Source organism: Pseudomonas sp. FSL R10-2189, assembly GCF_009600325.1.
Taxonomy (GTDB): domain Bacteria; phylum Pseudomonadota; class Gammaproteobacteria; order Pseudomonadales; family Pseudomonadaceae; genus Aquipseudomonas; species Aquipseudomonas helleri.
This window is the reverse complement of sequence record NZ_WIVZ01000015.1, coordinates 1-57671: the sequence shown is the minus strand read 5'-3', so window position 1 is coordinate 57671 and position 57671 is coordinate 1. Positions and strand designations below refer to the sequence as shown.

The 57671-nt window shown below is 56.5% G+C and carries 47 protein-coding genes and 1 pseudogene (1 of these 48 running past the window's edge); 25 read left to right on the top strand and 23 right to left on the bottom strand.

Annotated features, from left to right (window positions below; translation table 11 throughout):
- The 9 genes from nuoG to GHO32_RS12790 form a co-directional block, all read left to right on the top strand.
- Positions 1-1652 carry the 3' portion of an NADH-quinone oxidoreductase subunit NuoG gene (nuoG, locus tag GHO32_RS12830; RefSeq protein ID WP_048368553.1) on the top strand. Its footprint begins 1063 nt before the window's first position, so 1652 of the gene's 2715 nt are visible here — the last part of the coding sequence; the start codon falls outside the window, past its left edge; the stop codon is at positions 1650-1652.
- Positions 1649-2656: an NADH-quinone oxidoreductase subunit NuoH gene (gene nuoH, locus GHO32_RS12825; protein ID WP_048368554.1), complete on the top strand. Its 1008-nt coding sequence runs from the start codon at positions 1649-1651 to the stop codon at positions 2654-2656. The genes nuoG and nuoH overlap by 4 nt, the downstream gene beginning before the upstream one ends.
- A 12-nt stretch (positions 2657-2668) precedes the next feature.
- Positions 2669-3217: an NADH-quinone oxidoreductase subunit NuoI gene (nuoI, locus tag GHO32_RS12820; RefSeq protein WP_016780194.1), complete on the top strand. Its 549-nt coding sequence runs from the start codon at positions 2669-2671 to the stop codon at positions 3215-3217.
- Between the two features lie 9 nt (positions 3218-3226).
- Positions 3227-3730, top strand: a complete 504-nt coding sequence (gene nuoJ / locus GHO32_RS12815) for an NADH-quinone oxidoreductase subunit J (protein ID WP_048368555.1) — start codon at positions 3227-3229, stop codon at positions 3728-3730.
- A gap of 1 nt (position 3731) precedes the next feature.
- The gene (gene nuoK, locus GHO32_RS12810) at positions 3732-4040 is read left to right on the top strand and encodes an NADH-quinone oxidoreductase subunit NuoK (RefSeq protein WP_003446970.1); all 309 of its coding nucleotides are present in this window, start codon (positions 3732-3734) and stop codon (positions 4038-4040) included.
- Positions 4037-5890 carry an NADH-quinone oxidoreductase subunit L gene (gene nuoL / locus GHO32_RS12805; RefSeq protein ID WP_048368556.1) on the top strand — a complete coding sequence of 618 codons (1854 nt, stop codon included), beginning with the start codon at positions 4037-4039 and terminating at the stop codon, positions 5888-5890. Before nuoK ends, nuoL begins: the two co-directional genes overlap by 4 nt.
- 38 nt (positions 5891-5928) lie before the next feature.
- Positions 5929-7461 (top strand): NADH-quinone oxidoreductase subunit M, encoded by a 1533-nt coding sequence (nuoM, locus tag GHO32_RS12800; protein ID WP_048387732.1) that lies wholly within the window; start codon positions 5929-5931, stop codon positions 7459-7461.
- A gap of 7 nt (positions 7462-7468) precedes the next feature.
- Complete coding sequence (gene nuoN, locus GHO32_RS12795; RefSeq protein ID WP_048368558.1) at positions 7469-8938, top strand: NADH-quinone oxidoreductase subunit NuoN; 1470 nt, start codon at positions 7469-7471, stop codon at positions 8936-8938.
- A 236-nt stretch (positions 8939-9174) separates the two neighbouring features.
- A complete protein-coding gene (locus tag GHO32_RS12790; RefSeq protein WP_153334731.1) occupies positions 9175-11292 on the top strand; it encodes a TonB-dependent receptor domain-containing protein in 2118 nt (705 codons plus the stop codon).
- Between the two features lie 39 nt (positions 11293-11331).
- Here GHO32_RS12790 and GHO32_RS12785 read toward each other — a convergent pair whose 3' ends face one another.
- The 4 genes from GHO32_RS12785 to GHO32_RS12770 are packed head-to-tail and all read right to left on the bottom strand — an operon-like array spanning position 11332 to position 16629.
- Positions 11332-12129, bottom strand: coding sequence for a DsbA family protein (locus GHO32_RS12785; RefSeq protein ID WP_153442848.1), 798 nt, complete (start codon positions 12127-12129; stop codon positions 11332-11334).
- 36 nt (positions 12130-12165) lie between these two features.
- Positions 12166-13614, bottom strand: a complete 1449-nt coding sequence (locus GHO32_RS12780) for a TolC family protein (protein ID WP_178113886.1) — start codon at positions 13612-13614, stop codon at positions 12166-12168.
- Entirely contained in the window at positions 13607-15556 is a 1950-nt protein-coding gene (locus tag GHO32_RS12775) for a MacB family efflux pump subunit (protein ID WP_153334728.1), read from the bottom strand. Before GHO32_RS12775 ends, GHO32_RS12780 begins: the two co-directional genes overlap by 8 nt.
- A complete protein-coding gene (locus GHO32_RS12770; RefSeq protein ID WP_153334760.1) occupies positions 15556-16629 on the bottom strand; it encodes an efflux RND transporter periplasmic adaptor subunit in 1074 nt (357 codons plus the stop codon). The genes GHO32_RS12775 and GHO32_RS12770 overlap by 1 nt, the downstream gene beginning before the upstream one ends.
- A 384-nt stretch (positions 16630-17013) precedes the next feature.
- On the opposite strand from GHO32_RS12770, the gene GHO32_RS26650 reads away from it, so the two are divergent.
- Positions 17014-17316 carry a hypothetical protein gene (locus GHO32_RS26650; protein ID WP_218576999.1) on the top strand — a complete coding sequence of 101 codons (303 nt, stop codon included), beginning with the start codon at positions 17014-17016 and terminating at the stop codon, positions 17314-17316.
- A gap of 477 nt (positions 17317-17793) precedes the next feature.
- Here GHO32_RS26650 and GHO32_RS12760 read toward each other — a convergent pair whose 3' ends face one another.
- A complete protein-coding gene (locus tag GHO32_RS12760) occupies positions 17794-18876 on the bottom strand; it encodes an AI-2E family transporter (RefSeq protein ID WP_153335680.1) in 1083 nt (360 codons plus the stop codon).
- 137 nt (positions 18877-19013) lie between these two features.
- Positions 19014-19760 carry a FadR/GntR family transcriptional regulator gene (locus tag GHO32_RS12755; RefSeq protein ID WP_153335679.1) on the bottom strand — a complete coding sequence of 249 codons (747 nt, stop codon included), beginning with the start codon at positions 19758-19760 and terminating at the stop codon, positions 19014-19016.
- A gap of 458 nt (positions 19761-20218) precedes the next feature.
- On the opposite strand from GHO32_RS12755, the gene GHO32_RS12750 reads away from it, so the two are divergent.
- From GHO32_RS12750 to yegQ, 8 genes are all read left to right on the top strand, one after another.
- A complete protein-coding gene (locus tag GHO32_RS12750) occupies positions 20219-21487 on the top strand; it encodes an OprD family porin (RefSeq protein ID WP_153335678.1) in 1269 nt (422 codons plus the stop codon).
- A gap of 182 nt (positions 21488-21669) precedes the next feature.
- The gene (locus GHO32_RS12745) at positions 21670-22497 is read left to right on the top strand and encodes an NAD(P)-dependent oxidoreductase (protein WP_153335677.1); all 828 of its coding nucleotides are present in this window, start codon (positions 21670-21672) and stop codon (positions 22495-22497) included.
- Positions 22498-22524: 27 nt separating this feature from the next.
- A complete protein-coding gene (locus GHO32_RS12740; protein WP_153335676.1) occupies positions 22525-23412 on the top strand; it encodes an SMP-30/gluconolactonase/LRE family protein in 888 nt (295 codons plus the stop codon).
- Between the two features lie 59 nt (positions 23413-23471).
- On the top strand, positions 23472-24455 hold the full coding sequence (locus GHO32_RS12735; protein ID WP_153335675.1) for a TRAP transporter substrate-binding protein: 984 nt from the start codon (positions 23472-23474) through the stop codon (positions 24453-24455).
- Between the two features lie 63 nt (positions 24456-24518).
- Positions 24519-25046 carry a TRAP transporter small permease gene (locus tag GHO32_RS12730; RefSeq protein ID WP_048387721.1) on the top strand — a complete coding sequence of 176 codons (528 nt, stop codon included), beginning with the start codon at positions 24519-24521 and terminating at the stop codon, positions 25044-25046.
- The gene (locus GHO32_RS12725) at positions 25047-26327 is read left to right on the top strand and encodes a TRAP transporter large permease (RefSeq protein ID WP_048368566.1); all 1281 of its coding nucleotides are present in this window, start codon (positions 25047-25049) and stop codon (positions 26325-26327) included. It abuts the gene before it with no gap.
- A 117-nt stretch (positions 26328-26444) separates the two neighbouring features.
- A complete protein-coding gene (locus GHO32_RS12720) occupies positions 26445-27359 on the top strand; it encodes a DMT family transporter (protein ID WP_153335674.1) in 915 nt (304 codons plus the stop codon).
- Between the two features lie 84 nt (positions 27360-27443).
- The gene (yegQ, locus tag GHO32_RS12715; RefSeq protein WP_153335673.1) at positions 27444-28784 is read left to right on the top strand and encodes a tRNA 5-hydroxyuridine modification protein YegQ; all 1341 of its coding nucleotides are present in this window, start codon (positions 27444-27446) and stop codon (positions 28782-28784) included.
- Positions 28785-28860: 76 nt separating this feature from the next.
- Here the strand turns inward: yegQ and GHO32_RS12710 are convergent, their stop codons facing one another.
- Positions 28861-29589, bottom strand: a complete 729-nt coding sequence (locus GHO32_RS12710) for a dienelactone hydrolase family protein (protein WP_153335672.1) — start codon at positions 29587-29589, stop codon at positions 28861-28863.
- A 59-nt stretch (positions 29590-29648) separates the two neighbouring features.
- Positions 29649-31553 (bottom strand): molecular chaperone HtpG, encoded by a 1905-nt coding sequence (gene htpG / locus GHO32_RS12705; protein ID WP_153335671.1) that lies wholly within the window; start codon positions 31551-31553, stop codon positions 29649-29651.
- A 221-nt stretch (positions 31554-31774) separates the two neighbouring features.
- Here htpG and GHO32_RS12700 point away from each other — a divergent pair, with 221 nt between their 5' ends.
- Positions 31775-32029 carry a hypothetical protein gene (locus tag GHO32_RS12700; protein ID WP_153335670.1) on the top strand — a complete coding sequence of 85 codons (255 nt, stop codon included), beginning with the start codon at positions 31775-31777 and terminating at the stop codon, positions 32027-32029.
- 172 nt (positions 32030-32201) lie between these two features.
- Here GHO32_RS12700 and brnQ read toward each other — a convergent pair whose 3' ends face one another.
- From brnQ to sdhC, 10 genes are all read right to left on the bottom strand, one after another.
- Complete coding sequence (brnQ, locus tag GHO32_RS12695) at positions 32202-33515, bottom strand: branched-chain amino acid transport system II carrier protein (protein WP_153335669.1); 1314 nt, start codon at positions 33513-33515, stop codon at positions 32202-32204.
- Positions 33516-33939: 424 nt separating this feature from the next.
- Complete coding sequence (gene sucD / locus GHO32_RS12690) at positions 33940-34821, bottom strand: succinate--CoA ligase subunit alpha (RefSeq protein ID WP_003223019.1); 882 nt, start codon at positions 34819-34821, stop codon at positions 33940-33942.
- Entirely contained in the window at positions 34821-35987 is a 1167-nt protein-coding gene (gene sucC / locus GHO32_RS12685; RefSeq protein ID WP_048368573.1) for an ADP-forming succinate--CoA ligase subunit beta, read from the bottom strand. The genes sucD and sucC overlap by 1 nt, the downstream gene beginning before the upstream one ends.
- 227 nt (positions 35988-36214) lie before the next feature.
- The gene (gene lpdA / locus GHO32_RS12680) at positions 36215-37651 is read right to left on the bottom strand and encodes a dihydrolipoyl dehydrogenase (protein WP_153335668.1); all 1437 of its coding nucleotides are present in this window, start codon (positions 37649-37651) and stop codon (positions 36215-36217) included.
- 105 nt (positions 37652-37756) lie between these two features.
- Entirely contained in the window at positions 37757-38989 is a 1233-nt protein-coding gene (gene odhB, locus GHO32_RS12675) for a 2-oxoglutarate dehydrogenase complex dihydrolipoyllysine-residue succinyltransferase (protein ID WP_153335667.1), read from the bottom strand.
- 41 nt (positions 38990-39030) lie between these two features.
- A complete protein-coding gene (locus tag GHO32_RS12670; RefSeq protein ID WP_153335666.1) occupies positions 39031-41862 on the bottom strand; it encodes a 2-oxoglutarate dehydrogenase E1 component in 2832 nt (943 codons plus the stop codon).
- Positions 41863-42119: 257 nt separating this feature from the next.
- Entirely contained in the window at positions 42120-42824 is a 705-nt protein-coding gene (locus tag GHO32_RS12665; protein ID WP_153335665.1) for a succinate dehydrogenase iron-sulfur subunit, read from the bottom strand.
- Between the two features lie 11 nt (positions 42825-42835).
- Positions 42836-44611 (bottom strand): succinate dehydrogenase flavoprotein subunit, encoded by a 1776-nt coding sequence (sdhA, locus tag GHO32_RS12660; RefSeq protein WP_153335664.1) that lies wholly within the window; start codon positions 44609-44611, stop codon positions 42836-42838.
- Between the two features lie 3 nt (positions 44612-44614).
- A complete protein-coding gene (gene sdhD / locus GHO32_RS12655; RefSeq protein ID WP_003446906.1) occupies positions 44615-44983 on the bottom strand; it encodes a succinate dehydrogenase, hydrophobic membrane anchor protein in 369 nt (122 codons plus the stop codon).
- On the bottom strand, positions 44977-45363 hold the full coding sequence (gene sdhC, locus GHO32_RS12650; protein ID WP_019408939.1) for a succinate dehydrogenase, cytochrome b556 subunit: 387 nt from the start codon (positions 45361-45363) through the stop codon (positions 44977-44979). Before sdhC ends, sdhD begins: the two co-directional genes overlap by 7 nt.
- A gap of 350 nt (positions 45364-45713) precedes the next feature.
- On the opposite strand from sdhC, the gene gltA reads away from it, so the two are divergent.
- A complete protein-coding gene (gltA, locus tag GHO32_RS12645) occupies positions 45714-47003 on the top strand; it encodes a citrate synthase (RefSeq protein ID WP_153335663.1) in 1290 nt (429 codons plus the stop codon).
- Positions 47004-47257: 254 nt separating this feature from the next.
- Here gltA and GHO32_RS12640 read toward each other — a convergent pair whose 3' ends face one another.
- The 3 genes from GHO32_RS12640 to GHO32_RS12630 form a co-directional block, all read right to left on the bottom strand.
- Entirely contained in the window at positions 47258-48916 is a 1659-nt protein-coding gene (locus GHO32_RS12640) for a cation acetate symporter (protein ID WP_153335662.1), read from the bottom strand.
- Positions 48913-49224 carry a DUF485 domain-containing protein gene (locus GHO32_RS12635; protein ID WP_153335661.1) on the bottom strand — a complete coding sequence of 104 codons (312 nt, stop codon included), beginning with the start codon at positions 49222-49224 and terminating at the stop codon, positions 48913-48915. The genes GHO32_RS12640 and GHO32_RS12635 overlap by 4 nt, the downstream gene beginning before the upstream one ends.
- Positions 49225-49446: 222 nt before the next feature.
- On the bottom strand, positions 49447-50301 hold the full coding sequence (locus tag GHO32_RS12630; RefSeq protein WP_153335660.1) for a glycine betaine ABC transporter substrate-binding protein: 855 nt from the start codon (positions 50299-50301) through the stop codon (positions 49447-49449).
- A 280-nt stretch (positions 50302-50581) separates the two neighbouring features.
- Here GHO32_RS12630 and GHO32_RS12625 point away from each other — a divergent pair, with 280 nt between their 5' ends.
- Entirely contained in the window at positions 50582-52123 is a 1542-nt protein-coding gene (locus GHO32_RS12625; protein ID WP_178113885.1) for a glycosyl hydrolase family 17 protein, read from the top strand.
- Between the two features lie 77 nt (positions 52124-52200).
- Here the strand turns inward: GHO32_RS12625 and GHO32_RS12620 are convergent, their stop codons facing one another.
- Positions 52201-52569 (bottom strand): hypothetical protein, encoded by a 369-nt coding sequence (locus GHO32_RS12620; protein WP_153335659.1) that lies wholly within the window; start codon positions 52567-52569, stop codon positions 52201-52203.
- A 233-nt stretch (positions 52570-52802) separates the two neighbouring features.
- Between GHO32_RS12620 and GHO32_RS12615 the strand changes: the two genes are divergently transcribed.
- The 4 genes from GHO32_RS12615 (at position 52803) to GHO32_RS12600 (ending at position 56622) form a co-directional block, all read left to right on the top strand.
- Positions 52803-54101, top strand: a complete 1299-nt coding sequence (locus GHO32_RS12615; protein WP_048368585.1) for a serine/threonine protein kinase — start codon at positions 52803-52805, stop codon at positions 54099-54101.
- Positions 54094-54882 (top strand): VacJ family lipoprotein, encoded by a 789-nt coding sequence (locus GHO32_RS12610; RefSeq protein ID WP_278940663.1) that lies wholly within the window; start codon positions 54094-54096, stop codon positions 54880-54882. The genes GHO32_RS12615 and GHO32_RS12610 overlap by 8 nt, the downstream gene beginning before the upstream one ends.
- Before the next feature lie 197 nt (positions 54883-55079).
- Complete coding sequence (locus GHO32_RS12605) at positions 55080-55772, top strand: response regulator (RefSeq protein WP_153335657.1); 693 nt, start codon at positions 55080-55082, stop codon at positions 55770-55772.
- A gap of 199 nt (positions 55773-55971) precedes the next feature.
- Positions 55972-56622 (top strand): hypothetical protein, encoded by a 651-nt coding sequence (locus GHO32_RS12600; protein WP_153338391.1) that lies wholly within the window; start codon positions 55972-55974, stop codon positions 56620-56622.
- Positions 56623-57083: 461 nt separating this feature from the next.
- Here the strand turns inward: GHO32_RS12600 and GHO32_RS26480 are convergent.
- A pseudogene (locus GHO32_RS26480) lies at positions 57084-57671 on the bottom strand (hypothetical protein); the annotation flags it as partial.

Sequence of the window (57671 nt, the reverse complement as noted above, 5' to 3'; positions counted from 1 at the left end):
GCCCGTTGCCTGTGCCTAACCTGCGCGAGATCGAAGATCACGACGCCGTGTTCGTACTGGGTGAAGACCTGACCCAGACCGCCGCCCGTATGGCGCTGTCGCTGCGTCAATCGGTCAAGGGCAAAGCTGAAGACATGGCCGACGCCATGCGCGTTCAGCCTTGGCTCGACGCTGCGGTGAAAAACATCGGCCAGCACGCGCTGAACCCGCTGTTTATCGCCAGCCTGGCTGAAACCAAGCTCGATGACGTGGCTGAAGAGTGTGTACACGCCGCCCCGGAAGACCTGGCGCGCATCGGTTTCGCCGTGGCTCACGCCATCGACGCCAGTGCTCCGGCCGTACCGGGCCTGGACGCCGAAGCCCTTGAGCTGGCCCAGCGCATCGCTGATGCCCTGCTCGCGGCCAAACGCCCACTGATCGTAGCCGGTACTTCGCTGGGCTCCAAGGCCCTGATCGAAGCCGCAGGCAACATCGCCAAGGCCCTGCACCTGCGTGAAAAAGCCGGCTCCATCAGCCTGGTGGTGCCAGAAGCCAACAGCCTCGGCCTGGCCATGCTCGGCGGTGATTCGGTTGATGCGGCGCTGCAAGCCGTTATTGACGGCAAAGCCGATGCCATCGTGGTGCTGGAAAACGACCTGTTCACCCGTGTTGACGCGATCAAGGTCAATGCGGCACTGGACGCAGCCAAAGTCGTCATCGTTGCCGACCATCAAAAAACTGCGACCACAGACCGCGCTGACCTGGTTCTGCCAGCGGCCAGCTTCGCCGAAGGCGACGGTACTCTGGTCAGCCAGGAAGGCCGCGCCCAGCGCTTCTTCCAGGTCTACGAGCCGCGCTACCTGGATTCGAGCATTTTGATCCACGAAGGCTGGCGCTGGCTGCACGCCCTGCGCAGCACCCTGCTGAACAAGCCGGTTGACTGGACCCTGCTCGACCACGTGACTCAAGCCACTGCCGCCAGCACCCCGGAACTGGCCCAGATCGTTGATGCTGCGCCGTCCGCTGCGTTCCGTATCAAAGGTCTGAAACTGGCCCGTGAACCGCTGCGTTACAGCGGCCGCACGGCCATGCGCGCCAACATCAGCGTGCACGAGCCACGTATTCCACAAGACCCGGACACCGCGTTCGCGTTCTCGATGGAAGGTTACTCGGGCTCGGTAGAACCGCGTAAACAAGTGCCGTTCGCCTGGTCGCCGGGCTGGAACTCGCCACAAGCGTGGAACAAGTTCCAGGACGAAGTCGGTGGTCATATCCGCGCTGGCGATCCGGGCACCCGCCTGATCGAAAGCAAAGGTGATGCACTGAGCTGGTCCGCCAACATTCCGGGCGCGTTCAACCCGGCACGTGGCACCTGGCAAGTGGTGCCGTTCTATCACCTGCTGGGCAGCGAAGAGAACTCTTCGAAAGCCGCGCCGGTGCAAGAGCGTATCCCTGCCGCCTACGTGGCCCTGGCCAAGTCCGAAGCCGACCGTCTGGGTGTCAACGACGGCGCGCTGCTGAGCTTGAACGTTGCCGGCCTGACCCTGCGTCTGCCGCTGCGTATCAACGAAGAGCTGGGTGCAGGTCTGGTGGCATTGCCAGCCGGTCTGCCAGGTATTCCGCCCGCTATCTTTGGCCTTACCGTTGACGGTTTGCAGGAGGCAGCCCAATGAGCTGGTTTACGCCTGAAGTGATCGACGTGATCATCACGGTGGTGCAGGCCATCGTGATCCTGCTCGCCGTGGTGGTGTGCGGCGCACTGTTGAGCTGGGTCGAGCGTCGTTTGCTCGCCCTCTGGCAAGACCGTTACGGCCCGAACCGCGTAGGCCCGTTCGGCGCGTTTCAGATCGCCGCTGACATGATCAAGATGTTCTTCAAGGAAGACTGGACCCCTCCGTTTGCCGACAAGATGATCTTCACCCTGGCACCGGTTGTGGCCATGAGCGCCTTGCTCATCGCCTTTGCGATTATCCCGATCACCCCGACCTGGGGCGTGGCGGATCTGAACATCGGTATCCTGTTCTTCTTCGCCATGGCCGGTCTGTCGGTGTACGCGGTGTTGTTCGCTGGCTGGTCCAGCAACAACAAGTTCGCCCTGCTCGGCAGCTTGCGTGCTTCGGCGCAGACCGTGTCGTACGAAGTGTTCATGGGCCTGTCGCTGATGGGCATCGTGGTGCAGGTTGGCTCGTTCAACATGCGCGACATCGTTGAATACCAAGCGCAGAACCTGTGGTTCATCATTCCGCAGATCTTCGGTTTCCTGACCTTCTTCATCGCTGGCGTGGCCGTGACTCACCGTCACCCCTTCGACCAGCCGGAAGCAGAACAGGAACTGGCCGATGGTTACCACATTGAATACGCTGGCATGAAATGGGGCATGTTCTTCGTCGGTGAGTACATCGGGATCGTGTTGATCTCGGCGTTGCTGGTGACTTTGTTCTTCGGTGGCTGGCACGGGCCTTTCGGCATCCTGCCGCAGATCCCGTTTATCTGGTTCGCCCTGAAGACCGCGTTTTTCATCATGATCTTCATCCTGCTGCGCGCTTCTATTCCGCGTCCACGGTATGACCAAGTGATGGATTTCAGCTGGAAGTTCTGCCTGCCGCTGACCCTGATCAATTTGCTGGTAACCGCTGCAATCGTGTTGATGAACACGCCTGCAGTCGCGGTTCAGTGAGGATAGAGACCCATGTTCAAGTACCTGTTTGACATCGTGCATGGCACCTACACCCAGCTTCGCAGCTTGGTGATGGTGTTTGGCCATGCCTTCCGCAAGCGTGACACGCTGCAATACCCGGAAGAACCGGTCTATCTGCCACCGCGTTACCGTGGACGAATCGTCCTGACCCGCGACCCGGACGGCGAAGAGCGTTGTGTAGCCTGTAACCTGTGCGCCGTAGCGTGCCCGGTGGGCTGCATCTCGCTGCAAAAAGCCGAAACCGAAGATGGCCGTTGGTACCCGGAGTTCTTCCGCATCAACTTCTCACGCTGCATTTTCTGCGGTCTGTGTGAGGAAGCCTGCCCGACCACCGCGATCCAGCTCACACCGGATTTCGAAATGGCCGAGTTCAAACGTCAGGATCTGGTCTACGAGAAGGAAGATCTGCTGATCTCCGGCCCGGGCAAGAACCCTGATTACAACTTCTATCGTGTTGCGGGTATGGCCGTAGAAGGCAAGCCGAAAGGCGCTGCCCAGAACGAAGCCGAGCCGATCAACGTGAAGAGCTTGCTGCCTTAAGGAAGAACGATGGAATTCGCTTTCTATTTCGCATCGGGTGTCGCTGTCGTGTCCACGCTACGCGTGATCACCAACACCAACCCTGTGCACGCCCTGCTCTACCTGATTATTTCGCTGATTGCCGTGGCGATGACCTTTTTCAGCCTCGGCGCACCGTTTGCCGGTGTGCTCGAAGTGATCGCCTACGCCGGTGCCATCATGGTGCTGTTTGTGTTCGTGGTGATGATGCTCAACCAGGGCCCGGCCTCGGTGACGCAAGAACGCCACTGGCTCAAGCCCGGCATATGGGTTGGCCCGAGCATTCTGTCGGCCTTGCTGCTGGCTGAACTGCTGTATGTGCTGTTCGCTCACCAGAGCGGCGCAGCTATCGGTCAAACCACCATTGATGCAAAAGCCGTGGGCATCAGCCTGTTCGGCCCGTATCTGCTGGTGGTCGAACTCGCCTCGATGCTGCTGCTGGCTGCAGCGGTGACGGCGTTCCACTTGGGCCGCACTGAGGCGAAGGAGCAATAAGATGCCTGGAATACCTTTGGAACACGGGCTTGCGGTAGCAGGCGTACTGTTCTGCCTCGGTCTGGTTGGACTGATGGTTCGCCGTAACATTCTCTTCGTATTGATGAGTCTGGAAATCATGATGAACGCCGCTGCACTGGCGTTCATTGTGGCCGGTGCACGTTGGGCGCAGCCGGATGGACAAGTGATGTTCATCCTGGTGATCACCCTGGCAGCTGCCGAGGCCAGTATTGGCCTGGCGATCCTGCTGCAACTGTATCGCCGCTTCCACACGCTTGATATCGATGCTGCCAGTGAGATGCGCGGATGAACCTTCTCTTTCTGACTTTCGTATTCCCCCTGATCGGCTTTTTGCTGCTGTCGTTCTCCCGTGGACGTTTCAGCGAAAACCTCTCGGCACTGATCGGCGTCGGCTCCATTGGCCTGTCGGCCATCGTTGCCGCGTACGTGATCTGGCAATTCAACGTTGCGCCACCTGAAGGCGGCCACTACAGCCAAGTGCTGTGGCAGTGGATGTCGGTAGGCGACTTCAAGCCTAGCTTCACCCTGTACCTCGACGGCCTGGCAGTGACCATGCTCGGCGTTGTTGTCGGCGTGGGCTTCCTGATCCACGTGTTTGCCTCCTGGTACATGCGCGGTGAAGACGGCTACTCGCGCTTCTTCTCCTACACCAACCTGTTTATCGCCAGCATGCTGTTCCTGATCCTGGCCGATAACCTGCTGTTCGTGTACTTCGGTTGGGAAGGCGTGGGCCTGTGCTCTTACCTGTTGATCGGTTTCTACTACAGCAACCGCAACAACGGTAACGCCGCACTCAAAGCCTTTATCGTGACCCGTATCGGTGACGTGTTCCTGGCCATCGGCCTGTTCATCCTGTTCCAGCAACTGGGCACGCTGAACATTCAGGAACTGCTGGTGCTGGCGCCGCAGAAATTCCAGGCCGGTGACTTCTGGATCGTTCTGGCGACCCTGATGCTGCTGGGCGGTGCGGTCGGTAAGTCGGCGCAATTGCCCCTGCAAACCTGGTTGGCAGACGCGATGGCGGGCCCGACACCGGTTTCGGCACTGATCCACGCCGCAACCATGGTCACCGCCGGTGTTTACCTGATCGCGCGCACCCACGGCCTGTTCACCCTGGCCCCTGAAGTGCTGCACCTGGTCGGCATCGTCGGCGGTGTGACACTGGTGCTGGCAGGTTTCGCAGCGCTGGTTCAAACCGACATCAAACGTATCCTCGCCTACTCGACCATGAGCCAGATCGGCTACATGTTCCTGGCGCTGGGCGTTGGCGCCTGGGACGGGGCGATTTTCCACCTGATGACCCACGCCTTCTTCAAGGCCCTGCTGTTCCTTGCATCGGGTGCGGTGATTGTTGCCTGCCACCACGAGCAGAACATCTTCAAGATGGGCGGCCTGTGGAAAAAACTGCCACTGGCTTACGCCAGCTTCATCGTCGGCGGCGCGGCCTTGTCGGCCTTGCCATTGCTGACAGCAGGCTTCTACTCCAAGGACGAAATTCTTTGGGAAGCCTTCGCCAGCGGTCACAGCGGTCTGCTGTATGCCGGTCTGGCCGGTGCGTTCATGACCTCGCTGTACACCTTCCGTCTGATCTTCGTCACCTTCCACGGTGAAGCCAAGACTGAAGCCCACGCAGGCCACGGCGTTACCTACTGGCTGCCACTGAGCATCCTGATCGTGCTGTCGACCTTCATCGGCGCCCTGATCACGCCTCCGTTGGCTGGCGTACTACCACAAAGCGTTGGCCATGCAGGCGGCGAAGCCAAACACAGCCTGGAAATCGCCTCGGGCGCTATCGCCCTGGCCGGTATCCTGCTCGCGGCCCTGCTGTACCTGGGCAAACGTCGTTTCGTTACCGCTGTTGCCAATAGCGGCATCGGTCGCTTCCTCTCGGCCTGGTGGTTCGCTGCCTGGGGCTTCGACTGGCTGTACGACAAACTGTTCGTCAAACCGTACCTGTTGATCTGCCGCGTGCTGCGCAAAGATCCGCTGGACCAGACCATTGGTTTGATCCCGCAGATGGCCAAGGCCGGGCATAACGCCCTGAGCCGCAGCGAAACCGGTCAACTGCGTTGGTACGCTGCTTCCATGGCCGCCGGTGCTGTACTGGTCATGGGCGCCATCGTACTGGTAGCGGTCTGATATGAACCTTCGACATTGCGAAAGGAATTGAGCCCGTCATGATTCTGCCTTGGCTAATCCTGATCCCCTTTATCGGCGGCCTGCTGTGCTGGCTGGGTGAGCGCTTCGGCCCTACCCTGCCACGCTGGATTGCGTTGCTGACCATGTCCCTCGAACTTGCCCTCGGCCTTTGGCTGTGGGCGCACGGGGACTACCATCTGGCACCGAACCCGGGCGCTGCCCCGGCGTGGGCGCTTGAGTTCCAGCACACCTGGATCGAGCGCTTCGGCATCAGCGTGCACCTGGCGCTGGACGGCCTGTCGCTGCTGATGATCCTGCTGACCGGCCTGTTGGGCGTGTTGTCGGTACTGTGTTCCTGGAAAGAAATTCAGCGTCACGTGGGCTTCTTCCACCTGAACCTGATGTGGATCCTGGGCGGCGTGGTGGGCGTGTTCCTCGCCATCGACCTGTTCATGTTCTTCTTCTTCTGGGAAATGATGCTGGTGCCGATGTACTTCCTCATCGCGCTCTGGGGTCACAGCTCGTCCGACGGCAAGAAAACCCGTATCTACGCCGCGACCAAGTTCTTCATCTTCACTCAGGCTTCCGGCCTGATCATGCTGGTGGCGATCCTGGGCCTGGTGCTGGTCAACTACAATGAAACCGGTGTGCTGACCTTCAGCTATGCCGAGTTGCTGAAAACCAAGATGTCGCTCACCACCGAGTACATCCTGATGCTTGGCTTCTTCATTGCCTTTGCGGTGAAACTGCCGGTTGTACCGTTCCACTCCTGGTTGCCGGACGCTCACGCCCAGGCACCTACCGCAGGTTCGGTCGATCTGGCCGGTATCCTGCTCAAGACCGCTGCTTATGGTCTGCTGCGTTTCGCCTTGCCGCTGTTCCCGAATGCCTCGGCCGAGTTTGCGCCGATTGCCATGACCCTGGGTCTGATCGGGATTTTCTACGGTGCTTTCCTGGCCTTCGCACAAACCGATATCAAGCGTCTGATCGCGTTCTCCAGCGTTTCGCACATGGGCTTCGTTCTGATCGGCATCTACTCCGGCAGCCTGCTGGCGTTGCAAGGTGCAGTGATCCAGATGCTCGCGCACGGTGTTTCGGCAGCAGCGCTGTTTATCCTCAGCGGCCAACTGTACGAGCGCCTGCACACCCGTGACATGCGTGAAATGGGTGGCTTGTGGTCGAAGATCGCTTACCTGCCGGCCATCAGCCTGTTCTTCGCTGCCGCGTCGCTGGGCTTGCCAGGCACCGGTAACTTCGTGGGTGAGTTCCTGATTCTGATGGGCTCGTTCGCCAGCTTCCCTTGGGTCACGGCCATTGCAACAACCGGTCTGGTGTTTGGTTCGGTTTACTCGCTGATCATGATTCACCGCGCCTACTTCGGCCCGTCCAAGTCGGACGCGGTACTGGCCGGCATGGATGCTCGTGAACTGATCATGGTGCTCGGTCTGGCGGTACTGCTGATTTTCATCGGCGTGTACCCACAACCGTTCCTCGATACCTCTGCTGCGACCATGCATGGCGTGCAGCAATGGCTCGGCACCGCCTTCACTCAACTCGCTTCGGCCCGGTAAGAGCGCTATGGAATTCACGATCCAACACTTTATCGCGCTTGCTCCACTGCTGATTACCAGCCTCACCGTTGTGGTGGTGATGCTGGCAATCGCGTGGCGCCGCAACCACTCACAGACCTTCCTGCTTTCGGTGGCGGGTCTTAACCTGGCACTGCTGTCGATTTTCCCGGCATTAAAAGTGGCACCGCTGGCTGTCACCCCGCTGTTGATGATGGACAACTTTGCCTATCTGTACACCGGGCTGATCCTGGTCTCGACGCTGGCCTGCGTCACCCTCGCCCATGCTTACCTGGGCGAAGGTGGCACCGGCTACCCGGGCAACCGCGAAGAGCTTTACCTGCTGATCCTGCTGGCTGCGGCTGGTGGTATCGTGCTGGTGAGCGCGCAACACCTGGCGGGCTTGTTCATCGGCCTGGAGTTGCTCTCGGTTCCGGTCTACGGCCTGGTGGCTTACGCCTTCTTTAACAAGCGTTCGCTGGAAGCCGGTATCAAGTACATGGTGCTGTCGGCTGCAGGTTCTGCGTTCCTGCTGTTCGGTATGGCCCTGCTGTACGCCGAAGCCGGTAGCCTGAGCTTCAGCGGTATCGGCCACGCCCTGGCGTCGACTGGCGCGCCAAGCGCCATCGCACAGCTGGGTCTGGGCATGATGCTGGTGGGTCTGGCCTTTAAACTGTCGCTGGTACCGTTCCACCTCTGGACCCCAGACGTGTACGAAGGTGCTCCGGCGCCTGTGGCGGCTTTCTTGGCTACCGCTTCGAAAGTTGCCGTGTTTGCCGTCATCGTGCGTTTGTTCCAGATCTCCCCGGCCGCGACTACCGGTGTGATGAGCGACGTACTGACCGTGATCGCGATTGCTTCGATCCTGTTCGGTAACCTGCTGGCCCTGACCCAAAACAACCTCAAGCGTCTGCTGGGTTTCTCGTCCATCGCCCACTTTGGCTACCTGCTGATCGCCCTGATTGCGAGCAAAGGCATGGCCGTTGAAGCGATCGGCGTGTACCTGATCACCTACGTGCTCACCAGCCTCGGTGCGTTCGGCGTCATTACCATGATGTCGTCGCCGTACAAAGGCCGTGACGCAGACGCACTGTACGAGTACCGCGGCCTGTTCTGGCGCCGTCCTTACATGACCGCCGTACTGACCGTGATGATGCTGTCCTTGGCCGGTATCCCGCTGACCGCTGGCTTTATCGGCAAGTTCTACATCATTGCGACCGGCGTTGAAGCTCACCAATGGTGGCTGGTCGGTTCCCTGATCCTGGGTAGCGCCATTGGCGTGTTCTACTACCTGCGTGTGATGGTGACCCTGTACCTGGTCGAGCCGAAACTGCATCGCCACGATGCTCCGCTGAACTGGGAGCAGAAGGCAGGTGGCGTGATGCTGCTGGCGGTTTCGATTCTGGTATTCGTACTGGGCGTGTACCCACAACCGATGCTGGAACTGGTGCAACACGCAACGCTGTACCTGCACGGTTAAGCGTTAAACGGTTGTCCCGATACCCCGTGAAGGCCCGGCCTTCACGGGGTATTTTTTTTGATCCTGCCAGCCCCTGTAGGAGCGAGCTTGCCTCGCGATCTTTTAAAGATCAAAAGATCGCGAGGCAAGCTCGCTCCTACGGTTTAGGGGGGGCTGTGATTGTCTGACAGTTGCGAGTGATTACGGGCTTGTATAGGCTGGCGCGCCGCCCGCCCATCGTCCTGGAATGCCTGTTAATGCGATCTGCCTTGTCTTCGTTTCTGCCTTTGGCGCTTGTCTGCGCTGCGCCCGCTTATGCTGACCCGCTGGAGTTGGGTGAGGTTCAGGTTCGCAGTGACGAAAGCAGCGACCTGCAAGCCGCACAGGAGGCGCTCAAGCAGGTGCCCGGCGCCAGCAATGTGATCGACATTAACGCGGTCGAACAAGGCCGCGTCGCGACCAACAGTGATGTGTTGGCGTATCAACCCGGTGTGTATGCCCAATCAGGCGGCAATGAAGGCACCAAGGTCTCGGTGCGCGGTTCGGGCATCAACCGCGCGCCCGGCGCCCACGGCTCGGGCCTGTATGTGATGTTTGATGGCCTGCCGCTGACCGGCCCCGGCGGTACGCCCTATGAGCTGTTCGAGCCGTTGTGGCTGAGCCGTGCTGAGGTGTTGCGCGGAGCCAATGGTTTTGATGTCGGCGCGCTGGCCTTGGGCGGCTCGATCAATTACGTCACCCACACCGGCTATGACGCCGCGCCCCTGCAAGTGCGCTATGAAACAGGCAGTTACGGCTACCAGAAACGCCAGATCAGTTCCGGGCAAGTATTGGGCGATCTGGACTACTACGTATCGCTCAACGACGCTGAGACCAACGGCTATCAAGACCACACGTCAGGCAACAGCAAAGGCTTCGCGGCCAATATTGGCTATCGTTTCAGCCCGCAACTGGAAACGCGCTTTTATCTGCGTTATCGCGAAACCGATAACGAGCTCGCAGGCCGGGTCACCAAAGAACAAATCAAGCATCATCCACGCGCTGCCAATCCGGCGTATGTGAGCGGCGACTACACACGCCCGCAACCCGGCAGCACCTGGTTGGGTAACAAAACCACGCTGTACCTGGACGATGATTCGCAGTTGGAAGTCGGGCTGGTATACCACGACTACCCCATGGACCTGCGTGAGGGGCCCAACCGGCTGAAGGTTGCCTACACCGACGTCAGCGGCACCTTGAACTACAAGCGCCGCGACACCCTGTTTGGCCTTGAAAGCAAAACCACGGTGGGTCTGCGCAGCAGCAAGCATTTGCCTAACAGCGGCGCGTCGGAATACGTGCGCATCCCGCGCGGCAATACCGCCAGCTATGCGCCGGGCACCAAAATGCGCGACTTCAGTTATCAGGGTTCGGACAGCGTGCTGCACGCCAGCAATGATCTGGAACTGATGCCCGACCTGTGGCTGACCACGGGCATGGCGCTGATCTATACCCGCCGCGAAAGCGAGGTGAGCTACCCCGACAGCGGCGGCAAAGTCAGCCGCCATGATTGGGATTACGCGCCGCGCCTGGGCTTGCGCTATGAGTTCAACCCGCACTTGCAGGTGTACGGCAACCTTAGTCGCTCGGTCGAGCCGCCGCACCCGTGGTCGATGATCTGGAGTTCGCCGTACGTATTCCCGGTGGGCAGCGGTCCGGCCACCGGGCGCCAAAGCACCCCGATTGCCATGCAGAACCAGACCGCGACCACCCTTGAACTGGGCACACGGGGCGATTCGGGGATCGGCCAATGGGATCTGGCCTGGTACTACTCGGCCGTGCGCCATGAACTGCTGACGGTTGAGCTGCAAGCCGCCACGGCTGACCTGGCACCGATTGTCGGCGAGTCCAACGCCAGCCCGACCGTGCACCAAGGCATTGAAGCCGGGCTCAATAGCCGCTTGTGGCAGCGCGATGGCGTGGGCAGCGTGTCGTTGCGTCAAGCCTACACCTTCAGCGACTTCCATTACCGCGATGACTCGCGCTTTGGTGACAACCGCTTGCCGGGCATCCCACAGCACTACTACCAGGCCGAGGTCCGCTATGACCACCCGCAAGGCTTCTACGCGGGGGTCAACACCCAAGTGGCCTCACGCATGGCGGTGGACTATGCCAACACCTACTACGCATCGTCTTACACGCTGTGGGGCGCGACGCTGGGCTATGCCTCCCCCAAACGCGACTGGCAGACCTGGATCGACCTGCGCAACCTCACCGGCGAGCGCTACGCCGCCACGGTGACGCCGGGCTACGACGACAAAGGCCAAGACCCCGCCCGCTCCACCCCCGGCGAAGGCCGGGGCGCCTACGTCGGGGTTTCGTACAGCTTTCGTTAATCTGCGGGCCCGCCGTCCGGGCCCAATCCCTTCGTATATTTATTTAGGTGCCGAGGCTTTGACAATCGCGGCCGTGAGTACTTCCTCTGTCACCAAGCCCGGTAATACTGAGATGGTTGATTTGGATGCGCCGGTGGTCGGCATCACCATAAACATAGGTGTTCCTTGTACCCCCAACTCCTGGGCTAAATCCTGAGTACTCTTTATTGCGGCCGCCATGTCTTTAACTATCTGTGGAGCTGGAACTGCAATACCGTTTTTTTGCATCACTTGTTTAATATCGTCTTGCGTCAACTTGCCTTCATTGTGGCCGGTGGCATAAATACCATCGTGGTATTTCAGGTATGCCTCGCTTCCCTGAGTTTTCCAAATAGCCAAGCCCATTTCAGCTGCCTGAACAGACGCTGGCCAGTTGGAGCCAAAAATAGGGAACTCTTTGAAGACATAACGCACCTGCGGCTGTTTCTTCATGACAGCATCCAGCACCGGAAAAGATTTCGCACAGTAGATGCACTGATAATCAAAGAACTCGACGACTAACACGCTACCATTCGGCGCTCCCGCCACAGGGGTCGAAGGGTCGTGAAGCAAACTCGATATATTTTTCAAAATGCCTGCCGCTCTTTTTTCCTGCAAGGCGTCGTCTTGTTGTTTTTTCAAGTTCTGGGCGGCATCCATTAAAAATTCCGGATGATCCACCAAGTACTGCGCCGCCACCTTACCAATGTCTTCACGTTGTTCAGCCGTGAATGAACTCTCATCTTTGGCGATCACAGCCCCACTGCACAATAACGACCCCAGGAGTAATGCAAATGACCAAGAACTGTGCTTATTCATTGTGTTTTCCTTTTCTGGCGAGTTGAACTATCGGGATTAAGGTGTGCGGGTTATGACTTGGTAATCACCGCCCAGGGCGGCATACAGTTGTGCTGCATTTTGTTTTCTGGCCAACGTGTTCTGCAGTAATGACAGTTCGGCCTGACGCCGTGTTGCTTGCACATCCAGCCACGGTTGAATATCGGTTTCGCCCACTTGCCATCTAACCTGTGACAAACGCTCGGCTTCTCGCGAGAGCACAACGTATTGACGCAAGTACTGTTCCTGAATCATCAGTTGCTGACGTGCTGACAGTGCATCTTCAGTGTTCTTTAAGGCGGTATATAAGGTTTTCTTGAAACTGATGACCGCCGAGTCATAGGCCAGACGTGAACTTTGCACACTCAACCGGAACGTATTGAACTGGATAAAAGGCAAGGTCACAGCAGCTGACACAGCCACCACCGGATTGATCAGGTACTGGGTCAAAGTCGGACTGGAGGTGCCCAGACTGCCGGTCAAGGCCAATGTCGGGTAAAAACTGAGCTTGGTGGCCTGCGCACTGGCCAGGTAACTGCGTACCCGCAGCTCTGCGGCATGCACATCCGGGCGCCGCGCCAGCAACTCTGCGGGAATTCCCGCCTGCGGTACCGGGAGCGGCGTGTTCAACAAATCTTCGAGTTCTGGAAACGCTTGCTCGGGGGTCGCCCCCATGATCAGCGCAAAAGCGCTCCGGGCCTCAATCAAGGTCTGCCTGCTTTGGGCCACCGAGACTTGCTGTGACACAAGGGCCTGCTGCGCGAACACCATGTCGGTGCGACTTGTTGCGCCCGTCTCGTAGCGCACCGAGGCCAGTTTGAGGGTGGTACGGGCTTCATTCAGGTCGGCTAAAGCGTTGCTCATGACCCGGTTCAAAAAACCTAATTGCCACCATAGTTGTGCCACCGACACCTGCAGGGTAATGCGTGCCGCGTTCCAGTCGGCTTCGCTGGCCTGCGCATTGATATCGGCGGCCTCTTGTTGCGCTGCCTGATTACCCCATAGATCCACCTGGTAATTAACGCCAAGACCCAGCCCGGCAGAACTCGACGTGGTCGGCGGGTAAGCCCCTTGTGCCGTCAAGTTACGCGACTGTCCGGCAGTGGCCCCAAGCGACACTCCTGGCCAGGCATTGGTGGCAACCAGTGCGGCCTGCACCCTGGCCAGTTTGACTTGCAGGCTGGCCAGCTTGATATCGTCGTTGTCGCGCATGGCTTGCAGCAAAATGCCAGGCAATTGCGGATCGCCCAAAGACTCCCAGAAGAGAATACGACTTTGGCTAGCCAACGCCTGCGCTTCAGCAAATTGCCAACGTACCGGGACAACAGGCGGCTCGGCTTCAGGAATGTGTAACCAAGAGCACCCTGTCAGCAGCAGTGCCACCAACCCACCCAAAACCGTCAGCGAATGGGCCGTTGCCCCGCGTATCAGGGCACAAGCACGAGGCACTACTGGTCGGCTACTCACGGGTGAGTGCCTGCGCCGGATCAAGCCGGGCCGCATTGCGAGCCGGGAGCCAGCCTGACAGCAACCCCACAATCACGGCGCAACTGACGGCGATGAGTAACGTCTGCATCGAAAAAATCATGCGCCATTGCTGGGTAAACAAAGACAGCCCCCAACCCAGCGCGAACGACAACACGATCCCGACCAGCGATCCCACGAGGCAGACAATAATTGCCTCCGTCAGAAACTGCCGCCGAATATCCCGCTGCCGGGCCCCTACCGCCATGCGGATGCCTGTTTCTTTGGTGCGCTCCACCACACACACCAGCATGATGTTCATCACCCCGATGCCGCCCACCACCAACGAGACCAAGGCAATCAGCGACAAAAAGAGGGTCAGGGCAAAACTGGTTTTACTCAGCGACTGCGCGAAGGCTTCCGAGTTACGGACATAGAAGTCCTGCCGCCCGTGCAAACGCATGAGTACGTGCTGGATCGCCTGTTCGACGTTCGCGGTCGATGCCTCGTCATCAAGATGCACCGCGATGGTGTTGAACCAGCTCTGTCCGAGCAGCCGATAACCTGCGGTAGTCCACGGCATCCACAAACTCAGCACATTGTCGGAAAACAACGCTTGGCTACGGACCACGCCCACGACCACACACGGCAACATGCCGACGATAATCACCTGCCCCACTGGCGATACGGTGGGCGGGAACAGCTTTTTACGCAGATTGTCATCAATCACCACCACTTGCGACTGGCGCTCGATGTCCTGGGGCAATAACCCGCGGCCACTGACCAGCGCCAGATTATTGAGCCTCAAGGCGCTGTCGCTGACGCCGTTAACCGCGGCATTGGTATCGACCCGCTGCCAGCGGATGCGCAACGATGTGGTGATAGCGGGCGACACCTGTTTCACCCCCGGCAGGCTGGCCAGTGCCGCAAGATCACGGCGAACCAATGAGCGGATTCCAGCGGCGCGGTCATCCCCGATCTCACGTCCCGGGTACACGGTCATGACATTGCTGCCCAGCGTATTGAGGTTGTTCAGCACGTACTGCCTGGCCCCTTCGCCCGCAGCATTGAGCGACACCACTGAAGCGATGCCAATCACAATGCCGAGCAAGGTCAGGCAGGTCCGTAACCGATGTGCGCTCAGTGAGTGCCAGGCGCTCCACACGGCATCCTGCCAGCTGGACAGCCAGGCATACTGCGCGGGCTTGAGGCTGGGCGGCATGTCGGGCACAGCGGCCGACACGGACTGCACCGCCTCATTGCGAGTGTCGGCAATGATCGCACCGTCCTCCAGCTGGATAATGCGCTCGGCATAGCTGGCAATTCGCGGGTCATGGGTAATCAGAATGACCGTATGACCCTGACGGTGTAAGGCCTGGAGTTGAAGCAGTACGTCCTGCCCATTCTGGCTATCGAGGGCGCCCGTGGGCTCGTCCGCCAAAATGATATCCCCGCCATTCATCAGCGCCCGGCCAATGCTGACCCGCTGTTGTTGCCCGCCTGACAACTGCGTGACGTTTTGCCCGGCGAAGCGGGACAACCCCAGCAACTGCAGCAAATGCCGCGCTCGTGCATGACGCTCTGCACGCCCGATGTGGGCATAAATAGCCGGCACGGCGACGTTTTCAAGAACCGTCAGTGAAGGGATGAGGTGATAGCGCTGAAAGATAAACCCCAACCGCTCCCGGCGCAGTTGAGCCCTGGCATCGCTGTTCAGTTGTTCAACATCCTGCTCGTCAATCAGGTAGTGCCCGGAACTGGGTTGGTCAAGGCAACCCAGAATGTTCATCAGGGTCGATTTACCCGACCCTGATGGCCCCATAATCGCCACCATCTCACCCGCATAAAGAGCCAGGTTGATGTCCTTCAACACCGCAACCGGCTCTGTGCCGGCCTGAAAATAGCGGCATACATTAACCAGACGGAGCAACGGATGGCGTTCCATTACGGCGTCCTGGGCCAATCATCGCCAGGCAAGACGACCTGCTCGCCCTCTGTTAACCCGTCCAGCACCTGAATGCTGAAGGCATTATCGATGCCCGTTTTCACCTCGCGCAGCTCTGTTTTTCCTTGGGGAGTGAGTACCTTGACTTGATAACGGCCATCCGGCACGGCACGGCCCAAAGCGGTCAGCGGAATCACCAAGGCATCGTCAGCCTGTGCAATCTGCACTGAAACCTGCGCGGTCATGTCGGGGTGCAACGCCGCGACAGGGTTGGCCACATCGAACAGAGCGTTGAAAAACAGCGCGTTATTGATTTTTTCCGGGGCGGGCTCGACTGTTTTCAGAACACTGCAATACCGTGTGTGCGTGCCACTTAGCGTGGTGAAACACGCCGGCAACCCCACTCGCATGCGATCAATATCGGCTTCGGGGATTTGCGCCCGAACCGTCATGATGCTCAGGTCGGCGATTTGCAAAATCACCGGCACCTCATAAGACGCCGCAACGGTTTGCCCTTCTTGAGTGGACACCGACACCACCGTACCGCTGACGGGAGCCAAAATCCGCGTATAGCCCAGATTGGCCTGGGCCGTGCTGACCTGAATATGCTGTTGATGAATTTGCGCATCGACCACCGCCAATTGCGCTTGTTGCGCTTGCAGATCCGCTTCGGCCGACTCCACAGACTGCGGCGCTACTGCGTTTTCCTGGGCCATGGCCTGATTGCGGCGCAGCGCCAGCCGCGCCCGCTTGACCTGTGCGGCGGCCGAAAGCTTTTGCGCGGCCAAGCTGCCTAACGCCACTTGTGCATCCAGCAGGGCATTTTTGGACAAGGTCGAATCGATTTCAGCGACTAACTGGCCTTGTTCCACGTGATCACCGGGATGCACCAACAGCCTTTTGAGTTGACCGGACGCTTGCGAACCGACATCCACTTTGCGGATGGGTTGAAGTACACCAATGGCCAATACCGACTCTTCGACGGTTTGCCGTATGACTGTGGCGGTTAAAAGAGGGTGGTCTGGCGTGGACGTTGCACTGCAATACCAAACAATGACGCCCGCCAGACCCATTATGACTCCCCCGGTTAGTGCTATTTTTTTTAAGCGACAGGTATTGGATAGCATCCGGGGTTATTCCTGTGCAACCATTGAGAAATACAGCTAGACAACTGTTCAGCATACTTAGCAAATTCCTGCTCACTCACCAACGAAGTGCATAACCCAAAATAAACGACATATAAAATACGCCTCCGTCATCCTCGAAGGAGGTGTATTTCTTATATTTGCCCTGGGGTACAGCCAATAGCAATCAACCCGTTTTGATACATAGCGCTGCCGCAGCACAAAGGCTCTATGCATGAAGCCGCAGTAGAACAGTTCAGTCCTACCGCAGTACCAGGGCTCAGATTAAGAGGACCTAACAAGGCCTGCAAAAACGGATCATTGAGTATTGGAGTGACTGCCGTTGCCGAACAACAATACATAGGTCCCGTCGGACATGCATTATCGACAGCAAAACCAACTGTACTCGTCAGCAACAGCACCGCACCGAGTACAGCACCACAAACCTTCGCTGTTAAATTGCGCATCACACACCTCCAGAGAAACAAAGAAAAGCGTGCTTATGACTCATTGTTCAGCGCACGCTCATTGCCATTTTTCAATCATGTTCAGTACGACTTTATGCAGAACACCCTCCTTAGGAGCCAGGACTCCTATCCAAACGAATTGAATAACTCAGAAACACCCACCTATTAACATCACTAAACACTCCAATTAATTGCCATAAAAACCCAAGCACACTTACCCACTCATCAAGAGCAAGCGCACTGGCGCCCCCCCTTTCAAGCATTAAAAAACGATAGATAAACAACAGCATTAAAACAACTATAGCCACAACCTGACATTGTCAAACTTGATCATGTATAAAATTTAATCTTTTTAAACACCACTTATCGGATACACCCCATTACACACCTATATGTAACGTCACCCTTACAACGTACTCATTCAATTAGCGATTACAAACCCTGGACTTCACACACTTTTATCTAAGACGCGCAGATCATCTGGCCACCACATAGCATCGACACCCAACAAGGGCCGGGTGTCGATACCAGTTTTTAAAAGTTCATGCAGCCTTAAGGGGTATGCGCCAGCCACCGCACGTTGCGCCGGATGCAGCGCTGGCACTGGCTACGAATAAAGCCAAGGCAGGATGGCGTACAGCTTTCGCTAGTCGAGCGTGATTTTGTCAGCGGGCAAGCGGACCTTGCGCCGGGTGCCGCTGAACAATCCCCAGCTCGACAGGAACAGGGCGGCGATCAATGGTCCGATGACAAAGCCATTGAGGCCGAAAATCGCCATGCCGCCCAAGGTCGAAATAAGGATCAGGAAGTCCGGCATTTTCGTGTCTTTGCCCACCAGGATCGGGCGCAATACGTTGTCGACCATGCCGATCACGAAGACGCCAAACAGCGCCAGCACCACGCCTTGCCAGATCATCCCGGTGGTCAGGAAGTAAATCGCCACTGGCGCCCAGACGATGCCCGCCCCGACGGCAGGCAATAAGGACAGGAACATCATCAGCACCGCCCAAAACAGCGAGCTCTGGATGCCCAGGATCCAGAAGATCACCCCGCCCAGCGCGCCCTGCACTACAGCCACCGCCAGATTGCCTTTGACCGAAGCTCTGACCACGCGACGCAATTTGATTTGCAGCAGGCGCTTGTGCTGTTCAGCCATGGGCACCGCATTGCGGATCAAACGCACCATGGCCTGGCCGTCACGAATAAAGAAATACAACAGGTAAAGCATGATGAAAAAGCTCACCACCAGCTCAAAGGTGCTCTGACCAAAGTTGAACACTTGGGTGGCAAAGAACTGGCTGCCTTCAAGCGCGCCCTTGGAGATCTTGTCGCTGACGCCTTCAATGCTTCTCAAGCCCAGCCGGTCGAGCCATTCAATGACTTGGTGGGGCAAGCTGCTTTGCAGTTGGGCGATGTAACCGGCGACGTTGATCTTGCCGCTTTGCACATCGCTGTAAAGCGTTGCCACTTCTTGCACCAGCAGGATCGTGGTGAAAATCACCGGCAGAATCGCGATCAGGGTGCAGGTTGTGAGCGTGGTAAAGGTGGCCAGGTTACGCCGACCTTTGAACTTGAGGAGCAACTTGCGCTGCAAGGGCGCAAACAAAATACCCAGCGCCACCGCCCAAAAAATCGCCCCATAGAACGGCAGCAAGATCCAGATAAAGGCAACGGTGACGAAGGCCAGAAGCAGGAGCAGGGTTTTACGTTGCAGACTTGTTTCGTTCATACGCCTTCCATGTCAATAAAACCTGTAGCCGCTGCCGAAGGCTGCGATGGGCTGCGTAGCGGCCCTGCTTCTTGAAAAAGCGAAGGTCCTGCGGCCCTTATCGCAGCCTTCGGCAGCGGCTACAGGTGGAGTCAAATTTAGCCCTGCGCCTCTGCCTCTTCATGCGCATGGCGCAGGCGTTCGCGGCTGTTGGTCAGGTGCAAACGCATGGCCGCACGGGCGGCGTCGGAGTCCTGACGGGCAATGGCGGCGTAGATTTCTTCGTGTTCACGGCCCAGGCGACTCATGTACTGGGCCTGATCATCATGGGCCAGACTCGCCGAGTTGAGGCGGGTGCGCGGGATGATGCTGGTGCCCAGGTGGTTCATGATGTCGGTGAAATAGCGGTTGCCGGTGGCCAGCGCAATCTGCAGGTGAAACTGGAAGTCCGACGCCACGGCATCACCGTTACGCGCGGTGTTTTCGTTAAGCGCATCCAGGGCGGCACGCATGGCGGCCAACTGCTCCGGGGTGCGACGCTGCGCGGCCAGGCCGGCTGACTCAACCTCCAGACTGATACGCAACTCCAGAATCGCCAGCACGTCGCGCAAGGTCACCACGGTGGCCGGGTCGATACGGAAGCCGCTCGGGCTGGGTGTGTCCAGCACGAACGTGCCGATACCATGTCGCGTCTCGACTTGCCCTGCCGCCTGCAAACGGGAAATCGCTTCACGCACCACGGTGCGGCTGACGCCATGGGCCTCCATGATCGCGGACTCGGTGGGCAGCTTGTCGCCGCGCTTGAGCAAACCGTCGCGAATTTGCTCGGACAGCACCGTCACCAATTCCTGCGCGAGGCTACGGCGTTTGCGAGGAAGGCGTGGAACGTCAGTGGGGTTTTCCATGGTCAACATTTATCTCGGGGTCTAAGTGCGAACTGCAAGTTATCGCATGATAGCTCATGGCGGTTGTACGATCACCTTTCGCCAATGAGTTCAACCACTACCTGCCCCGATGAAACCCTGATTTGTTTGCTTGACCCTGCATTGACAAAGGCCGCCGAAGGTGTAAATAATCCGACAAAGTTGTACGACAACGGATAACACAACAATAATAATCAGGGAATTCCGTATGACCGCACTCTCTCGCGTTACGCCCCTCGCACACCCCGGTCGAGCCCGATTGCACACGGGCCGATTGCCTGCCGCTTTTGCTGAACGTCTGTCTGCAGCAAAAGACTCTGCCGTCACAACGGTTTGAGTCAGCGCCCTGACACCAGGGCAACACACACCGCCTTCACATTGCAGGCCGCTTCTGTCGGTCACGTGAGGACGGCTTTGTCAAAAATGGGAGCACAACAATAATGAGATCTCACAACACCCGTTCATTGATTCTTATGGGGCTGGGCAGCATGTCGTTTACGCTGCCGCTGACAGGCATGGCAGAAGGGTTTATCGACGACACCAAAGCGACCCTTACCCTGCGTAACGCGTACATCAACCGCAACTACACCAACCCGGACTACCCCAACAGCCGCGCCCCGCAAAGCAAGGCCGAAGAATGGACGCAAAACTTCATTCTAGACGTGAAGTCCGGCTTTACCCAAGGCACCGTCGGTTTCGGGGTGGACGTGCTGGGGATGTACTCGCAGAAACTTGATGGCGGTAAAGGCACCGCAGGTACGCAGTTGCTGCCGACCGGCAGTGATGGCGAACCGGCCAAAAACTTCGGGCGCCTGGGCGTCGCCGCCAAGGCAAAGTTCTCCAACACTGAACTGAAAGTCGGCGAGTGGATGCCGGTGCTGCCGATTTTGCGATCAGATGACGGTCGCTCGCTGCCTCAGACCTTTCGCGGTGCACAGATCACTTCTAAAGAAATCACCAACCTGAACCTCTACGGCGGGCAGTTCCGCGCCAACAGCCCACGCAATGACGCGAGCATGGAAGACATGTCGCTCAACGGCAAAGGCTCCTTCACATCAGACCGCTTCAATTTTGCCGGTGGTGATTACACCTTCAACGAAAAACGCACCCAGGTCGGTGCCTGGTATGCCGAGCTGGAAAACATCTACCAGCAGCAATTTCTCAACCTGATCCACAGCCAGCCGGTGGGCGATGTCACCCTTGGCGCGAACCTCGGTTACTTCTGGGGCAAGGAAGACGGCAGCAAACGTGCCGGCGAACTGGACAACAAAACCGCATCGGCCCTGTTCTCGGCCAAATACAAAGGCAACACCCTGTATGTCGGCCTGCAAAGGGTGTACGGCGACGACGGCTGGTTCCGCGTCAACGGCACCAGCGGCGGCACCCTGGCCAACGACAGTTACAACTCCAGCTATGACCTGGCCAAGGAACGCTCCTGGCAAGTGCGCCATGACCTCGACTTCGCCGTACTTGGGGTCCCGGGTCTGACCATGATGAACCGCTATATCAGCGGCAGTAACATCCACACCGCCACCACCACTGACGGTAAAGAGTGGGGCCGTGAATCGGAACTGGCCTACACCGTGCAAAGCGGCACCCTCAAGGACCTGACAGTGCGCTGGCGTAACGCGAGCATCCGTCGCGACTACAGCGCCCATGAGTTTGACGAGAACCGCATCTTCATCAGCTACCCGCTGTCGTTGTTGTAACCGGCCCGCTTGCCTCGTGATCGGTTTAATGATCGCGAGGCAAGCTCGCGCCTGCAAAGGGTTGAGGCGCAATGGTGGCACTTGGCAAAATCGCGCATTGACAACACCGGCAAGGGCTGTGAATAATCCGAACCAAGTCATACGACAACAGATGACATTAATAAGAAATACAGGGGTCCTTGATGACTAACACTCGTACTGTCCAAACTCCCTTCAATCGCCTTCTTCTCACCGGTGCCGCGGGTGGTTTGGGGAAGGTGCTGCGCGAAACCCTCAAGCCTTATGCCAAGGTTCTGCGACTGTCTGATATTGCGCCAATGGCCTGCGCAGCCGACAGCCGTGAAGAAACCATCGTGTGTGACCTCGCCGACAAACAGGCTGTGCACCAGTTGGTCGAAGGCGTGGACGCCATCCTGCATTTTGGCGGTGTATCGGTTGAACGCCCTTTTGAAGAAATCCTCGGGCCTAACATCAGCGGCGTGTTTCATATTTACGAGGCGGCGCGTCGACACGGGGTCAAGCGTGTTGTGTTTGCCAGCTCCAACCATGTCATCGGCTTTTACCAACAAGACCAGACACTCGACGCTCGCTCCCCTCGCCGCCCCGACGGTTACTACGGGCTGTCGAAGTCGTATGGCGAAGACATGGCGACCTTTTACTTCGACCGTTATGGCATCGAAACCGTCAGCATTCGCATCGGCTCTTCCTTCCCCGAACCGCAAAACCGCCGAATGATGCACACCTGGCTCAGCTTTGCCGACCTCACGCAGTTGCTCGAACGCGCGCTCTACACACCGAATGTCGGGCATACCGTGGTCTATGGCGCCTCGAACAATTTGAACGTGTGGTGGGACAACCGCTATGCCGCGCACTTGGGTTTCGCCCCCAAGGACACCTCAGAGATTTACCGCGACAAGGTTGAAGCCCAACCCATGCCGCCCGCCGATGACCCCAGCAGAATTTATCAGGGCGGCGCCTTTGTGGCAGCCGGCCCTTTTGGCGACGAATAAGAACAATAACGACAGGGATCAAGCCGCATGACTGCCGAACTGATTCTCGACGCACGCAATGCCACGGGTGAAAGCCCGGTCTGGAGTGTTGCCGAACAAGCGCTGTACTGGGTTGATATCCCGGCCCGGCGCCTGCACCGCTGGCAGGCCGCCGATGGCTTCAGCCAAAGCTGGGAAGCCCCGCAAATGCTCGCGTGTATCGCCAGAGGCCATGATGGCCACTGGATTGGCGCAATGGAAAGCGGCGTATTCACCCTCACGCCCCAGGCCGATGGGCGCCTGAGCACACGCCTGTTAAGCAGTGTGAACCACGCCCAAGCGGGCATGCGCTTCAATGATGGCCGCTGTGATCGCCAGGGCCGCTTCTGGGCCGGCACCATGCTGCTGGACATGGCGGCTGGTGTGCCCGCCGGTGCGATGTATCGCTTTGAGGCCGGGCAACACGAGCCTCTGAAACCGCAGATGACCGGGTTTATCGTGCCTAACGGCCTGGCGTTCAGCCCGGACGGCCTGACGATGTACCTCTCGGACTCGCACCCGGACGTGCAAAAGATCTGGGCCTTCGATTACGACATCGACACGGCCACCCCACACAACCGCCGCCTGTTTGTCGACATGACACAACATCCCGGCCGCCCAGATGGCGCCGCTGTCGACGCCGACGGCTGCTACTGGATTTGCGGCAACGATGCCGGGTTGATTCACCGGTTTACCCCCGAAGGCACACTTGACCGCTCGCTGGCCGTCCCGATCAAGAAGCCGGCGATGTGCGCCTTTGGCGGCGCGAATCTGGACACCCTGTTCGTCACCTCGATTCGCCCCGCAGGCGACCTCAGTGACCAACCTTTGGCGGGCGGCGTATTTGCCCTTAACCCTGGTGTTAAAGGGCTGGCGGAGCCCGCGTACACAAGCTGACTGTTTAATCCTGCTGATCCAGAACCTTTAAATAACAAAAACAATATGTGGAGTGACCCATGGATTTCAAACGCACCATACTCATTGCTGCATTGCCGCTTGCCTTCTGCCTGTCGGGCGTAGCCCAGGCCGAAATCAAGATCAAATTCGCTGAAGTTCACCCGGTCGGCTATCCGCCGGTAGTGGCTGAACAAGAGATGGGCAAAAAGCTGGCGGCGCAAAGCAACGGCGACATTTCGTTCAAGATGTTTGCCGGTGGCGTGCTCGGTTCCGAGAAAGAAGTGGTTGAACAGTTGCAGTCTGGCGCCGTGCAAATGACCCGTGTCAGCCTCGGCATCCTGGGCCCGGTGGTGCCGGAAACCAATGCCTTCAACCTGCCTTTCGTGTTCCGCGATCAAGCGCACATGCGCAAAATCATCGACGGCGAAATCGGCCAGGAGATGCTCGACAAAATCACTAACTCCGACTTCAACATGGTCGCTCTGGCGTGGATGGACGGCGGTACCCGCAACCTCTACACCAAAAAACCCGTACGCGAGATAGCCGACCTCAAAGGCATGAAGATCCGCGTGCAAGGCAACCCGGTGTTTATCGACACCATCAATGACATGGGCGGTAACGGCATTGCCATGGCCACCGGCGAGATCTTCAGCGCCCTGCAGACGGGCGTGATTGATGGCGCCGAAAACAACCCGCCGACCTTCCTTGAACACAACCACTACCAGAACGCCAAGTACTTCACCTGGACTGACCATTTGATCCTGCCGGAACCCATCGTGATTGCCAAAACCACGTGGAACAAGCTCAACCCTGAGCAACAGGCACTGGTGCAGAAACTGGCCCGCGAAGCGCAGATGGAAGAGCGCGTGATCTGGGATAAAAAGTCGGCCGAGAGTGAAGCCAAACTCAAAACCGCCGGTGTGGAGTTCATCACTCTCACCCCGGACCAGAAAAAAGCCTTCTACGACGCCACCCAACCGGTTCGTGACAAATACGGCGCCAATTACAAAGAGCTGATCTCGCGTATCGAAGCTGTTCAGTAAGCCTGTCCGATAACGCCGCGGTGGCGGGCGCTAGCCCGTTCACCGCCACAGGGGTGAGCCTCCATGAAAAATGCCGTGCTGCGTTTTAACGACTTTCTGTACAGGGTCTGTATTGCGATCGCCGGGTTGTCGGTGTTGACCATGACCCTGATCATCCCTTGGGGCATTTTCGCCCGTTACGTGCTGGGTTCAGGGTCCAGCTGGCCAGAACCCACCGCCATTTTGTTGATGGTGGTGTTTACCTTCTTCGGTGCGGCAGCCAGCTATCGCGCAGGCGCACACATGGCCGTGGCCATGGCGGTTGAGCGCATGCCGCTGCACGTGCGCAAACCGGTGGCGGTGCTGGTGCAAATCCTGATGGTCATCGTCTGCCTGTTCATGGCGGTCAAGGGCTTCAAACTCTGCGCCACCACCTGGAACCAATTTCTCGGCGAAATGCCGTCCATGCGGGTCGGCATTTCGTACCTGCCCATCCCCATCGGCGGCTTGATCACGCTGATCTTTGTCCTGGAAAAGCTCTTCCTGGGCGACCAGAGCCACCGCCGTGTTGTGCGGTTCGACATCGTAGAAGCCAGCGAAGAGGCCGTATAAATGGACGCTTTGGTACTGTTGGGCAGCTTTGTTGCGCTGATTCTGATTGGCATGCCAGTGGCTTACGCGCTGGGCCTGTCGGCGTTGATCGGCGCCTGGTGGATTGAAATTCCGTTCGACGCGCTGATGATTCAAGTGGCCGGCGGCGTGAACAAATTCTCGCTGCTGGCGATCCCGTTCTTCGTTCTGGCGGGCGCGATCATGGCCGAAGGCGGCATGTCGCGTCGGCTGGTCGCCTTCGCCGGGGTGCTGGTGGGCTTTGTGCGCGGCGGCCTGTCGCTGGTCAACATCGTGGCCTCGACCTTCTTTGGCGCCATCTCTGGCTCGTCGGTGGCCGACACCGCCTCGGTGGGGTCAGTGTTGATCCCGGAAATGGAGCGTGCGGGCTACCCTCGCGAGTTCTCTACGGCGGTGACGGTCAGCGGCTCGGTACAGGCCCTGCTCACCCCGCCGAGCCACAACTCGGTGCTGTACTCGCTGGCGGCCGGTGGCACGGTGTCAATTGCTTCGCTGTTTATGGCCGGGATCATGCCGGGGCTGTTGCTCAGTGCGGTGATGATGGGCCTGTGCATGATCTTTGCGCGCAAGCGCAACTACCCCAAGGGCGAAGTGATCCCGCTGAAAAAGGCCCTGAAAATCGCCGGTGACGCGCTGTGGGGGCTGATGGCCATGGTCATCATCCTGGGCGGTATTTTGTCGGGGATTTTTACGGCCACCGAGTCGGCGGCCATTGCGGTGCTTTGGTCGTTCTTCGTGACCATGTTTATCTACCGCGACTACAAGTGGCGCGACCTGCCCAAGTTGATGCACCGGGCGGTACGGACGATTTCCATCGTGATGATCCTGATCGGTTTTGCCGCCAGCTTCGGCTACATCCTGACGCTGATGGAAATCCCGATGAAAATCACCACGGCGTTCCTCACGCTGTCGGATAACCGTTACGTGATCCTGATGTGCATCAACGTCATGTTGCTGCTGCTGGGCACGGTGATGGACATGGCGCCGCTGATTTTGATCCTGACGCCGATTCTGCTGCCGGTGATCATCGGTATCGGCGTTGATCCGGTGCACTTCGGCATGATCATGTTGGTGAACCTGGGCATCGGGCTGATTACCCCGCCGGTAGGTGCCGTGCTGTTTGTCGGCGCGGCGGTGGGCAAAGTCACGATTGAAAGCACCGTTAAAGCCCTGTTGCCGTTCTACCTGGCGTTGTTCGGTGTGCTGATGCTGGTGACCTACGTACCGGCCATCTCGCTGTGGCTGCCAAGCCTGGTGTTGTAACCCTCCCCTCTGTAGGAACGAGCTTGTCTCGCGATCTTCTAAAAGATCAAAAGATCGCGAGCAAGCTCGCTCCTACAGGGGGTTCGGTAACTTTCCAGCCAAGGAGGCTGGTTGCTTATGTCTGCTCCTGCTCTATTTCCCCGTCATGTTGCAGTGTTGATTCTGGTGCTGCTGGCTTGTTCCTTTGCCGGGAACCACATCGCCGCGCGTATTGCGTTCGATCACGACACCGGCCTGCTACTGGCGATTCTGTGCCGCGCCGGGGTTACCTTGTTGGTGCTGACGGCCCTGGTGGTCTGGCAACGCGAACGGCCTCGCCTGACCGCTGCCAACTGGCGCTGGCAACTGTTGCTGGGCCTGTTGATTGCGGCACAAAGCTTTTTTCTGTATTCAGCGGTGGCGCGCATTCCCGTGGCGCTGGCGCTGCTGATCGGCAATATGGCGCCGATTCTGCTGGTGTTGCTGACATGGGCGCTAGGCGGCGCTGCACCTACCCGCCGCGCAGCCCTGCTGATGGGCCTGATCATGTGCGGCCTGGTGTTTGCGCTGGACGTGCCCGAGCGTCTGGCCAATCAGGGCAGCACCGAGGCGCAATGGCTGGAGGGCATTCTGTTTGGCTTTGGTGCCGCCTCGGTGTTCGCCTGTGCGCTGTGGATCACCGATCACAAATTGTCGAGCCTGCGCGGCAGCGTACGCAGCATGCTGACCATGTTGATTGTGTTCAGCGCCGCCACACTGGCCGGGATCAGCGGCGTGCTACCCGGTGGCGTGTCGTTGCCCAGTTCGTCCACCGGCTGGACCGCCCTCGCCTGCCTGGTCACCTTGTATGGCTTCGGGTTCTGCTTGCTGTTTATCTGCATGACGCGCTTGAACATGGCGCAAAACGCCCCAGTGATGAACGTTGAACCCGTGGCGAGTTTGCTGTTTGGCTGGCTGATCCTGGACCAGGTGCTCAGTAATGGCCAGGTGATCGGCGGGCTGATTGTGGTCGCCGGGATCGTCATGCTGGCCTTGCAACGCACGGCGCGTTAAGCCAGGTACGGGTTTTTAGATCCAGATCAATAAGCGCGCCCAAAGGCTCGACTACCATCGCGCCTTTTTGCGAAAGACCCGACCATGCGCCTTGCTCCACCCGAACTCCTCGCCCCTGCGGGCACCCTGAAAAACATGCGCTACGCCTTCGCCTATGGCGCGGACGCGGTTTACGCCGGCCAGCCGCGCTACAGCTTGCGGGTGCGCAACAACGAGTTTGACCACGACAACCTGGCCATCGGCATTCGCGAGGCCCAGGCCCAAGGCAAACGCTTTTACGTGGTGGTCAACATCGCCCCGCACAACGCCAAGCTGCGCACCTTCCTCAAGGACCTGGAGCCGGTGATTGCCATGGGCCCGGATGCGCTGATCATGTCCGACCCCGGGCTGATCATGCTGGTGCGCCAGCATTTTGCGCAGATGCCGATTCATTTGTCGGTGCAGGCCAACACGGTGAACTGGGCCAGTGTCGAGTTCTGGCGCCAGCAAGGCCTGAGCCGGATCATCCTGTCCCGCGAGCTGTCGCTGGAAGAGATCGAAGAAATCCGTCAGCAGGTGCCGGACATGGAGCTTGAGATTTTCGTCCATGGTGCGTTGTGCATGGCCTATTCCGGCCGCTGCCTGCTGTCCGGCTACATGAACAAGCGAGACGCCAATCAGGGCAGTTGCACCAACGCGTGCCGCTGGAAATACGAAGCCAAGCCCGCCACAGAAAACGAACTGGGCAATGTGGTGAAAGTGGTTGAGCCGACCCTCGGCCGGGGCGCGCCGACCGACGAAGTGTTTGTGCTGCACGAAAACAACCGCCCGGACGAACCCATGTCGGCATTCGAGGACGAGCACGGCACCTACATCATGAACTCCAAAGACCTGCGCGCGGTTCAACACGTGGCTCGCTTGACAGAGATGGGCGTGCATTCGCTGAAGATTGAGGGGCGTACCAAGTCGCACTTTTACTGTGCGCGGGCGACGCAGGTCTACCGCAAGGCGATTGATGATGCGGTGGCCGGCCGTGAGTTCGACCGCAACTTGATGAATGATCTGGAGTCATTGGCGCAGCGCGGCTACACCGAAGGCTTTTTGCGTCGGCATGTGCATGACGAATACCAGAATTATCTGCACGGCAGTTCGCTGTCACACCGCCAGCAGTTTGTCGGTGAGTTGACCGGCGAGCGACGCAAAGGCCTGGCCGAGGTCAAAGTCAAAAACCGTTTTGCCGTGGGCGATCACCTGGAGTTGATGACTCCACGCGGCAATTACCACTTTGACCTGGACCAATTGCATAACACGGCAGGATTGCCGATCGAAGTCGCGCCGGGTGATGGGCACACGGTTTACTTGCCGATCCCCGAACAGGTGGACCTGAGCTATGCCCTGCTAATGCGTGATTTGACAGTGAGCGAAAGCATAGAGAGGGCGCTGTAAACCTGTAGTCGCTGCCGCAGGCTGCGATCTTTTAAAGATCAAAAGAGCGCAGCCTGCGGCAGTTCCTACAGACTATTTAGCCCTTGAACACTTCATCCAGCAGGTTGTGCATGGCGGTGAAGGCGCGATGTGCGGTCTTGGCGTCGTACATCATTTTGCCGGGTACGTTGGCGTGCGGGTCGGTGAACGAATGCACTGCGCCGCCATAGCTGGTCAACTGCCAGTCCACTGCGGCCGCATTCATCTCGGCTTCAAAAGCCGGCAATTGCTCATGGGGCACCAACGGGTCTGACGCACCGTGCAGCACCAAAACAGAGCCGGTGATGTTGTTGGCGTCTGCCGGGTTTGGCGTATCCAGCGAGCCATGGAACGACACCGCAGCCTTGAGCGCAGCGCCATCACGGGCCAGTTCCAGCGAACAACACCCACCAAAGCAGAAACCAAAGGTCGCCAATTGCTGGCTATCGACCTTGGCCTCAGTTTGCTCTTTGAGCACCGCGTAGGCCGCCTGCATGCGTTTGCGCAGCAAGGCACGGTCATTTTTCAGCGGCATCATGGCAGCGCCGGCTTCATCACCGTTGGCGGGACGAACGCCTTGGCCGTACAGGTCCGCAATCAGCACCACATAGCCTTGTTCAGCGACCTTTTTGGCGATGTCCTCGGCCCCTGCGCTGACGCCCATCCAGTTCGGTGCCATCAGCAAACCCGGCAGCGACTCTTCGCGGCTTGGGTCATACGCCAGGCGGCTTTCGTAAGCTTGGCCATCGATTTGATAGACCACAGAACTGACCGTAATTGATTTCATTAAAAACTCCCGAATTCAAAGCAAAAAAAACCCGCCGAAGCGGGTTTTTTATAGACGTGTTACACGGACAACTCAACTAACAACTTATTTAGGCGACGGACATACGCCGCCGGATCTTTGAGGCTGTCACCAGCCGCCAGGGCAGCCTGGTCGAAGAGGATGTGCGACAGGTCGTCAAAACGCTCTTCGCTCTGCTCCGCATCCAGTTTTTCGATCAGCGTATGCGACGGGTTGAATTCAAAGATCGGCTTGGAGTCCGGCACTTTCTGACCGCTGGCTTCAAGGATCTGGCGCATTTGCAGGCCCAGGTCTTGTTCACCAATTGCCAGAATGGCTGGCGAGTCGGTCAAACGGTGCGAAACACGCACTTCGCTGACGCTTTCACCCAGCGCAGTCTTGATACGCTCAACCAGACCTTCTTTGGCCTTGGCCACTTCTTCTGCGGCTTTTTTGTCCTCTTCGGAGTCCAGGTTGCCCAGATCGAGGTCACCGCGCGCCACGTCAACAAAGCTCTTGCCGTCGAACTCGGTCAGGTAGCTCATCAGCCACTCGTCGATACGGTCGGTCAGCAGCAGCACTTCGATGCCTTTCTTGCGGAAGACTTCCAGGTGCGGGCTGTTTTTGACCTGAGCGTACGTTTCGCCGGTCAGGTAGTAGATCTTGTCCTGGCCTTCTTTGGCACGTGCCAGGTACTCGGCCAGAGAAACCGTTTGCTCGCCATCATCACCATGGGTCGAAGCAAAGCGCAGCAGACCGGCGATTTTTTCTTTGTTGGCGAAATCTTCTGCCGGGCCTTCTTTGATGACCTGGCCGAAGTTTTTCCAGAAGCCCTGATATTTCTCTGGCTCGTTCTTCGCCAGTTTTTCCAGCATGTCCAGAACACGCTTGGTCAGCGCCGACTTCATGGAGTCGATTATCGGGTCTTTCTGCAGGATTTCACGCGATACGTTCAGCGACAGGTCGTTGGAGTCAACCACACCTTTGATGAAGCGCAGGTACAGCGGCAGGAACGACTCAGCCTGATCCATCACGAATACGCGCTGTACATACAGCTTCAGGCCCTTAGGCGCTTCACGCTGGTACAGGTCGAACGGTGCACGGGCCGGGACATAGAGCAGCGAGCTGTATTCAAGCTTGCCTTCAACCTTGTTGTGGCTCCAGGCCAGCGGGTTCTCGTAGTCGTGGGCAATGTGCTTGTAGAACTCCTGGTATTCCTCGTCCTTCACTTCAGTGCGAGGACGGGTCCACAGGGCGCTGGCGCGGTTAACGGTTTCCCATTCCAGTGCCGGTGCTTCTTCGCCTTCGGCTGCGGCCTGCTCTTTAGGCAGTTCGATCGGCAAGGCGATGTGGTCGGAGTATTTTTTGATGATGTTGCGCAGGCGCCAGCCATCGGCGAACTCTTCGTCGCCGGACTTGAGGTGCAGAACGATCTTGGTGCCGCGAGAGGCTTTTTCGACGTTCTCAACTTCGAACTCGCCTTCGCCTTTGGAAGACCAGTGCACGCCTTCGCTGGCAGGTGTGCCGGCGCGGCGGCTGTACACGTCGACTTTGTCAGCGACGATAAAGGCCGAGTAGAAGCCCACACCGAACTGGCCGATGAGGTTCGAGTCTTTCTTTTGATCGCCCGACAGGTTTTTCATGAAATCGGCGGTGCCGGACTTGGCAATCGTACCCAGATGGGCAATTACGTCGTCACGGTTCATGCCAATACCGTTGTCTTCGAGGGTGACGGTTTTAGCGTCCTTGTCGAAGCTCACACGGATTTTAAGTTCGTCGCCGCCTTCCAGCAGTTCTGGTTTGGACAGCGCTTCAAAACGTAATTTGTCGACAGCATCAGAGGCGTTCGAGATCAATTCGCGAAGGAAGATTTCCTTGTTGGAATACAGCGAATGGATCATGAGGTGCAACAGTTGCTTGACCTCGGTCTGGAAGCCCAGGGTTTCCTTTTGAGTTTCCACGCTCATTGTTATCAAACTCCGATTAGATGGCATGAGCCACGCCCAAGAGGGTTAGCGGCGGGATGTGATGAAAGTTGGGGCCTGAACTCTGGATTTCAAGGCCTGATACTTTTTACCAATAGATTCTGTGCAGTCGGCACTACTTATATATCTGCAGGGCGATGGAACTTAAGTACCGCGGGCTGGCTCAAACGCCCCGTAGAACTACTCACAAGGAGAAACATCCCATGCGTAATACCGTTGCTGTTGCCTTGATGCTGGCCGCTTCCCTGGGCCTTGCTGCTTGCGATAAAAAATCCGAAGACAAAGCCCAGGACGCTAATCAGCACGCAGAACAAGCTCAACAAAACATGTCTGAAGCGCAAGACAAGGTAAACGACGCTGCTAAAGAGAACGCTGAAGCAGCTAAAGCCCAAGCTGAATCCAATGAAGCAGCAGCAAAAGAAGCCGCTCAGGATGCTCCACCGGCTGAAAGCAAGTAATTCGCTGTAGCTGACCTTGTAGGAGCGAGCTTGCCTCGCGATCTTTTGATCTTTTAAAAGATCGCGAGGCAAGCTCGCTCCTACAGACAAGCGCCATAAAAAAAGCCCTGTATCTCATCGATACAGGGCTTTTTTATTGACACCGTGGGCACGCTTTTGGCGGGCAGTGTCTTCAGGCAATGGCTTCTTGCGACTTGCCCAGCAGGCGGTCGTAAATGAACGCACCTACCAGAACGATCAGCGAAGGCACCAGCCAGGCCAGGCCTTGCTCGCTGAACGGCATGTGAGTCAGCCAGTTCGGCAAGCCATCCGCCAGGCCTGCGCCTTTAAGGGCATCGACCACGCCGAAGATAAACGACACCAGCATCACCGGGCCGACGATGCGCGTCTGCTCATGCCAGAAGCCTTTGCAGAAGCTCAAGGCCACCAGCACGATACACGGCGGGTAAATGGCGGTCAGCACCGGCACGGAGAAGGCGATCAACTTGGTCAGACCCAAGTTCGACACCACCAGCGAGAAACCGGCAAGGATAATCACCAATGCCTTGTAGGACAGCGGCAAGATCTTGCTGAAGTACTCTGCGCAGGCGCAGGTCAGACCCACCGCTGTTACCAGGCACGCCAGGGCAATCAACACAGCCAGGAAACCACTGCCGAGCGAGCCGAAGGTGTGCTGAACATAGGCGTGCAATACCGCAGCCCCGTTGGTTGCGCCGATAGCCACTTCATGGCTGCCGGAACCCAGGCGGAACAGGCTGATATACACCAGTGTCAGACCAACGCCCGCCACCAGGCCGGCAATGATCGCGTAGCGGGTAATCAGTTTCGGCGACTCGACACCACGGGAACGGATCGCATTAACGATCACGATGCCGAATACCAACGCACCCAAGGTGTCCATGGTCAGGTAACCCTGGATAAACCCTTGAGAGAATGGTGCAGCCTCATAGACCGGAGTCGCGCTACCGATATCACCGGCAGGCAAGGCAAACGCGGCGATACCGAGAATGGCCAGGGCGATGATTTTGAGCGGAGCCAGGAAGCGCCCTACCGTGTCCAGCAAACGACCTGGATACAGCGAAACGAAGAACACGATCAAGAAGTACACGGAACTGTACAGGAACAGCGCCAACGGGCTTTCACCGGTCAGGGGCGCCAGACCCACTTCGAACGACACGGTTGCCGTACGCGGTGTGGCGAACAACGGACCCACAGCCAGGTAGGCAGCCGCCGCGAGCAAGCCGCCAGCGATTTTGCCAATCGGGCTGCTCAGTGCATCCATACCACCGCCGACTTTGGCCAGAGCGACAACAGTGACCACCGGCAGACCCACAGCCGTAATCAAAAAGCCCAGCGCGGCGATCCAGACATTAGGGCCCGATTGCAAACCAACGATTGGCGGGAAAATGATGTTGCCAGCCCCAACGAACAGGGCAAAGGTCATAAACCCAAGTGCCAGAATGTCCTGGCCTTTCAAAACTTTCATTACGGAAGTACCACACTAGTAAATCGGGATTTAGAGGGGAATTTCCCGTGCGGATATGGGAAATGTTGTCAGTCTGAATAAGACCGACCCGTCTAGCGCGTGGCTTCCTTGTGGGACGCACACGCAGAAAAGCAGAATGGCGGCAAGATTACCGAGTTTTTAAGATGAACGCACTGTTGCAGGGCATTCTGTCCGATGAACGAACGCAGTTGTCGCCTTGATGACATCGAAAATTAAACTGGTGTGATTTTCCTACATCGGTGTTCCCATATCGCTGTAGGAGCGAGCTTGTCTCGCGATCTTTTTTAAGGTCAAAAGATCGTGAGGCAAGCTCGCTCCTACGGGGGATTTGGTTATCCCGGAATGCACAAAGGCCACCCGAAGGTGGCCTTTGCCTGGTGTAGCAATCAGTTAAGCGCGTGGCTTACTTGACAGCCCAACCGGTCAGCTCGGCCAAGGCCTTGCCGATGTCTGCCAGCGAACGCACGGTTTTTACGCCTGCGTCTTGCAGAGCAGCAAACTTCTCGTCTGCAGTGCCCTTGCCGCCAGAGATGATTGCGCCAGCATGGCCCATGCGCTTGCCTGGAGGGGCAGTCACACCAGCGATGTAGGAAACAACTGGCTTGGTTACGTGTGCCTTGATGTAGGCAGCCGCTTCTTCTTCAGCCGAACCGCCGATCTCACCGATCATGACGATCGCTTCGGTCTTCGGGTCTTCCTGGAACAGTTTCAGGATGTCGATGAAGTTCGAGCCAGGGATCGGGTCACCACCGATACCTACACACGTCGACTGACCGAAACCGGCGTCAGTGGTTTGCTTCACAGCTTCGTAAGTCAGGGTGCCGGAACGCGACACGATGCCTACTTTGCCTGGCAAGTGAATGTGACCTGGCATGATGCCGATCTTGCACTCGCCTGGGGTGATCACGCCTGGGCAGTTAGGGCCGATCAGGGTAACACCCAGCTCGTCGCACTTAACTTTAGCGTCCAGCATGTCCAGGGTAGGAATGCCTTCGGTGATGCACACGATCAGCTTGATGCCGCCGAACGCTGCTTCAAGGATGGAGTCCTTGCAGAAAGGAGCCGGAACGTAGATCACGCTGGCGGTGGCGCCAGTGGCAGCTACAGCGTCTTTCACGGTGTTGAACACTGGCAGGCCCAGATGCTCGGTGCCGCCTTTGCCCGGAGTTACGCCGCCAACCATCTTGGTGCCGTACTCGATGGCTTGCTGGGTGTGGAAGCTACCTTGCGAACCAGTGATGCCCTGGCAGATAACTTTGGTGTCTTTATTGATCAGGACGCTCATTACTTGCCCTCCGCAGCTTTAACAACTTGTTGAGCAGCGTCGGTCAAGCTGGTAGCAGCGATGATGTTCAGGCCGCTGTCTGCCAGTACTTTAGCGCCCAGTTCAGCGTTGTTGCCTTCAAGGCGCACAACCACCGGGATTTTCACGCCGACTTCTTTCACTGCGCCGATGATGCCTTCAGCAATCATGTCGCAACGAACGATGCCGCCGAAAATGTTAACCAGTACTGCCGCGACATTGCTGTCGGACAGGATGATTTTGAACGCTTCAGTTACGCGTTCTTTGGTTGCGCCGCCACCTACGTCGAGGAAGTTGGCTGGCTTGCCACCGTGCAGGTTAACGATGTCCATGGTACCCATGGCCAGACCGGCACCGTTTACCATGCAGCCGATGTTGCCTTCCAGCGCTACGTAGTTCAGTTCGAACTGGGCAGCGTGCGCTTCGCGCGGATCGTCTTGCGACGGATCGTGGAAAGTTTTCAGCTTGGGCTGACGGTACATGGCGTTTGCGTCGATGTTGATTTTTGCATCGAGGCAGTGCAGGTCGCCGTCAGTCTTGATAACCAGCGGGTTCACTTCCAGCAGGGCCAGATCGTGATCCTTGAACAGTTTGGCCAGACCTACGAAGATCTTGGCGAACTGAGCAACTTGCTTGCCTTCCAGACCCAGCTGGAATGCCAACTCGCGACCCTGGAATGGCTGAGCGCCAACCAGTGGATCGATGGTTGCTTTGAGAATTTTTTCTGGAGTGTCGTGTGCGATCTTCTCGATGTCCACGCCACCTTCGGTGGAAGCCATGAACACGATACGACGGCTGGAACGGTCAACGACAGCGCCCAGGTACAGCTCTTTAGCGATATCAGTGCACGATTCAACCAGGATTTTGGTGACCGGCTGACCATTGGCGTCAGTTTGGTAAGTCACCAGACGCTTGCCCAGCCACTGCTGTGCAAATGCTTTAGCGTCTTCTTTGTTGCGAACCAGCTTAACGCCGCCCGCTTTGCCGCGACCGCCTGCGTGAACCTGGGCTTTTACAACCCATTCGGTCCCGCCAATTTTGTCGCAAGCTTCAGCCGCTGCTTCCGGGGTGTCTACTGCATAACCCTTGGATACTGGCAGGCCGTACTCAGCGAACAGCTGCTTACCCTGATACTCGTGAAGATTCATGCTTTTTACCGTCTTCGTTAGGTACTGCGCATTCGGCGCTGCACTTTTATTAGTGCCGCACCACCTGTGACTGCTGCTTGTGCTGCTTTAGCAAACCCGGCCATTGCGTGAGCAAAGGCCGGGCCTGGATAAAACAAGACAAGACTGCGTCCGGCGGAAGTTCCGCGGTGAGGCTTGCTAGCAAGGCTCACGACGGGCAAACCGCCGTGGTTTCTTATTGTCTGGTCTTAACGTTTCTTACGGTTGGCAATGTGGATGGCGCCGCCATTCACTGCCAGCGCTGCTTCATGCAACGCTTCGGACAGGGTTGGATGGGAGAAAACCATCATGCCCAGATCCTCGGCACTGGTGCCGAATTCCATACCGATTGCGCCCTGCTGTACCAGCTCTGCTGCGCTTGGGCCAATCACGTGGACGCCCAGTACGCGGTCAGTTTTGGCATCAGCAATGACTTTAACAAAGCCACCGGTGTCGTTTGCTGCCATGGCACGGCCACTGGCTGCGAACGGGAAGGTGCCGACGTTAACTTCAACGCCTTCAGCTTTCAAGGCCTGTTCGGTTTTACCGACCCACGCGATCTCCGGGTGAGTGTAAATAACCGATGGAATCAGGTCGTAGTTCATCTCGGTCTTGTGACCTTTGATGCGCTCAACCACCATGATGCCTTCTTCAGAAGCCTTGTGTGCCAGCATCATGCCGCGAACCACGTCACCGATGGCGTAAACGCCCGGTACGCTGGTCGCGCAATGATCGTCAACAAACACGAAACCGCGCTCGTCGATGGTCACACCGCTGTCAGCTGCCAGCAGCTCGGTGGTCACAGGGCGACGACCTACCGCTACGATCAGCTTGTCGAAGGTGATGGTCTGTTCGCCGTTGGCGTCGGTGTAGGTCACAACGACTTCGTCGCCGCTTACCTTGGAACCGGTCACGCGAGCGCCCAGCTTGATGTCCAGACCTTGTTTGGTCAGGGTTTTGTAGGCTTCTTTGGACACAGCAGCGTCAGCAGCCATCAGGAACGTGTCCAGTGCTTCCAGAACGGTTACCTGAGCGCCCAGACGGGACCATACCGAACCCAGTTCCAGACCGATAACGCCAGCGCCGATAACGCCCAGACGCTTAGGTACGGCCTGGAATTCCAGAGCGCCGGTCGAATCAACGATCACGTTGTTATCAACTGGAGCTGGCGGAATGTCGATAGGACGCGAACCGGAAGCCAGAATCACGTTCTCGGCTTCGATGATTTCAACGCTGCCGTCTGGCTTGGTCAGCTCAACGCGCTTGCCGGCCAGCAGCTTGCCGTGGCCTTGCAGGGAGGTCACACCGTTGGCTTTGAACAGGGTCGCAACGCCGGAGGTCAGGCCTTTGACGATGTTGGCTTTACGGCCAACCATCGCTGGCACGTCCATGTTCACTTCACCGGTGGTGATGCCGTGGATAGCAAATGCATCCTTGGCTTCGTGATACTTCCAGGAGCTGTCCAGCAGCGCCTTGGATGGAATGCAACCAACGTTCAGGCAAGTACCGCCCAATGCCAGTTTGCCTTCTTTGTCGGTGTATTTTTCGATGCATGCAGTCGAAAGGCCCAGTTGCGCGGCCTTGATCGCGGCAACGTAGCCGCCAGGGCCCGCACCAATCACTACAACGTCAAATTTCTGAGACATGGGAATAGATCCTCTATTAGCTACAAGCTTCAAGCTCGGAACTTCAAGCTGCAAGCCAAGCTGCGTTACAGGCAGCTTGAAGCTCGCAACTTGAAGCTGCTCCTATTAAATATCCAGCAGCAGACGAGCTGGGTCTTCCAGCAGGTTTTTGATGGCTACCAGGAAACTTACAGCTTCTTTGCCGTCGATCAAGCGGTGATCGTAAGACAGAGCCAGGTACATCATCGGACGGATTACAACCTGACCGTTGACTGCCATTGGACGCTGAAGGATGTTGTGCATGCCCAGGATCGCGGCTTGCGGCGGGTTAACGATCGGGGTCGACATCATCGAACCGAAAGTACCACCGTTGGTGATGGTGAACGTACCGCCGGTCATTTCGTCGATCGACAGTTTGCCATCACGGGCTTTTTTGCCGTAAGCAGCGATGCCGCCTTCGATTTCAGCCAGGCTCATCAGTTCAGCGTTACGCAGTACTGGAACTACCAGGCCACGGTCGCTGGACACTGCAACACCGATGTCGGCGTAGCCGTGGTAAACGATGTCCGAACCGTCGATCGACGCGTTGACAGCCGGGAAGCGCTTCAGCGCTTCGGTAGCGGCTTTAACGAAGAACGACATGAAGCCCAGGCGTACGCCGTTGTGGGACTTCTCGAACAGGTCCTTGTACTTCGAACGCAGTGCCATGATTTCGGTCATGTCAACTTCGTTGAAAGTGGTCAGCATCGCCATGTTCGACTGAGCTTCTACCAGACGCTTGGCCACGGTAGCGCGAACGCGGGTCATCGGAACGCGTTTTTCTACGCGGTCGCCAGCAGCGAATACCGGAGCAGCGGCAGCAGGCGCAGCAGCTTTGGCAGGTGCAGCGGCCGGAGCGGCTTTCTTGGCAGCAACAGCAGCAACAACGTCTTCTTTGGTCACACGACCGCCTTTGCCAGTACCGGCAACGGAAGCGATGTTGATGCCGTTTTCTTCAGCGATCTTGCGTGCAGCCGGAGCAGCCACTGGATCGTCTTCGCCGTCAGCAGCGGCTGGAGCAGCAGCTTGAGCAGCCGGTGCAGCCGGTGCAGCAGCGGCGGCTGGAGCGGCGGCAGCAGCGCCACCTTCAACGATGGAGCCCAGCACTTCGTCGGACAGAACGGTATCGCCTTCGTTTTTCACGATTGCGCCCAGAACGCCGTCAGCAGTCGCCAATACTTCCAGTACGACTTTGTCGGTTTCGATGTCAACGATCAGGTCGTCACGCTTTACAGCGTCGCCTGGTTGCTTGTGCCAGGTGGCAACGGTGCCATCGGCAACCGATTCCGGAAATGTTGGGGCTTTGATCTCGATAGCCATGTTCTTTGGTTCCTTTAATTCGGTTTCAGTGCGCGAAGGCGTTAAACAGTGAACGCGTCTTGCAACAGTTTGGCCTGTTGCTCAGCGTGCATCGATGCGTAACCACAAGCAGGTGCAGCAGAAGCGTCACGGCCCGCGTACTCAAGTACGAGAGATTTGTCGTGACCGCCAATGATGCGACGCATGTGGTGCTGGCTGCAGTACCAGGCGCCCTGGTTCATTGGCTCTTCCTGACACCAGACAATGTGCTTGGCGTTTTTGTACGGAGCCAGGACTTCAATCAAGTCGTCCTCAGGGAACGGATACAGCTGCTCAAGACGCACGATAGCGATGTCATCACGACCTTCGGCACGGCGTTTTTCCAACAGGTCGTAGTAGACCTTGCCGCTACACAGCACGATACGACCGACGTTCGCCGGATCTTGTGCATCGATTTCTGGAATAACGGTCTGGAACGAACCTTCGGCCAGATCTTCCAGTGTCGAGATTGCCAATTTGTGACGCAGCAACGACTTCGGTGTCAGTACCACCAGCGGCTTGCGCAGCGGACGGATAACCTGACGGCGCAGCAGATGGTAGATCTGCGCTGGAGTGGTTGGTACGCACACCTGAATGTTGTGCTCAGCGCACAATTGCAGGTAACGCTCAAGACGTGCCGAGGAGTGCTCAGGGCCCTGACCTTCGTAGCCGTGTGGCAACAGCATGGTCAGACCGCACAGGCGACCCCACTTGTGCTCGCCGCTGGTGATGAACTGGTCGATAACAACCTGTGCACCGTTGGCGAAGTCACCAAACTGGGCTTCCCAGATCACCAGGCCGTTTGGCGTGGTGGTCGAGTAGCCGTATTCGAACGCCAATACCGCTTCTTCCGACAGCAGCGAGTCGTACAGGTCAAAGCGAGGCTGACCTTCGTACAGGTGCTGCAGAGGAATGTAGGTGCTGGCATCTTTTTGGTTGTGCAACACAGCGTGACGGTGCGAGAACGTACCGCGGCCGATGTCCTGACCGGTCATGCGGATCGGGTGACCTTCGAACGCCAGGGTCGCGTATGCCATGGTTTCGGCATAACCCCAGTTGATCGGCAGGCCGCCGGCTTGCATTTTTTGACGGTCTTCGTAGATCTTCGACACCTGACGCTGCATGACGAAGCCTTCTGGAATTTCCAGCAGCTTGGCCGACAGTTCTTGCAGGGTTTTCAGATCAAAGCGTGTGTCGTGACGCGCAGTCCAGGCGTGGCCCAGGTACGGACGCCAGTCAACGAACAGCTCTTTGTTCGGCTCTTTGACCAGACTTTTCACAACATGCAGACCGTTGTCCAGCGCGTTGCGATATTCGTCGATCTTGGCCTGAACGCGCTCTTCGTCTACCACTTTTTCTTGAGTCAGACGTTCGGCATACAGTTCACGCGTGGTGCGCTGCTTGGCGATTTGCTGATACATCAACGGCTGAGTACCGTTTGGCTCGTCGGCCTCGTTGTGACCGCGACGGCGGTAGCAGAACAGGTCGATCACGACGTCACGCTTGAACTGCATGCGGTAGTCGATTGCCAGCTGGGTCACGAACAGAACGGCTTCCGGATCATCACCATTAACATGGAGGATCGGCGCCTGAATCATTTTCGCGACGTCGGTGCAGTACTCGGTCGAACGCGAGTCTTCAGGGTTGCTGATGGTGAAGCCAACCTGGTTGTTGATCACCAGATGAACCGTACCGCCAGTCTTGAAGCCGCGAGTCTGCGACATCTGGAAGGTTTCCATGACCACGCCCTGACCTGCGAATGCAGCGTCACCGTGGATGGAAATAGGCAGTACTTTTTCGCCCGTTGCGTCGTTACGACGGTCTTGACGTGCACGTACCGAACCTTCAACCACTGGAGAAACGATTTCCAGGTGGGAAGGGTTAAACGCCATGGCCAGGTGAACTTCGCCACCGGAGGTCATCACGTTGGAGGAGAAGCCCTGGTGGTATTTAACGTCACCGGAACCCAGCTCGATTTTCTTCTTGCCTTCGAACTCGTCGAACAGATCGCGCGGGTTTTTACCGAAGGTGTTGACCAGCACGTTCAGACGGCCACGGTGGGCCATGCCGATAACGATTTCTTTGGTGCCGTAGTTGCCCGAACGCTGAATCAGTTCGTCCAGCAAAGGAATCAAGCTCTCGCCGCCTTCCAGACCGAAACGCTTGGTGCCCGGGTACTTGGTGCCCAGGTACTTCTCCAGGCCTTCAGCAGCGGTCACGCGCTCAAGCAGGTGGCTTTTGATCTCAGCCGAATAGGTCGGACGGCCACGTACGCTTTCGAGACGCTGTTCAAACCAGTGGCGTTGCTCGGAATCGACGATGTGCGTGAACTCGGCGCCAATGGTGCGGCAATATGTCTGCTGCAACGCTTCGAGAATTTCGCGTAGGCTCGCTTCCTCTTTGCCGATATACAGGTCGCCGGCACGGAAGGTCGTATCAAGATCGGCATTGGTCAAGCCGTAATGATTGATCGACAGGTCTGCAGGTGCAGGACGCTGCCACAGCCCCAGCGGATCAAGCTGGGCTGCCTGGTGGCCGCGCATCCGATAGGCCTGGATCAATCGCAGCACTTCAACCTGCTTCTTCTCGTGTTCGCTGCTCACGCTTGCGGCAGATACCGGCTGGGCGCGGCGCTGGTTCTTCGCCAGCAACACGAAATGATCGCGGATTGTTGAGTGCGAAACATCGTTGGCAGAGTTGCCCTCTGTAGGCAACGTCTGAAATTTGGTGCGCCATTCTTCTGGCACAGCGTTAGGGTCGTGCAGGTAGAGCTCGTAGAGCTCTTCCACATAGGCAGCGTTACCACCTGAAAGATAGCCGCTGTTCCACATGCGCTGCATCACGCTTTCTTGCATGCTTGGTCACCCTCGGTTAGGGGACACCATCGGCGAAAACACCACAGCACTTGAGAAAGTCCGAATACAGCGACTAAAACAAGCCACTAGAGTCACGCTGATAGTCCGGGTACCAGCCCGGATGCCCCTGCTGGTCTCATTTCTTCAAAATAAGAGCCGCAACTTTGTGAGCTGCTGCTCAGGTTATAACTACGGCGCCGGTTGAAGCCTGCGCCGTAGCATCTACGGTTACAACGGTGTTGCAGTGCAGCTTTGAATCACACGCCGCTTTGCAGCAGCATGCTACGCACGTGACCGATGGCCTTAGTCGGGTTCAGGCCCTTCGGACACACGTTTACGCAGTTCATGATCCCGCGGCAGCGGAATACGCTGAACGGGTCATCCAGCGAAGCCAGACGCTCGTTGGTCTTGGTGTCACGGCTGTCAGCCAGGAAGCGATAGGCTTGCAGCAGTGCAGCAGGGCCCAGGAACTTGTCCGGGTTCCACCAGAAGGACGGGCACGAAGTCGAGCAGCAAGCGCACAGGATGCACTCGTACAGACCGTCGAGCTTTTCACGCTCTTCTGGCGATTGCAGACGCTCGATGGCCGGAGCCGGAGTATCGTTCTGCAGGAACGGCTTCACCTTCTCGTATTGCTTGTAGAAGATGCTCATGTCGACGACCAGGTCACGGATAACCGGCAAACCTGGCAGCGGACGAATCACCAACTTGTTACCTTTTACAACGGAGGACAGCGGCGTTACGCACGCCAGGCCGTTTTTACCGTTGATGTTCATGCCGTCGGAGCCGCAAACGCCCTCACGGCAAGAGCGACGATAGGAGAAACCTTCGTCCTGCTCTTTGATCAGGGCCAGTACGTCCAGCACCATCAGGTCTTTACCGTGAGTATTGACCTGGAATTCTTGCATGAACGGCGCAGCGTCCTGATCCGGGTTGTAGCGATAAACACTGACTTTCAACATATCGGCCACCCTTAGTAAGTACGAACCATTGGCTGGAAGGTCGGAACGGTTTTCGGCGAGAAGTTCACCGCACGCTTGGCTACACGTTTCTCACCCGGGAAGTACAGGGTGTGGCACAGCCAGTTAACGTCGTCACGATCTTCGAAGTCTTCACGGGCGTGAGCACCGCGCGATTCCTTACGGGTTTCAGCAGCGATAGCAGTGGCTTCAGCCACTTCGAGCAGGTTTTGCAGCTCAAGGGCTTCGATACGAGCAGTGTTGAACGCCTGGCTCTTATCGTTGATCTTGACGTTGGCAATGCGCTTGCGCAGGTCTTGCAACTGGGCAATACCCTTCTGCATGTATTCGCCAGTACGGAATACACCGAAGTAGTTCTGCATGCAGCTCTGCAGTTCTTTACGCAGGGTCGCAACGTCTTCGCCATCAGTGCGCGAGTTCAGACCGTCCAGACGTGCCAGGGCAGCGTCGATGTCGGACTGACGTGGACGAGCGTAATCAACGCCTTCTTTAAGCGTCTGCTCAAGGAACAGGCCGGCAGCACGACCGAATACCACCAGGTCGAGCAGCGAGTTGCCGCCCAGACGGTTGGCACCGTGAACCGATACGCACGCCACTTCACCTACAGCGAACAGGCCAGGGATGATCTGGTCGTTGCCGTCGGCGTCCTGGGTGATCGCCTGGCCATGAATGTTGGTGGCAACGCCGCCCATCATATAGTGGCAAGTTGGAACCACTGGAACTGGAGCCAGTACCGGGTCAACGTGGGCGAAAGTCTTGGACAGTTCGCAGATACCTGGCAGACGGCTGTGCAGAACTTCTTCACCAAGGTGGTCAAGTTTCAGCATTACGTGGTCGCCATCTGGACCGCAACCGTTGCCCGCGATGATTTCTTTAACCATCGAGCGTGCTACTACGTCACGACCAGCAAGGTCTTTGGCGTTCGGAGCGTAACGCTCCATGAAACGCTCGCCATGCTTGTTGATCAGGTATCCACCTTCACCACGGCAACCTTCGGTAACCAGTACACCGGCACCGGCAATACCGGTTGGGTGGAACTGCCACATTTCGATGTCCTGTACCGGTACGCCTGCACGCAGGGCCATGCCGATACCGTCGCCAGTGTTGATCAGGGCGTTGGTCGTCGAAGAGTAGATACGGCCTGCACCGCCAGTCGCCAGTACGGTGGCGTTGGCGCGAACATAGGAAGTTTCGCCAGTTTCGATGCAGATAACGATCATGCCAACGAAATCGCCGGCTTCGTTTTTAACCAGGTCGACTCCGTAGTATTCGTTCAGGAATACAGTGCCGGCTTTCAGGTTGGCCTGGTACAGGGTGTGCAGCAGCGCGTGACCGGTACGGTCAGCAGCAGCGCAGGTACGGGCAGCCTGGCCACCTTTACCAAAGTCCTTGGACTGACCGCCGAAAGGACGCTGGTAGATACGGCCTTGCTCGGTACGGGAGAACGGCAGGCCCATGTGCTCGAGTTCGAATACGGCCTCTGGGCCTACGGAACACATGTATTCGATAGCGTCCTGGTCACCGATGTAGTCGGAACCCTTGACGGTATCGTACATGTGCCAGCGCCAGTCATCGTTTGGATCCGCAGACGCGATCGCGCAGGTGATGCCACCCTGAGCCGATACGGTGTGGGAACGAGTCGGGAAAACCTTGGTGATTACAGCAGTCTTGTGACCGCCTTGAGCCAGTTGCAACGCAGCGCGCATACCGGCACCGCCGCCGCCAATAATGATGGCGTCGAAGGAAAGTGTATTAACTGTGTTAGCCATGAATCAGATACCCCAAAGAATCTGCACACCCCAGACGAAGTAAGCGAACATTGCAACGCCGCATACTGCCTGGAAGAGGAAACGTACTGCTGTCGCGGACTTGCCCAGCGCCATTGGCGTCAGGTAGTCAGTCGCGATGGTCCACATGCCGACCCAGGCGTGAGCGCCAAGGGCAACCAGGGCCAACAGGCTGAAGATACGCATCCAGTTGCTTGCGAACAGTTCGTGCCATTGGGCGTAGCCAATGCCAGGGTTCGCAACGAGGTATCCGATCAGGAAAATGAAATAAGCCGCTAGAACGACCGCAGACACACGCTGTGCCATCCAGTCATAGAGGCCCGAACGCGATAGGTTCGTAACGCTGGTTACCATATCCAAACTCCTGCCAGAACAATCATCACTACGGAAATGACGATTACGATTTTCGAGCCCAGCTTGCCGCCTTCCAGCGTCTCACCGATGCCCATATCCATGATCAAGTGGCGCACACCGGCAACCAAGTGATACAGCAAGGCAGATAGCAGGCCCCATGCAATGAATTTGGCCAGCGGGCTGGTCAAGCATGCCTTCACCTCGGCAAAACCTTCTTCGGAACCCAGGGATTTGCTCAATGCATAAAGCATGAAGCCCAGGCCGAGAAAAAGAATGATGCCCGATACGCGGTGCAGAAACGACGTAACGCCGGTGATGGGGAGTTTGATGGTCCTTAGGTCTAGGTTTACAGGTCGTTGGCTATTCACGGCTTTTTTCACACTGAAGAGCCCCTAACAATCAGGGCAAGTTTGTTGGGATGCGCACTGGTCAGGTACCCACCACCCGGGAGTGACGACCCCCATCTAAACAGGCCCAAAAGCCTCTGGCGGTCGGCTGCCGAGTATAGACAGTTAGGTTACTAATGACAACGCAATCACCTCCCTCTAATAGAGCATTGCACTCTTGGCATAAAAGGCGTAAACGGCGGGGATATTCGAGAAAAATGACTCCTGAAAGCCTTGTACAGCAAGACTTTAGGCAAATTGACATTCAAATTTATCTAACTATAGTGGTGCGGGCCCTGCGTGGGGGGTCTGTCTGATGATTTCAAGCATAAATAGGAGGCCACATGGCTGACAAAAAAGCGCAGTTGATCATCGAGGGCGCTGCCCCCGTCGAGCTGCCCATTTTAACTGGCACCGTTGGTCCCGATGTAATCGATGTGCGCGGCCTCACGGCCACGGGCCGATTCACATTCGACCCAGGCTTCATGTCGACTGCATCCTGCGAGTCGAAGATCACCTATATTGATGGTGATAACGGTATCCTGCTGCACCGCGGCTACCCGATCGAACAACTGGCTGAACACTCTGACTACCTGGAAACAGCTTACCTGCTGCTGAACGGCGAACTGCCGACGGTAGAACAGAAGGCTCAGTTTGTCAGCAACGTGAAGAACCACACCATGGTTCACGAGCAGTTGAAGACCTTCTTCAACGGCTTCCGTCGTGACGCTCACCCGATGGCCGTCATGTGCGGCGTGGTCGGCGCACTGTCGGCTTTCTACCACGACTCCCTGGACATCAATAACCCGCAGCATCGCGAAATCTCCGCGATCCGTCTGGTTGCCAAGATGCCAACGCTGGCCGCCATGGTTTACAAGTACTCCATGGGTCAACCCATGATGTACCCGCGTAACGACCTGAGCTACGCCGAAAACTTCCTGCACATGATGTTCAACACACCGTGCGAGATCAAACCGATCAGCCCGGTACTGGCCAAGGCCATGGATAAGATCTTTATCCTGCATGCCGACCACGAACAGAACGCATCGACCTCTACCGTACGTTTGGCAGGCTCCTCGGGCGCCAACCCGTTCGCGTGTATCGCTGCAGGCATCGCGGCATTGTGGGGCCCGGCTCACGGCGGCGCCAACGAAGCTGTTCTGACCATGCTCGACGAAATTGGCGATGTGTCCAACATCGACACATTCATCGCCAAGGCCAAGGACAAGAACGATCCATTCAAACTGATGGGCTTTGGTCACCGCGTTTACAAAAACCGCGACCCACGCGCCACCGTGATGAAAAAGACCTGCGACGAAGTACTGAAAGAGCTGGGTATCAAAAATGACCCACAACTCGAACTGGCCATGCGCCTGGAAGAGATCGCTCTGACCGACCCTTACTTCATCGAGCGCTCGCTGTACCCGAACGTCGACTTCTACTCGGGGATCATCCTCAAAGCGATCGGCATTCCTACCAGCATGTTCACCGTAATCTTCGCTCTGTCGCGGACTGTCGGCTGGATCTCGCACTGGAAAGAAATGCTCTCCAGCCCGTACAAGATTGGCCGTCCGCGCCAGCTGTACACCGGCTACGAGTCGCGTGACTTCAGCAAGCTTGAAGACCGCAAATAAGACCATTGATACCACGATAGCGTCTTAGCTGCTGCCGATACGGCCTCTACCTGGTAGAGGCCGTATTTTTTTGTGCGCAGTAAACACTGCGTGTAGGAGCGAGCTTGCCTCGCGATCTTCTGATCTTTAAAAGATCGCGAGGCAAGCTCGCTACAGGGTACGAAACATGTCTCGCAGACATAAAAAATCCCCCTGCCTTACGACAGAGGGATTTGATTTGACGTGCAGCTTGCAGCTAACAACTTGCCGCTGGGTTAGTGATCTACCGCCCCGCTCGCCCCAAGACCCGTCTGTGAACGTACAAACTGCGGGAAGAACAGCGCACGCTCTTTCGCAGCCGACTTGGATTTGTCAGTCACGGAGAAGAACCAGATACCCACGAACGCAATGATCATGGAGAACAAGGCTGGATACTCGTAAGGGAAGATCGCTTTTTCATGATGCAGAATCTGCACCCAGATGGTTGGGCCCAAGATCATCAAGCCAACCGCGCTGATCAGACCCAGCCAGCCGCCGATCATGGCGCCGCGTGTGGTGAGGTTTTTCCAGTACATCGAAAGCAGCAGTACCGGGAAGTTACAGCTCGCCGCGATAGAGAACGCCAGGCCCACCATAAACGCGATGTTTTGGCTTTCGAACAAGATACCCAGACCAATCGCCAGCACGCCCAGAGCAACGGTGGTGATTTTGGAGACGCGAATTTCTTCTTTATCGTTGGCCTTGCCTTTTTTGAACACACTGGCGTACAGGTCATGAGACACCGCCGAAGCACCGGCCAAGGTCAGACCTGCAACCACCGCGAGAATCGTCGCGAAGGCCACGGCCGAGATAAAGCCCAGGAAGATGCTACCGCCCACCGCGTCCGCCAAATGCACAGCCGCCATGTTGTTACCGCCCAGCAAAGCGCCAGCAGCGTCTTTGAAGTCAGGGTTAGTGCTCACCAGAATGATCGCGCCGAAACCGATGATGAACGTCAGGATGTAGAAATAACCAATAAAACCGGTGGCATAGAACACGCTCTTACGGGCTTCTTTCGCGTCACTCACCGTGAAGAAGCGCATCAGAATGTGCGGCAGGCCAGCAGTACCAAACATCAGCGCCAAGCCAAGGGAGAATGCCGAAATCGGATCCTTCACCAAACCGCCAGGGCTCATGATCGCTTCACCTTTAGGGTGAATTTTTACCGCTTCGGCAAACAGTGAGTTGAAGTCAAAGTTGACGTGTTTCATGACCATCACAGCCATGAACGTCGCACCAGACAGTAGCAACACCGCCTTGATGATCTGCACCCATGTGGTTGCCAGCATGCCGCCGAACAACACATACAGGCACATCAGGATGCCCACCAGAATCACCGCAACGTGGTAATCCAGGCCGAACAGCAATTGTATGAGCTTGCCCGCACCCACCATTTGCGCGATCAGGTAAAACGCCACCACCACCAGCGAACCGCAGGCAGACAGCGAGCGGATCTGGGTTTGACCCAAGCGATACGAAGCGACATCAGCAAAGGTGTACTTGCCCAAGTTACGCAGACGCTCTGCGATCAGGAACAAGATAATCGGCCAACCCACCAGGAAGCCGATCGAATAGATCAGACCATCGTAGCCCGAGGTATAAACCAGCGCGGAAATACCCAAAAACGATGCGGCAGACATATAGTCGCCCGCAATCGCCAGGCCATTTTGAAAACCGGTGATCTTGCCACCCGCCGCATAATAGTCCGCGGCCGACTTATTGCGTTTCGATGCCCAGTAAGTAATACACAGAGTGGCGCCCACAAACACGACGAACATAATGATCGCCGCGACATTAAGCGGTTGTTTTTGCACCTCACCGGTCAGGGCATCAGCCGCCCAAACCGAGGGAGCCAAGGCTGCAATGCCCAGTGCTGCCAATAGACGCCCGATCATTGCTCAGCCTCCTTGAGAATTGCAGTGTTAAGCGCATCAAACTCGCCATTAGCCCGACGGACATAGATACCGGTCAGAATAAAGGCCGAAAAAATCAGCCCCACACCAATCGGTATTCCCCAGGTAATAGCGGAGCCGGGGTACAACTTGGCCCCCATGATGTGCGACCCATAAGCAATCAATAGAATAAAGGCGGCATATAAACCGAGCATGATCGCCGAGAGAATCCAGGCGAATCGTTCTCTTTTTTTGACCAGCTCCTTGAAACGCGGGCTGTTTTGAATCGAGAGGTAAATGCTGTCGTTCATTATTTTTGTCCTCGCAGCACAGAAGAGATGTAACGGTTTCACTATTAGGGGGCTTGGACCTCTAAGCCAGACGACTTTAGTAGTAGAACCGAAAACCCCTACAGCCCCCGTATTCTCTAGCCTGCGCGAATAACGACATCATTTGGCCAGTGCTCAAAATAGAAAAACCGCCCGGCAATTAAACCGGGCGGTTCTGTGTGCTGCGAGCTAGACGCTTCGCGATTATTTAGCTGTCCACTCGGCGACACGCTCAGGGTGTTTGGCAACCCACTCCTTGGCAGCAGCTTCTGGCTTGGCACCCTCTTGAATAGCCAGCATGACCTCACCAATTTCGTCTTTGGAATTCCACGAAAACTTTTTTAAGAACGCTTCAACTTCGGGTGCTTTCTTTTCCAGGTCCTTGCTACCGACACTATTGACAGTTTCTGCAGCGCCAAACACGCCCTTTGGATCATCCAGGAAGCGCAACTTCCACTTGGCGAACATCCAGTGCGGGACCCAGCCCGTTACTACAATCGGTTCATTTTTAGCGTATGCACGCCCCAGTTCAGAGGTCATGGCCGCACCCGAACTGGCTTGCAATTTGTAATTCAAACCGTAGTCCTTGATTGCTTCGTCCGCTTTCAACATGACGCCCGACCCGGCATCAATCCCTACGATTTTGTTTTTATAGCCTTTATCATCCTTCAAATCAGCAATCGACTTGGCCTCTACATACTCAGGCACAATCAAACCAATTTTTGCTTCTTTAAAGTTGGGCCCGAGATCCACTACTTTGTCTTTATTCTTGGTCCAATATTCGCCGTGGGTCACTGGCAGCCAGGCAGACAACATTGCATCGAGTTTGCCGGTGGCCACGCCCTGCCACATGATGCCCGTGGCTACCGGCATCAATTTCACGTCGTAACCCAACTTCTGCTTGATCACCTCTGCGGCCACGAACGTTGTGGCCACACTGTCAGACCAACCGTCGACATAACCGATATTAAGGGTGGGCTTGGTCTGAGCAATCGCCCACCCCGCACTCATCGCCAGCACCAAGGCAGCTCCCGCGCTCAAGAGTCGTCGCATCTTCATCTATGATTCCTCGCCGTGCCGGGCCCGACGAGTGCCGGACCACATCAGGTTTCAGGGCTTTATCAACACCCCGACATAACATGCCCCTGATAATCGGCCTCGCCTGCCAAGTGCCCTGCTCTGACGACGACGCCCAACCAACCATCAACGACATCCACCGCTGACCGAAAGCACTTTACTCAGACGCCCACCTGAACATTGCATGACAAAATTATACGGACGCGCTAGGCGCTATTGATTGCAGGTAAGATGCGCGGCTTTGCTCCCATACGGCCTGACCATGTCCGCGACTGCCCGCTTCCCTGTGTTGCCTTACCTCCTTGCCTGCTTGCTGGGCGTGTGTGCCATTGCCGGTTTCTGGTATGGCCTGGGCCAGCCCGTCATCCTGCCCGATGCCGCTACCCCTACGCACAAACTGCAATGTGCGTCTTACACACCGTTCGACAAAGACCAGTCCCCGTTCGACCAGCCTTTCGTACCTCGCGTAGAACGCATGGATGAGGACCTGGCATTGTTGGCGACACGCTTTGAATGCATTCGCACGTATTCCCAGGCCGGGCTTGAAGCACTCCCGCAGTTGGCCCGCAAACATGGCCTGAAGATGATGAGTGGCGCCTGGGTTAGCAGCAATCCGGTAGAGACCCAAAAAGAGGTCGACGCACTGATCGCCAACGCCAATGACAACCCGGATGTCATCAGCGCCGTGATTGTCGGCAACGAAACCTTGCTGCGCAAAGAAATCACTGCCCCCCAACTGGTCAAGCTGATCACACAGGTCAAAAGCCAGATCAAACAACCTGTCACCTACGCCGATGTGTGGGAATTCTGGTTGCAACACCCTGAAATCGCTCCGGCGGTAGATTTTTTGACCATCCACTTGCTGCCGTATTGGGAAGACGACCCTGCAGGTATTGATCAGGCCGTCAACCACGTCGCCCAGGTTCGCGAGGAATTCGGCACCAAATTCGATAAAGACATCCTGATCGGCGAGACTGGCTGGCCCAGCGAAGGCCGCCAGCGCGAAACCGCCCTGCCGAGCCGCGTCAACGAAGCCAAATTCATTCGTGGCTTTGTCACCCTGGCTGAACAAAACGGCTGGAAATACAACCTGATCGAAGCCTTCGATCAACCCTGGAAGCGTGCCAGTGAGGGTGCAGTAGGCGGTTACTGGGGGCTGTTCGATGCCGATCGTCAAGACAAAGGCATACTCGCCGGCCCCGTAACCAACCTGCCCCATTGGCCAGCCTGGCTGGGACTGGGCATCGCCCTGTTTGCGGCCACATTGTTGATCGGTGGACGCGTACACAGCACGCGCTCGGCTCTGTTGCTCCCGGCCTTGGGAACCGTGGCGGGTTGTAGTTTGGTGGCATGGGCCGAACTGGCATCAGTCACCAGTCGCTTTACCGAAGAATGGACATGGGCCGGGTTGTTGATTGTGCTCAATCTGATTGTGCTCGCCCACGGCGCGTTGGCGCTGGGGCAACAACAGGGCTGGCGTGAGCGCCTGTTCAACGTGCTTGAGCGTCATGCAGGGTGCTGGATCGCGGCCGCAGGGTTTGCCGCAGCGGTCATGATGTTGGGCCTGGTATTTGAACCCCGCTATCGCAGCTTTCCGAGTGCCGCCTTGGTGCTGCCAGCTTTGGTTTACCTGCTGCATCCGGCGAGCGGACCACGACGTGAACTCAGTCTGTTGGCGCTGATCATCGGCGCGGGCATCCCGCTGCAACTGTACCGCGAAGGCCTTAACAACCAACAAGCCTGGGTATGGGCCTTGGTCAGTGTCTTGATGGTCATTGCGTTGTGGCGCAGCCGCCGTCAATAACCGAAAAATCTGTAGGAGTGAGCTTGCCTCGCGATCTTTTGATCTTTAAAAAGATCGCAGCTCGCTCCTGGTCTGGATTATTTTTGCGGTTTTGCCCGAACCAACCGCAACCCTGCAATCACCACGGCAAAGACCGCCAAACTGGCGTTGTAGAGCGCCAATGCCGGCAAGCCAAACAGCAACGCCAACACCGCCAGTGCATTGCCAACACGTCCCGGCACAAAAAAAGCCAGCACCGACGTCACCAACGCCGCCCAGCCCAACGCCCTGAAGTGAATCAACCAGCCAAGGTTTGAGCGCAACTGGCATTCCCAACGCCCGGCCTCAGCAACGCACGTTCCCACCCATTGCGGGTCTTCCATCAAGCCGTAACGCAGGCCATAACTGGCCGCCAGCCACAATGGCAAGACAATAAGCAGCAGGATCCACGGCAAACGAGGGTGCATACAAAACTCCAATAGGCAAAAACGGCGCCCAGCTTAATCGCCCTTTAGGGGTATGCAAGCCTTGCAATCAGATAACTGTTCACTAAAGTCATTCAACGTGTATCTTCTGGTAGTTCATTGCCTGCTTTCTTCTGCCCGGGGGATGTATTTTGTGTCAGACAATGGCACTTCGACTGTAGCCCTGTGGTCATAGCCTGCGAATCATTTTCCGCACTTTATTAGGGATAGTCGTCATGCTTCGTTCTCTACCCTTTGCCGCCTTGCTGTGCGGCCTTATTTTGAGTGCGTCCGCACAAGCGGTCGATGTCGACCCCGCCACTTATGGCTACCCCCTGACCAACCCCTTCGAAGCCACAATTGCGACAACCCCGCCGGAAATGCGCCCATTGCTGCCCAGTGAAGATGACATCAACCAATCGGACTACACCCTCAAGCTGCGGCCAGAGCGCGAGTTCACCTTGCCGGCCAACTTCTGGGCAGTGAAAAAGCTCACCTACCGAATCGCCAAGCAAGATCACGCCGCCCCCTTGATTTTTTTGATCGCCGGTACAGGGGCGCCCTACGACAGTAGCCTCAACGAGTTTTTGAAAAAGCTGTTCTATCAAGCGGGCTATCACGTTGTGCAGCTGTCGTCGCCAACCAGCTATGACTTTATGAGCGCGGCTTCACGCTTTGCTACGCCCGGTATCAGCCAATACGATGCCGAAGACCTGTATCACGTCATGCAAGCGGTTCGCGCCCAACAAGCCAATGTGCCGGTGACCGAGTACTACCTAGCGGGGTATAGCCTTGGCGCACTGGACGCGGCCTTCGTCAGCCACCTGGACGAAACCCGCAAAAGCTTCAACTTCAAGAAAGTCTTGATGCTTAACCCGCCGGTGAACCTGTATACGTCCATCAGCAACCTCGACAAGCTGGTACAAACGGAAGTTAAAGGCATCAATAGCAGCACCACGTTCTATGAGCTGGTACTGAACAAGCTCACCGAGTACTTCAAGCAGAAAGGCTACGTCGATCTCAATGGCGCTCTGGTCTACGACTTGCAGAACTCCAAAGAGCGTTTGACCAACGAACAGATGGCAATGCTGATTGGCACTATGTTCCGGTTTTCATCCGCCGACATCGTGTTTACTTCAGACCTGATCAACCGTCGTGGCCTGATTACGCCTCCCAACTACCCTATTACCGAAGGCACCAGTCTGACGCCATTTCTTAAGCGCTCACTGCTGTGCGACTTCGATTGCTACCTCACCGAACAAGTCATACCGATGTGGCGCGCCCGCACCGATGGCGGCAGTTTGTTGCAACTGATCGACCAGGTCAGCCTGTATGCCTTGCAGGACTATTTGAAAAACAGCCCCAAGATTGCCGTTATGCACAATGCCGACGACATCATCCTTGGCCCTGGTGATTTGGGTTTCTTGCGCAAGACCTTCGGCAACCGCCTGACTGTCTACCCGTATGGTGGCCACTGCGGCAATCTCAACTACCGCGTCAACACCAAAGACATGCTGGAGTTCTTCCGTGGCTAAACATCTCGTGCTTCTCGCCGCCCTACTCAGTGCCGGCTACGCCCAGGCAGACGACAGCAAAGCCAACATCGAACCTACACACGACGTTGATGGCTTTACTCAACCCCTGAAACTGTTGAAGTTCAATCCAGGCCTCGATCAGCGTGAATTCGAACGCGCCACCATGGACGCGCTGAATGTATATGACCCGCTGGAGTCGATTAACCGGCGCATTTACCACTTCAACTACCGCTTCGATCAGTGGGTGTTCCTGCCAGTGGTCGACGGCTATCGCTATGTCACCCCCAGTTTTGTTCGCACCGGTGTCACCAACTTCTTTAATAACCTGGGTGATGTACCCAACCTGTTTAACAGCATGCTGCAGCTCAAAGGCGACCGCACCTTGAAAACAACTGCACGCTTGCTGTTTAACACCACGCTGGGGGTTGGCGGCCTGTGGGATCCTGCTACCGCCATGGGCTTACCGCGCCAGAGCGAAGACTTCGGGCAAACCTTGGGCTTTTATGGTGTACCGGACGGCCCCTATTTGATGCTGCCGATCCTGGGCCCATCAAACCTGCGCGACACCACGGGGCTGGTGGTCGACTACGGCGCCAATCGAGAAATCAACTTCCTCAACGTACCGCGCGAAAGCTCGCGCCACCCGGAAATCTGGCTGCTGCAAGCCATCGATAAACGCTACAACACCAGCTTCCGTTACGGGCAGTTCGACTCGCCTTTTGAGTACGACAAGCTGCGCTATATCTATACCGAGGCAAGGAAATTGCAAATTACGGAATAAGCCAGTTATAAAGGTGGCTGAGACACGGCCCGGCGCACGACTCAGCCAGTTTGAATGGAAATAAATCCTACAGAAAATAATCTCTAAAGATCCGTAGGCACAGATCATTGCACCTTTATTAAGGAAACAACTTACAGAGCATATGATCGTTTCTTTGATAACGTAATCCTTTCGCGTCTTGCTGAAGGATTGAATTAATGCATTCTCCCCCCCCATTAAAAATAATTATTGCCGACGACCACCCCGTCGTATTGCTTGGCGCGAGCACCGCGCTGGAATCTTTATTCAAACCCGGCGACTGCATTATTATCGAGGCATCTTGCACCGGATCGTTATTAAATCTTTTAAAAAATGACACCTACGATCTAATTATTACTGACTTGTCAATGCCGGGCGGGAGCTTTCCCGATGGATTGAAACTAATCAGCCATATTCGTAAGCATTTCGAAAAAACAAAAATAATTATCATGACCATGATTAACAATCAGATCATGCTCCGTAAATTACTGAACTTAGGGATAAGCGGGGCATTCGATAAACATCGGCCTCTTAATGAGCTCGACAATGCTGTAGCCTGCGTGCTTAAGGGTAAACGTTATGTGAGTTCCAGTTTCTGCGCGTCACTGGCAACTACCAAAATAGGCGAAGTAGCCCATAAATCGCTATCAGCTAAAGAATTAGAAGTCGTGCGCTTATATGGACAGGGTTTAGGGGGCCGTGAAATAGCAAAACGACTCAACCGAAGCGAAAAAACTATCAGCCGCCAAAAACGGACCGCCATGCACAAGCTGGGATTGCGAAGCCTGAGTGAACTGGCTGCTAACGCACATCTAATAGGCGTCGGCTATACCGTAGCCCATGAATTAGCAAGCAACGCATATGCACCATAGCGCCGTCCAGCACTTTAAATGCATAAAAGAATCATCCCAAGACTAAAGCCTGAAGAAAACATTTAACATTAAGCGTCGATAGATACACATGAGGCCCCTACCTATCAGAACTGCTAGTACCCCCTACAGGAGTTAAAACGTAAGGTGATAAGACCGGTAGTCAATCGGCAAACTCAACGTGACCTAGCAGGAAATGAAAATGCCTAAATCCTTGTTTCTAAACTCAGCACCTCCCCTTATGCGCCTATTCATAGCGAGCGCGATGGCCTTGACTGTTAGTTCACACGCCATGGCAGTATCTTCCCCCCAATCAACTACCCCATCTGCTAGTGATGTCGCGGGAAAAACTAAAGCCAGCAGTGACTACGGCAAGACGTGCAATTCTAATGAAGCCATGATTAAAAGCACTCGACATGGAGATGAGAATACAGACCCGGTTATAGTTTGCTCCGCCTACGCCCCTTACGGCGTTGCAGGCACTATGTCGAACTACAAAACCCCAGAACCTGAAAAGGGAGACGATGCCTACGGCAATTGGTCCAGTGCAATTAATGAAGGCAAACCAAGCGGCCATACATACACATGCCCCGAAGGTACACTCATGACAGGCATTAAACATAAAGATGATGAAAACGGATCGACTTACTATCGTTGCAGTGCATTTTCGATAAACGGTGTTGTTCAAAAATTAAGGCCAGGAACCGTATTGAAATTCCCAGAAGATGACCATGAAAAATCCTGCCCAGCAGGGCAAATCATGATTGGGCGAAGCCACCTGTGCGACAACGATGGTAAATGTGATGAAAAAGCCTCCAGCACGTATACCTGTGGTTATGTTCGAGCGCTGTAATAACCTCTTAAAGTACGCGAACAGTTGACCCTCTACAGATCTCCTCATTCAAGGGCAATGGCGTCCGTCTTTTTAAAGCAGACGCCATAGCCCTTAAATGCTTAACAGAAGTTATTATCCCTATCGTTAAAAGCCCACGTTGTCCAGAAAGGCCTACAACTCGGCGCATGCATATCCACTGTCGCCATCAGTCACGGCAACAATGTTAACGTAATGCGTAAGTGGTTGCCGCTTTACAGAGATCAACAACCTGTAACGCTACCTCTGTTTGTTCCGATAACCAGCCTGTTCAACAATCGTATTGATACTTAATAGGCGCTATCTAAGCAGAACTTTAAATATTTGACACCAAACCAGCGCAGGTTGCAATACCTGCTCAGGCTTTACCAATAAAATCGGTTTTAGCCACGCCACGGGCTAAAACCGATAAATTTATATAATACTGAAACCCATCAGAGAACTCAGGAAGAAATGAGGCTCACGCTAGACAACCTGTTCAATGGGTCATACTCCAAAACACGGCCTAACTCATCACTGGTCATATTGCCCTCTTCATCATAAGTAAATAATGTGGTCTGTGGCACCCCACCATTAAAGGTATAAGTCAGAGAAGACAACTGAACAGGGTCGGTATTATCAAAGGCATATTCTGCCATGAGGTACGTGCCGTCCGTGTAAATAGTGTCTACGAGAGTAATATTATCCAATGCATCGAACGTAAAATACTGCGAATTAATCGATCTGCCATGCGGATCCTCGGGCGGTTGAGTACCTGTGCATTCATAAGATACGAGTCGACTGCGCACGTCATAGACATAGGTTTCTTGCCTGATGATAACATCACCTTCTTTCAAGGTTCTGGACGACAAGTTATCGACCTCGTCATAGTCCTGCACAAGTGTTTGCTCAACTCCATTAAGGTAAAATATTCTTGCTACTTCTCGACCCTGCTTATCGTAATCCAGCTTTATGGGCTCTTCGCATTTAAGGGTGTAGAAAAAATCTGACCGGCTGGAAAAGGAGTCGAGGATCTTAGAAAATGTAAGCTC

Excerpts from the sequence above, each read along its gene's own strand:
- GHO32_RS12790 (WP_153334731.1), top strand. The coding sequence starts at position 9,175 with ATGCGATCTGCCTTGTCTTCGTTTCTGCCTTTGGCGCTTGTCTGCGCT.
- GHO32_RS12730 (WP_048387721.1), top strand. The coding sequence starts at position 24,519 with ATGAAAAATGCCGTGCTGCGTTTTAACGACTTTCTGTACAGGGTCTGT.
- sucD (WP_003223019.1), bottom strand. The coding sequence starts at position 34,821 with ATGAGCGTCCTGATCAATAAAGACACCAAAGTTATCTGCCAGGGCATC.
- sdhA (WP_153335664.1), bottom strand. The coding sequence starts at position 44,611 with ATGGCTAACACAGTTAATACACTTTCCTTCGACGCCATCATTATTGGC.
- nuoI (WP_016780194.1), top strand. The coding sequence starts at position 2,669 with ATGTTCAAGTACCTGTTTGACATCGTGCATGGCACCTACACCCAGCTT.
- GHO32_RS12700 (WP_153335670.1), top strand. The coding sequence starts at position 31,775 with ATGCGTAATACCGTTGCTGTTGCCTTGATGCTGGCCGCTTCCCTGGGC.
- GHO32_RS12630 (WP_153335660.1), bottom strand. The coding sequence starts at position 50,301 with ATGAAGATGCGACGACTCTTGAGCGCGGGAGCTGCCTTGGTGCTGGCG.
- GHO32_RS12745 (WP_153335677.1), top strand. The coding sequence starts at position 21,670 with ATGACTAACACTCGTACTGTCCAAACTCCCTTCAATCGCCTTCTTCTC.
- GHO32_RS12775 (WP_153334728.1), bottom strand. The coding sequence starts at position 15,556 with ATGGAACGCCATCCGTTGCTCCGTCTGGTTAATGTATGCCGCTATTTT.
- GHO32_RS12665 (WP_153335665.1), bottom strand. The coding sequence starts at position 42,824 with ATGTTGAAAGTCAGTGTTTATCGCTACAACCCGGATCAGGACGCTGCG.
- GHO32_RS12640 (WP_153335662.1), bottom strand. The coding sequence starts at position 48,916 with ATGATCGGGCGTCTATTGGCAGCACTGGGCATTGCAGCCTTGGCTCCC.
- yegQ (WP_153335673.1), top strand. The coding sequence starts at position 27,444 with ATGCGCCTTGCTCCACCCGAACTCCTCGCCCCTGCGGGCACCCTGAAA.
- GHO32_RS12750 (WP_153335678.1), top strand. The coding sequence starts at position 20,219 with ATGAGATCTCACAACACCCGTTCATTGATTCTTATGGGGCTGGGCAGC.
- GHO32_RS12720 (WP_153335674.1), top strand. The coding sequence starts at position 26,445 with ATGTCTGCTCCTGCTCTATTTCCCCGTCATGTTGCAGTGTTGATTCTG.
- nuoJ (WP_048368555.1), top strand. The coding sequence starts at position 3,227 with ATGGAATTCGCTTTCTATTTCGCATCGGGTGTCGCTGTCGTGTCCACG.
- GHO32_RS12710 (WP_153335672.1), bottom strand. The coding sequence starts at position 29,589 with ATGAAATCAATTACGGTCAGTTCTGTGGTCTATCAAATCGATGGCCAA.
- GHO32_RS12725 (WP_048368566.1), top strand. The coding sequence starts at position 25,047 with ATGGACGCTTTGGTACTGTTGGGCAGCTTTGTTGCGCTGATTCTGATT.
- htpG (WP_153335671.1), bottom strand. The coding sequence starts at position 31,553 with ATGAGCGTGGAAACTCAAAAGGAAACCCTGGGCTTCCAGACCGAGGTC.
- brnQ (WP_153335669.1), bottom strand. The coding sequence starts at position 33,515 with ATGAAAGTTTTGAAAGGCCAGGACATTCTGGCACTTGGGTTTATGACC.
- nuoN (WP_048368558.1), top strand. The coding sequence starts at position 7,469 with ATGGAATTCACGATCCAACACTTTATCGCGCTTGCTCCACTGCTGATT.
- GHO32_RS12670 (WP_153335666.1), bottom strand. The coding sequence starts at position 41,862 with ATGCAAGAAAGCGTGATGCAGCGCATGTGGAACAGCGGCTATCTTTCA.
- GHO32_RS12740 (WP_153335676.1), top strand. The coding sequence starts at position 22,525 with ATGACTGCCGAACTGATTCTCGACGCACGCAATGCCACGGGTGAAAGC.
- lpdA (WP_153335668.1), bottom strand. The coding sequence starts at position 37,651 with ATGTCTCAGAAATTTGACGTTGTAGTGATTGGTGCGGGCCCTGGCGGC.
- gltA (WP_153335663.1), top strand. The coding sequence starts at position 45,714 with ATGGCTGACAAAAAAGCGCAGTTGATCATCGAGGGCGCTGCCCCCGTC.
- nuoM (WP_048387732.1), top strand. The coding sequence starts at position 5,929 with ATGATTCTGCCTTGGCTAATCCTGATCCCCTTTATCGGCGGCCTGCTG.
- GHO32_RS12755 (WP_153335679.1), bottom strand. The coding sequence starts at position 19,760 with ATGGAAAACCCCACTGACGTTCCACGCCTTCCTCGCAAACGCCGTAGC.
- GHO32_RS12760 (WP_153335680.1), bottom strand. The coding sequence starts at position 18,876 with ATGAACGAAACAAGTCTGCAACGTAAAACCCTGCTCCTGCTTCTGGCC.
- nuoL (WP_048368556.1), top strand. The coding sequence starts at position 4,037 with ATGAACCTTCTCTTTCTGACTTTCGTATTCCCCCTGATCGGCTTTTTG.
- GHO32_RS12770 (WP_153334760.1), bottom strand. The coding sequence starts at position 16,629 with ATGGGTCTGGCGGGCGTCATTGTTTGGTATTGCAGTGCAACGTCCACG.
- GHO32_RS12785 (WP_153442848.1), bottom strand. The coding sequence starts at position 12,129 with ATGAATAAGCACAGTTCTTGGTCATTTGCATTACTCCTGGGGTCGTTA.
- GHO32_RS12600 (WP_153338391.1), top strand. The coding sequence starts at position 55,972 with ATGCCTAAATCCTTGTTTCTAAACTCAGCACCTCCCCTTATGCGCCTA.
- GHO32_RS12615 (WP_048368585.1), top strand. The coding sequence starts at position 52,803 with ATGCTTCGTTCTCTACCCTTTGCCGCCTTGCTGTGCGGCCTTATTTTG.
- nuoH (WP_048368554.1), top strand. The coding sequence starts at position 1,649 with ATGAGCTGGTTTACGCCTGAAGTGATCGACGTGATCATCACGGTGGTG.
- sucC (WP_048368573.1), bottom strand. The coding sequence starts at position 35,987 with ATGAATCTTCACGAGTATCAGGGTAAGCAGCTGTTCGCTGAGTACGGC.
- GHO32_RS12735 (WP_153335675.1), top strand. The coding sequence starts at position 23,472 with ATGGATTTCAAACGCACCATACTCATTGCTGCATTGCCGCTTGCCTTC.
- odhB (WP_153335667.1), bottom strand. The coding sequence starts at position 38,989 with ATGGCTATCGAGATCAAAGCCCCAACATTTCCGGAATCGGTTGCCGAT.
- GHO32_RS12625 (WP_178113885.1), top strand. The coding sequence starts at position 50,582 with ATGTCCGCGACTGCCCGCTTCCCTGTGTTGCCTTACCTCCTTGCCTGC.
- GHO32_RS12620 (WP_153335659.1), bottom strand. The coding sequence starts at position 52,569 with ATGCACCCTCGTTTGCCGTGGATCCTGCTGCTTATTGTCTTGCCATTG.
- sdhD (WP_003446906.1), bottom strand. The coding sequence starts at position 44,983 with ATGGTAACCAGCGTTACGAACCTATCGCGTTCGGGCCTCTATGACTGG.
- GHO32_RS12605 (WP_153335657.1), top strand. The coding sequence starts at position 55,080 with ATGCATTCTCCCCCCCCATTAAAAATAATTATTGCCGACGACCACCCC.
- nuoK (WP_003446970.1), top strand. The coding sequence starts at position 3,732 with ATGCCTGGAATACCTTTGGAACACGGGCTTGCGGTAGCAGGCGTACTG.
- GHO32_RS12635 (WP_153335661.1), bottom strand. The coding sequence starts at position 49,224 with ATGAACGACAGCATTTACCTCTCGATTCAAAACAGCCCGCGTTTCAAG.